The organism is Actinoplanes sp. NPDC049548 (assembly GCF_040676695.1).
Taxonomy (GTDB): Bacteria; Actinomycetota; Actinomycetes; order Mycobacteriales; family Micromonosporaceae; genus Actinoplanes.
The window spans coordinates 534,802-589,508 of the sequence record NZ_JBFAPM010000002.1; the positions used below are offsets into that span (position 1 = coordinate 534,802).

At 71.9% G+C, this 54,707-nt stretch carries 60 protein-coding genes and 1 pseudogene (1 of these 61 running past the window's edge); 26 read left to right on the top strand and 35 right to left on the bottom strand.

The annotated features are described in order from the left end of the window. From AB0J80_RS06575 to AB0J80_RS06595, 5 genes are all read right to left on the bottom strand, one after another. Positions 1 to 1,099, bottom strand: a 1,099-nt coding sequence (locus AB0J80_RS06575) for a Pecanex-like protein 1 (protein WP_364701083.1), incomplete at its 3' end; no start/stop codon positions are given. Between the two features lie 99 nt (positions 1,100 to 1,198). Further along, positions 1,199 to 1,990: a DUF4142 domain-containing protein gene (locus AB0J80_RS06580; RefSeq protein ID WP_364701085.1), complete on the bottom strand. Its 792-nt coding sequence runs from the start codon at positions 1,988 to 1,990 to the stop codon at positions 1,199 to 1,201. 199 nt (positions 1,991 to 2,189) lie between these two features. Further along, positions 2,190 to 2,894: a hypothetical protein gene (locus AB0J80_RS06585; RefSeq protein ID WP_364701087.1), complete on the bottom strand. Its 705-nt coding sequence runs from the start codon at positions 2,892 to 2,894 to the stop codon at positions 2,190 to 2,192. A gap of 270 nt (positions 2,895 to 3,164) precedes the next feature. Beyond that, entirely contained in the window at positions 3,165 to 3,941 is a 777-nt protein-coding gene (locus AB0J80_RS06590) for a zf-HC2 domain-containing protein (protein ID WP_364701089.1), read from the bottom strand. After that, complete coding sequence (locus tag AB0J80_RS06595) at positions 3,941 to 4,618, bottom strand: sigma-70 family RNA polymerase sigma factor (RefSeq protein ID WP_364701091.1); 678 nt, start codon at positions 4,616 to 4,618, stop codon at positions 3,941 to 3,943. The genes AB0J80_RS06590 and AB0J80_RS06595 overlap by 1 nt, the downstream gene beginning before the upstream one ends. Before the next feature lie 727 nt (positions 4,619 to 5,345). Here AB0J80_RS06595 and AB0J80_RS06600 point away from each other — a divergent pair. Continuing rightward, positions 5,346 to 5,819: a hypothetical protein gene (locus AB0J80_RS06600; protein WP_364701093.1), complete on the top strand. Its 474-nt coding sequence runs from the start codon at positions 5,346 to 5,348 to the stop codon at positions 5,817 to 5,819. A gap of 18 nt (positions 5,820 to 5,837) precedes the next feature. Here AB0J80_RS06600 and AB0J80_RS06605 read toward each other — a convergent pair whose 3' ends face one another. The 5 genes from AB0J80_RS06605 to AB0J80_RS06625 form a co-directional block, all read right to left on the bottom strand. Further along, entirely contained in the window at positions 5,838 to 6,797 is a 960-nt protein-coding gene (locus AB0J80_RS06605; protein ID WP_364701322.1) for a hypothetical protein, read from the bottom strand. 2 nt (positions 6,798 to 6,799) lie between these two features. After that, positions 6,800 to 9,289 carry an SMC family ATPase gene (locus tag AB0J80_RS06610; RefSeq protein ID WP_364701095.1) on the bottom strand — a complete coding sequence of 830 codons (2,490 nt, stop codon included), beginning with the start codon at positions 9,287 to 9,289 and terminating at the stop codon, positions 6,800 to 6,802. After that, positions 9,286 to 10,434 carry an exonuclease SbcCD subunit D gene (locus AB0J80_RS06615; RefSeq protein ID WP_364701097.1) on the bottom strand — a complete coding sequence of 383 codons (1,149 nt, stop codon included), beginning with the start codon at positions 10,432 to 10,434 and terminating at the stop codon, positions 9,286 to 9,288. The genes AB0J80_RS06610 and AB0J80_RS06615 overlap by 4 nt, the downstream gene beginning before the upstream one ends. 54 nt (positions 10,435 to 10,488) lie before the next feature. After that, entirely contained in the window at positions 10,489 to 12,240 is a 1,752-nt protein-coding gene (locus AB0J80_RS06620; protein WP_364701099.1) for an ATP-binding protein, read from the bottom strand. Between the two features lie 104 nt (positions 12,241 to 12,344). Next, positions 12,345 to 13,037, bottom strand: coding sequence for a pyrimidine reductase family protein (locus AB0J80_RS06625; RefSeq protein WP_364701101.1), 693 nt, complete (start codon positions 13,035 to 13,037; stop codon positions 12,345 to 12,347). A gap of 155 nt (positions 13,038 to 13,192) precedes the next feature. Here AB0J80_RS06625 and AB0J80_RS06630 point away from each other — a divergent pair, with 155 nt between their 5' ends. From AB0J80_RS06630 to AB0J80_RS06640, 3 genes are all read left to right on the top strand, one after another. Further along, complete coding sequence (locus AB0J80_RS06630; protein WP_364701103.1) at positions 13,193 to 14,209, top strand: LacI family DNA-binding transcriptional regulator; 1,017 nt, start codon at positions 13,193 to 13,195, stop codon at positions 14,207 to 14,209. Between the two features lie 148 nt (positions 14,210 to 14,357). After that, positions 14,358 to 15,131, top strand: a complete 774-nt coding sequence (locus AB0J80_RS06635) for an amino acid-binding protein (protein ID WP_364701105.1) — start codon at positions 14,358 to 14,360, stop codon at positions 15,129 to 15,131. 92 nt (positions 15,132 to 15,223) lie between these two features. After that, on the top strand, positions 15,224 to 16,231 hold the full coding sequence (locus AB0J80_RS06640; protein ID WP_364701107.1) for a GNAT family N-acetyltransferase: 1,008 nt from the start codon (positions 15,224 to 15,226) through the stop codon (positions 16,229 to 16,231). Between the two features lie 52 nt (positions 16,232 to 16,283). Here AB0J80_RS06640 and AB0J80_RS06645 read toward each other — a convergent pair whose 3' ends face one another. The 3 genes from AB0J80_RS06645 to bioB are packed head-to-tail and all read right to left on the bottom strand — an operon-like array spanning position 16,284 to position 17,972. After that, complete coding sequence (locus AB0J80_RS06645; protein ID WP_364701108.1) at positions 16,284 to 16,805, bottom strand: GNAT family protein; 522 nt, start codon at positions 16,803 to 16,805, stop codon at positions 16,284 to 16,286. Then, positions 16,789 to 16,980 carry a hypothetical protein gene (locus tag AB0J80_RS06650; RefSeq protein ID WP_364701110.1) on the bottom strand — a complete coding sequence of 64 codons (192 nt, stop codon included), beginning with the start codon at positions 16,978 to 16,980 and terminating at the stop codon, positions 16,789 to 16,791. The genes AB0J80_RS06645 and AB0J80_RS06650 overlap by 17 nt, the downstream gene beginning before the upstream one ends. After that, positions 16,977 to 17,972, bottom strand: a complete 996-nt coding sequence (gene bioB, locus AB0J80_RS06655) for a biotin synthase BioB (RefSeq protein ID WP_364701112.1) — start codon at positions 17,970 to 17,972, stop codon at positions 16,977 to 16,979. The genes AB0J80_RS06650 and bioB overlap by 4 nt, the downstream gene beginning before the upstream one ends. 100 nt (positions 17,973 to 18,072) lie before the next feature. Between bioB and AB0J80_RS06660 the strand changes: the two genes are divergently transcribed. Further along, entirely contained in the window at positions 18,073 to 19,209 is a 1,137-nt protein-coding gene (locus AB0J80_RS06660; protein ID WP_364701324.1) for an 8-amino-7-oxononanoate synthase, read from the top strand. Positions 19,210 to 19,694: 485 nt separating this feature from the next. After that, the gene (bioD, locus tag AB0J80_RS06665) at positions 19,695 to 20,402 is read left to right on the top strand and encodes a dethiobiotin synthase (RefSeq protein WP_364701326.1); all 708 of its coding nucleotides are present in this window, start codon (positions 19,695 to 19,697) and stop codon (positions 20,400 to 20,402) included. Positions 20,403 to 20,426: 24 nt separating this feature from the next. Here the strand turns inward: bioD and AB0J80_RS06670 are convergent. Beyond that, positions 20,427 to 20,774, bottom strand: a pseudogene (locus AB0J80_RS06670) (response regulator transcription factor); the annotation flags it as partial. A 293-nt stretch (positions 20,775 to 21,067) separates the two neighbouring features. Here AB0J80_RS06670 and AB0J80_RS06675 point away from each other — a divergent pair. Then, positions 21,068 to 22,348, top strand: coding sequence for a hemolysin family protein (locus AB0J80_RS06675; protein WP_364701114.1), 1,281 nt, complete (start codon positions 21,068 to 21,070; stop codon positions 22,346 to 22,348). Here AB0J80_RS06675 and AB0J80_RS06680 read toward each other — a convergent pair. Together AB0J80_RS06680 and AB0J80_RS06685 are read right to left on the bottom strand one after the other, a co-directional pair. Further along, a complete protein-coding gene (locus tag AB0J80_RS06680; RefSeq protein WP_364701116.1) occupies positions 22,345 to 24,813 on the bottom strand; it encodes a glycosyl hydrolase family 65 protein in 2,469 nt (822 codons plus the stop codon). The two genes, AB0J80_RS06675 and AB0J80_RS06680, sit on opposite strands and share 4 nt — an antisense overlap. After that, positions 24,806 to 25,762, bottom strand: coding sequence for a PfkB family carbohydrate kinase (locus tag AB0J80_RS06685; RefSeq protein ID WP_364701118.1), 957 nt, complete (start codon positions 25,760 to 25,762; stop codon positions 24,806 to 24,808). Before AB0J80_RS06685 ends, AB0J80_RS06680 begins: the two co-directional genes overlap by 8 nt. Positions 25,763 to 25,960: 198 nt before the next feature. Between AB0J80_RS06685 and AB0J80_RS06690 the strand changes: the two genes are divergently transcribed. From AB0J80_RS06690 to AB0J80_RS06705, 4 genes are all read left to right on the top strand, one after another. Then, positions 25,961 to 26,539 carry a GAF domain-containing protein gene (locus AB0J80_RS06690; RefSeq protein ID WP_364701120.1) on the top strand — a complete coding sequence of 193 codons (579 nt, stop codon included), beginning with the start codon at positions 25,961 to 25,963 and terminating at the stop codon, positions 26,537 to 26,539. Positions 26,540 to 26,711: 172 nt separating this feature from the next. Further along, positions 26,712 to 27,248, top strand: a complete 537-nt coding sequence (locus tag AB0J80_RS06695; RefSeq protein WP_364701122.1) for a polyketide cyclase — start codon at positions 26,712 to 26,714, stop codon at positions 27,246 to 27,248. Positions 27,249 to 27,278: 30 nt separating this feature from the next. Next, a complete protein-coding gene (locus AB0J80_RS06700) occupies positions 27,279 to 28,190 on the top strand; it encodes a YegS/Rv2252/BmrU family lipid kinase (protein WP_364701124.1) in 912 nt (303 codons plus the stop codon). 114 nt (positions 28,191 to 28,304) lie between these two features. Beyond that, positions 28,305 to 28,532: a hypothetical protein gene (locus AB0J80_RS06705; RefSeq protein ID WP_364701126.1), complete on the top strand. Its 228-nt coding sequence runs from the start codon at positions 28,305 to 28,307 to the stop codon at positions 28,530 to 28,532. A 337-nt stretch (positions 28,533 to 28,869) separates the two neighbouring features. Here AB0J80_RS06705 and AB0J80_RS06710 read toward each other — a convergent pair whose 3' ends face one another. Both AB0J80_RS06710 and AB0J80_RS06715 read right to left on the bottom strand, forming a co-directional pair. Next, positions 28,870 to 29,913 (bottom strand): LacI family DNA-binding transcriptional regulator, encoded by a 1,044-nt coding sequence (locus AB0J80_RS06710; protein ID WP_364701128.1) that lies wholly within the window; start codon positions 29,911 to 29,913, stop codon positions 28,870 to 28,872. Between the two features lie 105 nt (positions 29,914 to 30,018). Beyond that, a complete protein-coding gene (locus tag AB0J80_RS06715) occupies positions 30,019 to 31,143 on the bottom strand; it encodes an MBL fold metallo-hydrolase (protein ID WP_364701130.1) in 1,125 nt (374 codons plus the stop codon). 116 nt (positions 31,144 to 31,259) lie between these two features. On the opposite strand from AB0J80_RS06715, the gene AB0J80_RS06720 reads away from it, so the two are divergent. The 5 genes from AB0J80_RS06720 to AB0J80_RS06740 are packed head-to-tail and all read left to right on the top strand — an operon-like array spanning position 31,260 to position 35,079. Next, positions 31,260 to 31,838, top strand: a complete 579-nt coding sequence (locus AB0J80_RS06720) for a hypothetical protein (protein ID WP_364701132.1) — start codon at positions 31,260 to 31,262, stop codon at positions 31,836 to 31,838. A 35-nt stretch (positions 31,839 to 31,873) separates the two neighbouring features. Further along, positions 31,874 to 33,358 carry a dGTP triphosphohydrolase gene (gene dgt, locus AB0J80_RS06725; RefSeq protein ID WP_364701134.1) on the top strand — a complete coding sequence of 495 codons (1,485 nt, stop codon included), beginning with the start codon at positions 31,874 to 31,876 and terminating at the stop codon, positions 33,356 to 33,358. 39 nt (positions 33,359 to 33,397) lie between these two features. Continuing rightward, complete coding sequence (locus tag AB0J80_RS06730) at positions 33,398 to 33,949, top strand: hypothetical protein (protein ID WP_364701136.1); 552 nt, start codon at positions 33,398 to 33,400, stop codon at positions 33,947 to 33,949. A gap of 9 nt (positions 33,950 to 33,958) precedes the next feature. After that, positions 33,959 to 34,705 carry a HipA family kinase gene (locus tag AB0J80_RS06735; RefSeq protein WP_364701138.1) on the top strand — a complete coding sequence of 249 codons (747 nt, stop codon included), beginning with the start codon at positions 33,959 to 33,961 and terminating at the stop codon, positions 34,703 to 34,705. After that, positions 34,702 to 35,079, top strand: a complete 378-nt coding sequence (locus tag AB0J80_RS06740; RefSeq protein WP_364701140.1) for a DUF3037 domain-containing protein — start codon at positions 34,702 to 34,704, stop codon at positions 35,077 to 35,079. The genes AB0J80_RS06735 and AB0J80_RS06740 overlap by 4 nt, the downstream gene beginning before the upstream one ends. Here the strand turns inward: AB0J80_RS06740 and AB0J80_RS06745 are convergent. Then, positions 35,076 to 36,041: an SDR family NAD(P)-dependent oxidoreductase gene (locus AB0J80_RS06745; protein WP_364701142.1), complete on the bottom strand. Its 966-nt coding sequence runs from the start codon at positions 36,039 to 36,041 to the stop codon at positions 35,076 to 35,078. The two genes, AB0J80_RS06740 and AB0J80_RS06745, sit on opposite strands and share 4 nt — an antisense overlap. Before the next feature lie 80 nt (positions 36,042 to 36,121). On the opposite strand from AB0J80_RS06745, the gene AB0J80_RS06750 reads away from it, so the two are divergent. Beyond that, positions 36,122 to 37,189, top strand: a complete 1,068-nt coding sequence (locus AB0J80_RS06750) for an ATP-dependent DNA ligase (protein ID WP_364701144.1) — start codon at positions 36,122 to 36,124, stop codon at positions 37,187 to 37,189. A gap of 67 nt (positions 37,190 to 37,256) precedes the next feature. Continuing rightward, entirely contained in the window at positions 37,257 to 38,831 is a 1,575-nt protein-coding gene (locus AB0J80_RS06755) for an alpha/beta hydrolase (RefSeq protein WP_364701146.1), read from the top strand. Here the strand turns inward: AB0J80_RS06755 and AB0J80_RS06760 are convergent. Next, positions 38,785 to 39,237, bottom strand: coding sequence for a potassium channel family protein (locus AB0J80_RS06760; protein WP_364701148.1), 453 nt, complete (start codon positions 39,235 to 39,237; stop codon positions 38,785 to 38,787). The genes AB0J80_RS06755 and AB0J80_RS06760 overlap by 47 nt on opposite strands. A 65-nt stretch (positions 39,238 to 39,302) precedes the next feature. Between AB0J80_RS06760 and AB0J80_RS06765 the strand changes: the two genes are divergently transcribed. Beyond that, on the top strand, positions 39,303 to 39,767 hold the full coding sequence (locus AB0J80_RS06765) for a GNAT family N-acetyltransferase (protein WP_364701150.1): 465 nt from the start codon (positions 39,303 to 39,305) through the stop codon (positions 39,765 to 39,767). On the opposite strand, the gene AB0J80_RS06770 is transcribed toward AB0J80_RS06765, so the two are convergent. The 4 genes from AB0J80_RS06770 to AB0J80_RS06785 all read right to left on the bottom strand — a co-directional run bounded on the left by AB0J80_RS06770 (position 39,713) and on the right by AB0J80_RS06785 (position 42,723). Beyond that, complete coding sequence (locus AB0J80_RS06770; protein ID WP_364701152.1) at positions 39,713 to 40,483, bottom strand: 2-phosphosulfolactate phosphatase; 771 nt, start codon at positions 40,481 to 40,483, stop codon at positions 39,713 to 39,715. The two genes, AB0J80_RS06765 and AB0J80_RS06770, sit on opposite strands and share 55 nt — an antisense overlap. Next, a complete protein-coding gene (gene ligD, locus AB0J80_RS06775; protein WP_364701154.1) occupies positions 40,483 to 41,514 on the bottom strand; it encodes a non-homologous end-joining DNA ligase in 1,032 nt (343 codons plus the stop codon). The genes AB0J80_RS06770 and ligD overlap by 1 nt, the downstream gene beginning before the upstream one ends. 78 nt (positions 41,515 to 41,592) lie before the next feature. Continuing rightward, positions 41,593 to 42,141, bottom strand: coding sequence for an LPXTG cell wall anchor domain-containing protein (locus tag AB0J80_RS06780; RefSeq protein WP_364701156.1), 549 nt, complete (start codon positions 42,139 to 42,141; stop codon positions 41,593 to 41,595). Between the two features lie 93 nt (positions 42,142 to 42,234). Next, positions 42,235 to 42,723 (bottom strand): hypothetical protein, encoded by a 489-nt coding sequence (locus AB0J80_RS06785; protein ID WP_364701158.1) that lies wholly within the window; start codon positions 42,721 to 42,723, stop codon positions 42,235 to 42,237. Between the two features lie 70 nt (positions 42,724 to 42,793). Here AB0J80_RS06785 and msrB point away from each other — a divergent pair, with 70 nt between their 5' ends. The 3 genes from msrB (at position 42,794) to AB0J80_RS06800 (ending at position 44,725) form a co-directional block, all read left to right on the top strand. Then, positions 42,794 to 43,201, top strand: a complete 408-nt coding sequence (msrB, locus tag AB0J80_RS06790) for a peptide-methionine (R)-S-oxide reductase MsrB (protein ID WP_364701160.1) — start codon at positions 42,794 to 42,796, stop codon at positions 43,199 to 43,201. A gap of 211 nt (positions 43,202 to 43,412) precedes the next feature. After that, a complete protein-coding gene (locus AB0J80_RS06795) occupies positions 43,413 to 43,766 on the top strand; it encodes a peptidase inhibitor family I36 protein (RefSeq protein ID WP_364701162.1) in 354 nt (117 codons plus the stop codon). Between the two features lie 80 nt (positions 43,767 to 43,846). Next, positions 43,847 to 44,725, top strand: coding sequence for a hypothetical protein (locus AB0J80_RS06800; RefSeq protein ID WP_364701164.1), 879 nt, complete (start codon positions 43,847 to 43,849; stop codon positions 44,723 to 44,725). A gap of 6 nt (positions 44,726 to 44,731) precedes the next feature. On the opposite strand, the gene AB0J80_RS06805 is transcribed toward AB0J80_RS06800, so the two are convergent. The 7 genes from AB0J80_RS06805 to AB0J80_RS06835 form a co-directional block, all read right to left on the bottom strand. Then, positions 44,732 to 45,145, bottom strand: coding sequence for a hypothetical protein (locus tag AB0J80_RS06805; RefSeq protein ID WP_364701166.1), 414 nt, complete (start codon positions 45,143 to 45,145; stop codon positions 44,732 to 44,734). A 49-nt stretch (positions 45,146 to 45,194) separates the two neighbouring features. Beyond that, on the bottom strand, positions 45,195 to 45,662 hold the full coding sequence (locus AB0J80_RS06810; protein ID WP_364701168.1) for a dihydrofolate reductase: 468 nt from the start codon (positions 45,660 to 45,662) through the stop codon (positions 45,195 to 45,197). Positions 45,663 to 45,667: 5 nt separating this feature from the next. Beyond that, on the bottom strand, positions 45,668 to 46,465 hold the full coding sequence (locus AB0J80_RS06815) for a thymidylate synthase (protein ID WP_364701170.1): 798 nt from the start codon (positions 46,463 to 46,465) through the stop codon (positions 45,668 to 45,670). 72 nt (positions 46,466 to 46,537) lie between these two features. Further along, complete coding sequence (locus tag AB0J80_RS06820; RefSeq protein ID WP_364701172.1) at positions 46,538 to 46,810, bottom strand: hypothetical protein; 273 nt, start codon at positions 46,808 to 46,810, stop codon at positions 46,538 to 46,540. Positions 46,811 to 46,911: 101 nt separating this feature from the next. Beyond that, positions 46,912 to 47,118 carry a DUF397 domain-containing protein gene (locus AB0J80_RS06825; protein ID WP_364701173.1) on the bottom strand — a complete coding sequence of 69 codons (207 nt, stop codon included), beginning with the start codon at positions 47,116 to 47,118 and terminating at the stop codon, positions 46,912 to 46,914. Between the two features lie 67 nt (positions 47,119 to 47,185). After that, positions 47,186 to 47,791 carry an NAD(P)H:quinone oxidoreductase gene (gene wrbA, locus AB0J80_RS06830; protein ID WP_364701175.1) on the bottom strand — a complete coding sequence of 202 codons (606 nt, stop codon included), beginning with the start codon at positions 47,789 to 47,791 and terminating at the stop codon, positions 47,186 to 47,188. Positions 47,792 to 47,863: 72 nt separating this feature from the next. After that, on the bottom strand, positions 47,864 to 48,139 hold the full coding sequence (locus AB0J80_RS06835; protein ID WP_364701177.1) for an isoamylase early set domain-containing protein: 276 nt from the start codon (positions 48,137 to 48,139) through the stop codon (positions 47,864 to 47,866). A 74-nt stretch (positions 48,140 to 48,213) separates the two neighbouring features. Here AB0J80_RS06835 and AB0J80_RS06840 point away from each other — a divergent pair, with 74 nt between their 5' ends. Together AB0J80_RS06840 and AB0J80_RS06845 are read left to right on the top strand one after the other, a co-directional pair. After that, positions 48,214 to 48,657, top strand: a complete 444-nt coding sequence (locus AB0J80_RS06840) for a GNAT family N-acetyltransferase (protein WP_364701179.1) — start codon at positions 48,214 to 48,216, stop codon at positions 48,655 to 48,657. Positions 48,658 to 48,660: 3 nt separating this feature from the next. Further along, positions 48,661 to 49,017: a VOC family protein gene (locus AB0J80_RS06845; protein WP_364701181.1), complete on the top strand. Its 357-nt coding sequence runs from the start codon at positions 48,661 to 48,663 to the stop codon at positions 49,015 to 49,017. A gap of 896 nt (positions 49,018 to 49,913) precedes the next feature. Here the strand turns inward: AB0J80_RS06845 and hemQ are convergent. Both hemQ and hemG read right to left on the bottom strand, forming a co-directional pair. After that, positions 49,914 to 50,618 carry a hydrogen peroxide-dependent heme synthase gene (hemQ, locus tag AB0J80_RS06850; protein ID WP_364701183.1) on the bottom strand — a complete coding sequence of 235 codons (705 nt, stop codon included), beginning with the start codon at positions 50,616 to 50,618 and terminating at the stop codon, positions 49,914 to 49,916. After that, positions 50,615 to 52,021, bottom strand: coding sequence for a protoporphyrinogen oxidase (gene hemG, locus AB0J80_RS06855; protein WP_364701185.1), 1,407 nt, complete (start codon positions 52,019 to 52,021; stop codon positions 50,615 to 50,617). Before hemG ends, hemQ begins: the two co-directional genes overlap by 4 nt. Positions 52,022 to 52,121: 100 nt before the next feature. Here hemG and AB0J80_RS06860 point away from each other — a divergent pair, with 100 nt between their 5' ends. Next, positions 52,122 to 52,304 carry a hypothetical protein gene (locus AB0J80_RS06860; RefSeq protein WP_364701187.1) on the top strand — a complete coding sequence of 61 codons (183 nt, stop codon included), beginning with the start codon at positions 52,122 to 52,124 and terminating at the stop codon, positions 52,302 to 52,304. Here AB0J80_RS06860 and hemE read toward each other — a convergent pair. Further along, entirely contained in the window at positions 52,294 to 53,319 is a 1,026-nt protein-coding gene (gene hemE, locus AB0J80_RS06865; RefSeq protein WP_364701189.1) for a uroporphyrinogen decarboxylase, read from the bottom strand. The genes AB0J80_RS06860 and hemE overlap by 11 nt on opposite strands. An 86-nt stretch (positions 53,320 to 53,405) precedes the next feature. Between hemE and AB0J80_RS06870 the strand changes: the two genes are divergently transcribed. After that, a complete protein-coding gene (locus AB0J80_RS06870; RefSeq protein WP_364701191.1) occupies positions 53,406 to 53,975 on the top strand; it encodes a DUF3000 domain-containing protein in 570 nt (189 codons plus the stop codon). Here AB0J80_RS06870 and AB0J80_RS06875 read toward each other — a convergent pair. After that, positions 53,972 to 54,707 carry the 3' portion of a S1C family serine protease gene (locus tag AB0J80_RS06875; protein WP_364701193.1) on the bottom strand. It continues 251 nt past the right edge of the window, so the window shows 736 of its 987 coding nt (coding positions 252–987); the start codon falls outside the window, past its right edge; the stop codon is at positions 53,972 to 53,974. The genes AB0J80_RS06870 and AB0J80_RS06875 overlap by 4 nt on opposite strands.

Genomic DNA, 54,707 nt, shown 5'->3' on the forward strand with positions numbered 1-54,707 from the left:
GCTGACCGCCCTGCTGCTGGTCGTTGCCGCCCTGCTGCTGGTCGTTGCCGCCGTTGCCGCCGCCGACCTGGATGCGGACCGCGTCGAACGCCGGGGTCTGGTTGGCGCGCTGCATCATGGGGATGCGGTGCGAACCGTCACCGGCCCACGAGGCGCACTGGGCGAGACCCTGGTCCGGCAGACCCGGAACCTGGATGGTCACGGTGTCGGGGGCGCGGCCGCCCTGCTTGTCCTCGGTCGCCACGAAGAACGCCGGGGCGGGAGCCGGGTCCGGCGCCTCGTTGGTGCTGTTCAGCATCCGGCAGGCGGTGTGGAAGTGACCGCGGACGATGCCGTCCTGCAGCACCGAGGACTCCACGTAGTAGCCGCCCTGGCCGGCCGCGAGGAACCGGTCGCGGATCAGGTTGCGCGTGCTCACCTTCAGTGTGAACGGCTGGCCCTGCTCGACCTGCTCCGGTGCCTCGGTGATGAGCAGCGACGGGTTGTTCTCCTGGGCGCCGACCTCACCGAACTCGGTGGAGACGCAACGGTTGCCGTTCTGGAAACCGTCGTGCGGCTGCAGCTGGCTGGTCTGGCAGCTGTTGGTCAGGATGCCCAGACCGGCGCCGGGCGGCGGGTTCTGCTGGCCACCGCCCTGCTGCTGGCCACCGCCCTGCTGCTGACCACCGTTCTGCTGCTGGCCACCGTTCTGCTGGCCGCCGCCGGCGTTGGTGTCGTTCGACGCCGCCGGGCTGGCGCCTCCGCCACCCTGGTTGTTGCCGGCGTTCTGCATCACCCACTGGCGGCAGCGGGCGCGCATCTGCTCGGTGGTCGGCACGCTGCTCGCGCCGTCGTCGGAGTGCTGGGTGACCCGGCCCTTGTTGGTGGTGTACGTGCCCTGCCGGGTCTCGGTGGAGAGCCGGGTCCGCTTCGGTGCTTGGAGGTTGTTGCAAGCGGCCAGAGCGCGCTGTGTCGAACGCTTCGTGCTCGCGTCGGACACCTGCGTGACGGTGACGATGCCACCGAAGGCGACCAGGGTGGCCACCGCGGCGATGATCCGGCGCCGACCGGTGAACCACTTTGAATACTTGGATTCGCGCCGGTACTGCGACCTTCGCATTGCTGACACCTTTCTCTGTCCACACGTGGCGGGCGGTGGAGCCGCCTGGGGTGAAGCCGTACGGCCTGGTCGGCTGGCCAGGTCGGGACCGTCCGCGAGCTACCGCGATCGGAAGATGCGCATGGTGGTGACCACGCCGGCGACCAGGGCGACGGCGAGAACGAGGAAAATCACGGAGGTGTTGACGCCCGGGACCCCGCTCGAGCTGCCGGCCGCGACGAGCATCGCGTTGTCGACCGGGACCGGGCCCTTGTTGGTTCCCGCCGGCGGAGGTGCCGTCGGCAGCGCCGCGTAGTCGACGATGCCGCTGCTCTCCAGCAGGGTCATGTGTGTCATCACGAACTGGTTGGCCTGCTGGGCCAGCTTGCGCACCGAGTCGTTGCGGGTGCTCGCCCGGATGGTCGCGATGGCGGGGAAGATCTTGCCGTGCGCGGCCCGCAGCCGGTCGACGTAGATCTGGTCGAACTGCTCCGGCGATGCCGCATTGCGCATCTCGTTGAGCCAGCCCTGCTGGTCCGTGTTCGGGTCGTTCGGCAGCGCGATGCCGAGCTTCTTGGCGACCGCGATGTCGAGCTTGTCGAGGACGACGTGCTGAGCCGCGATCGACTTGCCGATCTCGCGGATCCGCGGGTCCTCGGACTTCTCGACGGCCATGTTGCCCGCCGGGATCTCCCACAGCCCGGCCAGCCGGACCTTGATGACGAAGTCACGGTCCGACATCGCGACCGTGCCGGTTCCCCGGTCGGTCAGGCCGGTGTTCGGCGGGATGGGCACGCCGGGGGAATCGGCGGCACGGGCGGCGCCGGCAGGGGCCAGCAGGAACGCCAGGGCGGTGGCCAGGACGCCCACCAGCCAGCGCTGCGGCCGGCGAGTGGAGCGAGCGGCGATCATCTTTTCACACCTCCGACGACGTGGGGAAACGATTCCGGCGACTGTTTCGGATACGCGGAAACGCTAGGAGCAGGTGTTGCCGTGTCGCAATGGAAAACGAAGTTCTTACGCCCGACTTAAAGAGAACTTATGGCCGGGAATTCACTACGCCCGGCGGCCGGCCGCCGCCTCGGAAGGCGTCGACCGGCCGTTGTTTCACTCAGTAGCTGTAGTCCGACCCGCCGCTGTCGGAACCGGCGTCGCCGCCGCTGTCCCCGGACCCCTCCTCGTCGTCCGAGGGAGGTGCGACGGGCTTCGACACGGCGGGCAGGCAGGTCAGGTTCTTCTTGCCTTCCGGCGTGACCACGAACCAGGTGGCGGCCACGTTCTGGCCCTTCCACTGACCCGGCTCCTTGTCACCGATGTAGGTGTAGAGCGGCCACTTGTCGAGGGTCAGCTGCAGGGTGCCGTCCTCGCGCTCGACGGTGCCGACCAGCTCCGGGTCCACGCCCTCGAGCTTCGGCTTCTCACCCTTGTTGATCACCGCGGGCGGCCAGATCTTCGCGCAGTCGCCGTTGCAGTTCGAGGCGACCTCGGGCTTGACCTTGTCCTTGTCGAAGCGGTACAGCACCTTGCCGTCCTGGTTCTGGACGGTCTCGCCCATCCGCTTCACCTTGGTGGCCTTGAGCTCGGTGGTGACCTCGTCCTCGCTCAGCTCGGGCGCGTCGGCGCCCTCATCCGCGCCGTCGTCGGCCTCGGCACCGGGGGTGGCGCCCGGCGTCGGCCCGTCGGTGGGCTCGGCGCCCGGGGTGGCGGCGACCTCGTTGGCCGCCGGCTGCGCGCCGTAGTCACTGCTGTTGTATCCGCTGGGGGCGCAACCGGGCAGCGCGAACGCCGCAGCGATCGCGGCGCTTACGACGATCAACTTCCGCTTCTCCGGTACCACGAGAGCCCTCCCACTTATTTCGTCCATCTCCGTGTCCGCGCTGTAGTACGCAGCGGACCGCCGCGGAGGTTGAACAATCGGCCCAATCAATTTCTTGGAATTTCGTTGAACCATCCGGCTCCGGCATCCGTGAATGACAGGGCCCGCGCACGACTCGGCTGCGCGCGGTGAGCGCTTCTTGGACGTACGGTGAAAAGCAGCGAGCCCGGCCGCACAATGGCGACCGGGCTCGAAACCGTTTCGTATTCGTCAGGGCACGCGGACGAGTGTCTTCGTGCTCCCGTCGGGGTCGATCGACTCCACCAGGACGTGGGCGATGTCCTTGCGCGGCAGGGCCGTCGCGGCGATCAGCTGGAGCGGCTCGGGCTGGGCGGCCGTGCCCCAGCCCTTCTCCCCCACGGTCCAGGTCGACAGGACCACCGGATCGCCGGCGGTGGGGACCGCGACCAGCCGGCAGGTCAGCGGACCCTTGATGTTGGAGACCGCGAAGGACACCTGCGTGCCCCAGTCCTTGGGCTCGAAGCCGACGGCCGCCGAGACGCTGGTGCGGTTGTCGGTGTTGGAGTACGACTCGCCGGGCAGCTTGGTACCGCCGATGCCGACGCCGCCCTGGGCCAGCGGCAGCGGGTCGAGCTGCTTGCTCGAACGCTGGCTCGGCCCCTGCTGGGAACCCTGCTCCGGGGCCAGCCACTGGGCGCCGGCGAAGAGCGCGCCGATCGACAGCATGGCGAAGACCACGACCGCCGCGGCCAGCGAGTACAGCCGCCGGCTGTTCGCCCGGCGCCGTTCCCGCTTCACCTCGCCGATCATCTTCTTGAGCATCACCCCGTCGCGGCGCGACTGCTCGGTCGCCACGAGGGCGTCCGCGTCGACGTCCGACAGGATATCCACCACCGGCAGCAGCGACTCCAGCTCGACCGCACACGTGGGGCAGTCGATCAGGTGGTCCTCGAAGCGGGCAGCGTCACGCTCGTCGAGCACGCCCAGGGCGTACGCGGCGACGTCGAAGTGCTGTTCCTGCGTCATTACTCTGTCACCCCCCGCTGCTGCAGGGCCGTCCGCAGGGCCCGCAGGGCGTAGTACACACGCGACTTGGCCGTACCGAGGGGCAGGCCGAGCACCTCAGCGGCCTCCGGAACGGTCCGGCCGCGGAAGTACGTCTCGACGAGGATCTCCCGGTGCGACTGGCTCAGCGTACGCAGGGCATCGGTGACCGTCATCAGCTGGAGGACCCGATCCGTGTCGTCGGCCGTGCTGGGGAAGCTCTCGAGCTCTCGGTCGTACGTCTCCGGCGGGCGGGCGCTGGTGCTGCGGTGATCGTCGATCGCGATCCGCCGGGCCACCGTGACGAGCCACGGGCGCAGCGACTGCTGCCCCTGCGCGCCGAGGCGGTGGGCGTTGCGCCACGCCCGCAGCAGCGTCTCCTGGACGATGTCCTCGGCCCGCTGCCGGTCGCCGCCGGTGAGGCGGAGCACGAACATCAATAGCGGTCCCGCGTGCTCCTCGTAGAGCATCCGGACGAGCGTGTCCTCGTGACTCGCGGTCGCCGACCCGGCCTCATGGCGGGCCTGCCGCGGCATCACGGCGTCATCATTGTCCGCACTACGGCCTCCGTCGAGAGCCTGCCACCGGCCTCCGGATCGCTGCTGCGTCATGACGCGCACCCCATCCGGCGTGAGCCGCTCCATGACCGTCGCATGCATCGATTCCTCCTGCCGGTGCTTTCCCCGTCGCCTGTCATACGGGCGGGGGGCCCCGCCGGGATCAAAGCGATCGGGAAAATTTCCGGACCCCGGCCAGGAGGGGCGGCATCGACGCGCAGTCGCAAGAGATTCCTCCGGTTTCAAGCGCGTTGGGCGCGCTGCACCACCCGCGGGAACGCGGAGGCCGGGCGCGCATGGGGGGCGCTATTCATCCATAGGCGCCGATATGCGCCCAGGGGCACGCGAATAATACTCAGCAAGCCCGCCGAGTCGACAGACGCACAGTGCGGCGTGGGCGGCCTCGGCGGACGCCATGTCGGCGCACTGTCACGTGATCCTCACCGCGAGTCGCAAAACGCCCATCCCGGATGCGCGCTGAGTAGCGTGACGGCAACGGTGAGCAGCTCCGCCACGAACCGCCAAAAGGTATGAATGGGACCCGGTCGCCCACCCTGCCGGTCGGACCGGCGCCGGTGATGTGCCCGGATCGTCCGTGCGGCACACGCCCACCCGCCGCCCCGTTGCCGCCCGCAGCGGCCCGATCGACCGGTCCGCGAGGACCCGGCCGACCCGCTCCGCCGGTCGACGTGCGCGGCCGGCCCACCCGGCCGACCCACCAACCGACCTATCGGCCGCTTTTCCGGCTGCCTACATGCCGGGACGGGGACTCACGAGCCGTCCGGTGGACCCGGCGGCATATCGTGCCGGTTCGACGAACGGGGGGATCGTGCACGGCGAACGCGGTAGGCAGCAGGCGGCCGTCACGCTACTGACGGTCTTCGCGGTCGTCGACGTGCTGCACACCTTGCTGACCATCGGCCACTACGAGCACCGGATCACCGTCGTCACGCACGGCGAGCCGGACCTGTACCCGGCGGCCTTCGCCTACGAGCTGTTCGCCCACGTCGTGGGGCCCTGGCAAGGCGCTGGGGTGCTGTCGCTGATCGTCGCGGCCGCCGCCGTCCTGATGGCCGTGTCCTGCGCCCGGGGAACACCGCCCGCCGACCGAGCCACCCTGGGCTGGCTCAGTGCGACTGCCTTGCTGAAGTCGCTGTCGGCGGTCTACGACGTCGTCGCGGCGCCTCCCGACCCGGCCGTCGACGGCGTCCTGGCCACCCGGCCGATCGCCTACCCGCTGTGGGTCGCCTCCACCACCGTGCTCGTCATAGCCACCAGGCGGTTGGCGCGCGCGATCCGGTAGACGGCCTCGCACGGAACGTCAGCGGCTGCGGGCGGTGGCCAGGGTCAGCGCGCGGTGCAACACCCGGGCGTCCCCCAGCATCCCGCGCAGCCGCCGCTCCAGCCCGGCGATCGGCACCAGGTTCTGCGGCGCCCGGGGATCCTTGTACGCCGACGACGCGAACCGGGGCAGCGTCGCCCCCGACAGCTCTGCGAGCTCGATCGCCTGGTCCGGCGTCAGATCCGGGGAGCACTCGATCCGCACGATCCCGGACCAGGGCGCGCCGGAGGAACCGGGCAGGCGCAGATACCAGGACCAGCCGCCCCAGACCGTGCCGAGCGCGAAGACCGGCGTGCGCTGGCCCGGCCGCAGCGCGGTCACCACCTGGGTGAGCTGGGCCGGCAGGTACTGCTTCTGCTGGGTCTTCACGTAGCCGATCGTGCGGGGCAGCTGGCGGCGGTTGCGCAGCGGCCCGTCCACGACCAGCAGGTCCGCGCCGTCCGAGCCGTGGTTGCGGGCCTCGCCGGAGATCTCGATCTCGAGGGCGGTCAGCGGCCCCTGGACGGCCGCCGGGAGCTTGCTGGCCTCGCCCGTGCCGCTGACCCGGTGGACGGCGTACCGCACCGAGCCAGCCTGCACGTCCTCGGCCGACGGGCTGGCGGTGAACAGGCCCCGGCCCACCCGCGCGCCGGCCAGCTCGGCCGCTCCCCTGCGCAGGTCGCACCGGACCACGCCGGCGGCGTACGAGGCGGCGAGCCCCGCGTACGACTGGCCGTCCTCCTCGGCGGTCCAGAGGCCGGCGTCGTTGCGGCGCACCCCGTCGACCAGGAACACGACGTCCGGGCAGCGCACCCGGGCCGACACGTCGATCGGGGCCCACTGCGCCGCCGGCACCTCGACGTCGGTGTCGACCTGGGCGCTGCTCGGCGAGGCGGGCCCGTCGGAGTCGCCGCCCTCGAAGGACGCCCCGTACGCCGGGTCCCAGGAGTCGACGAACATTTTCACAGGCCGACCCTTTCCACGTGCGCCGTACGCGCGTCCTTGTGCACCTCGAACCGGACCGGCACCCGCTCGGCCAGGGCCTGCACGTGGGTGACCACGCCGACCATGCGATCGCCGCGGGCGGCCAGGTTCTCCAGGGTGGCGGCGACCACGTCGAGCGTCGCCGCGTCGAGGGTGCCGAAGCCCTCGTCGAGCACGATCGACTCCAGGCTCGCCGCAGTCGTGGACATCCCGGCCAGCTGCTCCGACAGGGCGAGCGCCAGGGCCAGCGACGCCTGGAACGTCTCGCCGCCGGACAGCGTGCGGACGCCCCGGCGCAGGCCGGCGTCGTGGTGGTCGACCACGAAGAACTCGCCCTTGTCGTGGATCAGGTCGTACTGGCCGCCGGTGAGGTCGCGCAGGATCCGGGAGGCACCGTCGACCAGCAGGTCCAGCGCCTCCTCCAGCAGCCACCGCTCGAAGTTGTTGGCGCGCAGGTGACCGGCGAGGGACTTCGCCACCCTCCCGTCGCGCACCAGGGCGGCGCGCTGCTCCGCATACGCCCGGGCCTCCTCGCGGCGGTCGACGAGGCGCTGCCAGGCCGCCTCGGCGCGCTCGGCCGCGACCGCCGCCGCCCGGATCAGGTCGGCGTCGGCCCCACCGGCCGGGGCCGGCAGCCCACGATCGGTGAACAGGCCCACCACCGCGGCACGGGTCCGTTGCGTCTGCGCGTGCGCCGCCTCGACCGCGGCCGTCGCCTCGTCCCGGTCCGCCTGCCTGCGGCGCGCCGACTGCTGCGCCCATTCCACCAGCGCCGACCAGGCTCCGGCGAGGTCGTCGCGGTCGGCCGGCGGCGGAGCGAAGCGGGCCACCGCGTCCCGGACGGCGTCGAACGACCGCCACGCCGAGCGCTGCTGCTCCTCCGCGGCGGCGACCGAGCCCTGGGCCTTGCGCTGAGCTTCCCGGGCGGCGCGCACCTCGGCGCCGGCCTCGTCGAGCTTGCGCTGCAGCCGGGTCAGCTCGGCGAGGCGGGTCCGCAGCGCCTCGACGCCGGGCGAGTCGGCGAGGGCCGCCTTCACCTCGGCGAGCCGCGACTTGTGCTGCTCGTACTGGGCGCGCTTGCGGTCGAGGCCGCGTTCCAGCTCGCGGGCGACGGCGTCGCGCTGCTTCCAGGCCGTCGACGCCACGTCGGCCGCGGACCGGGCCGCCTTGCCCTGGCGCTCCGCGGCCTGCACCGCCGACCCCTCCGGCATCGGCGGCACGGTGGTCACCGTCTGCTCGCACACCGGGCACTCGTCCCCGGCGGTCAGGTGTGCGCGCAGCGCGGCGGCCCGGTCGACCGTCTGCGCCTCGGCGTAGTCGAGCCGGGCCTGCTCGAGGAGCTGCTCGGCGCCGAGGTGCGCGGCCCGGGCCAGCTCCGCGGCGGCGAGGGCGTCCTTGTACTCGACCTCGGCGACCGAGACCTCGCCCGCGAACCACTCCGCCTGGCCGGTCAGCCGGTCGAACTCGACGTGCCGGTCCAGCAGCAGCCCCAGCGAGCCCGCGTCGCCGGCGGCCGCCAGCTCTCCGCGTACCTTCTCTTCGTGCTCTTCGGCGGCACGCACTGCCGCCGCCGCCTCGGTGAGCGCTGTCCGCGCGGAGGCCGCGGCCTCGGCGACCTGCACGCTGCCGGCGGGGGCCTTGACCCGGGCCAGTGCGGCGAGCTCTTCGGCGATGGCGTCGCGCGCCGCGGCCAGCTCGCTCTCCTTCTCCCGTACGGTGCGCAGCCGCGGCATCGCCTCCTCGACGGCCGTCGTCAGCTCGCGCATCGCGGCGAGCCGGGCGGCAGCGGCCTCGACCGCCTCGTCGTCGGCGTCGGCGAGCCCGGCCAGCGCCTGGTCGACGACCGTCAGCTGGGCCTCGGCCTTGGTGGCCCGGGTGGAGGCGCGGGTCTGCACCTCCTCGTAGACGTGCAGGCCGAGCAGGTTGACGAGGATCTGCTGGCGGGTGGCGGGCTTGGCGTGCAGGAAGTCGGCGAACTGGCCCTGGGGCAGCACGACACAGCTCGTGAACTGCTCGTACGGCAGGCCGACCGCCTCGACGATCGCCTGGTCCATCTCCGCGGGCGTGCCGGCGAGCACGTCGCCGAGGTCGTCGAGGCTCATGCCGGTGTCGAGCCGGGTGACGTCGAAGCCCGGCGGCATGAGCTGCAGCCCCGCCCCCGCGGTCTTGACGTTGCCGCGCCCGTCGCGGCGCACCACCCGGGTGGCGACGTACCGGGAGCCGGCCGACTCGAAGACCAGGCGCACCCGGGCCTCCGTAGCCGACGGGGCCAGGGCGTTGCCGATGCCGCGGCTGCCACCCCACCGGGGCACGGTGCCGTAGAGAGCGAAGCAGATCCCGTCGAGCACGGTGCTCTTGCCGGACCCGGTCGGGCCGACCAGGGCGAAGTAGTCGGCGTCGGTGAAGTCCACGGTGGTCTCGTCCCGGAACACCGTGAACCCGGCCATGTCGAGCCGCAAAGGCCTCATTGCTGGGTGCTCACCTCGTCATACAGCTCGTCGAAGAGTTCGCGGACGCCTTCCTCGGCGTTGCCGCGGCTGTCCAGGTAGTCACCGAAGAGCTCGCGCGGCGAACGGCCCGCCCGCTGCGCCATGGTGCTGGCCTTGTCGGGAACCATGTCGGGGTCGATGCGCACCTCCAGGGCGTTGGGCAGCAGCTCCTGCACGTCCTCGCGCAGCCCCACCCGCGGTGTCTCACGGACGTAGACACGCAGCCACGCGTCCGGAAGGTTCACCGTGGCGAGCTGTTCGAGGCTGCCGCGCACCGTACGCAGGGTGCGCGCCGAGGTCAGCGGCACGTCACGCACCTGGGCCGCCTTGTCGGTGGAGACGTCGACGATCGCGACCGAGCAGACGTTCTCCTCCTCGCCGAAGTCGACGGCGAGCGGGCTGCCGCTGTAGCGCACCGGGCACGGCCCGATGACACGCTGCGCGCGGTGCAGGTGACCCAGAGCGACATAGTGCGCGTTCGCCGGAAAGACGGTGGCGGGCACCGCGTAGCCCATCACCGTGTGAGCCTCGCGCTCGCCACCGCCCGTGCTGGCGCCCACGACGGTCAGGTGGGCGGTGAGCAGGTTGACCACGCCGGGCTCGGCGAAACCCTCGGCGAGGCGCGCGATCAGGCGGGCGACGTGGTCCGCATAGGTCTGGGTGGCCTCGGCGGCGGTCAGCTCGTACATCTCGACGGCGCGGACCGCGTAGCGCTGGGACAGGAACGGAAGCGCCGCCAGCTGCCAGCGCTCCCCGCTCGCGGTCTCGCCCCGGATGATCAGGTCGTCGGGTTTGTCGCGGACCGACCCGCGCAGCTCGATGCCCGCCGCATCCGCCCACGGCCGCAGCGCATCCAGCGCCTGCCCGTTGTCGTGGTTGCCGCCGATCGCCGCCACCCGGGCACCGGTCTGCCGCAGCGCCGACAGGGCCCGGGTCACGACCCGCGTCGAGTCCGGCGAGGGCGCGGCGGTGTCGTAGAGGTCACCTGCCACGATCACCAGGTCCGGCCGCTCCGCGCGCGCGACCTCCACGACCTGGGCCAGCACGCGGATGTGCTCGTCGTGCCGGTTGCGTCCCTTGAGGACCTTTCCGACATGCCAGTCGGACGTGTGCAGGATGCGCATCGCCTCATCTTTCGCCGTTTTGGTCGTGCTCTGCGCCGAAGGCGCCTTGGCAGGCTAGAACGGAATGTCGTCGTCCGGCGAACCGCCGCGTCCGCCGACTACCGCGAACGGGTCCACTCCCTGGACGATCGAGCGCTGGGTGCCGATCGGCGGCGGGCCGGACTCCGACTTGCGGGTGGCCCAGGCGGGGAACGGGAACTCCACGCAGAGCGGCACGGGGATGTCGGGCTGGTTGACGAACATCGTGCCCGGCCGGGCCAGCAGCGCCCGCTGGCGCATGGCCGGGGGCAGGAAGCCGTACTCCGGGCGGGACGCCTCCGCGGGATCGAGGCGGCCGACCACCCGGATGGCCGAGTTGGTCACGATGCGGCGCTCGACCTCGCTGGCGGTCTGCTGGGCCCCGATGAGGATCACGCCGAGGGAGCGGCCACGCTCGGCGATGTCGAGCAGCACCTCCTTGATCGGCGAGGAGCCCTCCCGCGGGGCGTACTTGTTGAGCTCGTCGAGGACCACGAAGAGCAGGGGCCGGCCGGTGCCGGACTTCTCCTTGTCGTCGAACTCGGTCTTCAGGGTCACGCCGACCACGAAGCGTTGCGCGCGGTCGGGCAGGTTGTGCAGGTCGACGACGGTGACCTGGGCGCTCTCCGCGGTCTTGATCTGGTGGGGGCGGCGGGCGGCGAGGTCACCCCGGATCAACCGGGACAGGTCGCGCTTGCTGCCGATCAGGCGCCGGGCGAAGGCGTTGACCGTGCCCATGTTGACCGCGCTGCCCGCCCACGTCGAGCGGGTCTCGTCGTCGGTGAGCTGGTCGACGACGTGGTCGACGAGGTCGCCGTAGGACCCGAGCCGGCGGCCGTCGATGCTGATGCCGCCCTCGGCCGCGACGGCGTGCCGGTGCAGGTGCGCGGTGACGGAGTGGACCACCATCGTGTACTGCTGGCGTTCGTCGTCGGCGTCGGCGAACACGTACGGCAGGAGCCGGTTGGTGCAGAACTCCTCGAGCGTCCAGTAGAAGCTGTCGACCCCGGTGAGCCTGCTGTTGACGTCGGGGGCGCCGGACGAGTCACCGGCCCGCGGCGGCGCGTAGACCCGCACATCCGGGAAGGCCGAGGCGGGCAGGCCGAGCAGCTTGTAGCCGGCCGTGGTCGCGTCGTCCAGCTTGGTGTTCTCGTGGTCGAGGAAGAGCAGGTCCTCGCCCTTGACGTTGAAGATCAGCGCCCGCGCGTTGGTGCCGTCGGCGCCCAGGGCACCGGAGCGGAACACCGAGTAGAGCAGGAACGTCGCGAAGCTGGTCTTGGTGGCCACGCCCGAGATGCCGGAGATGGACACGTGCGCGCCGCGGGTGCCGTCCAGGAAGTCGGCGTTGAGGAACACCGGTACGCCGTCGCGGCCGGTGCCCATCGGGACGCGCCGCTCCATCCGGTCGAAGTGCAGCGCCGCGTCTCGGGCCGAGCCGGACGCGCGGTGCACGACCGCGCCGGGAGCCGGCGGCACGTAGAGCTCCGGGTCGACGCGGGTGGTGGTGACCTCGGCCGCCTCCTGCACCAGCGCGGGCAGGGTGCCCTCGGCGATGGCGAACACGTCGGAGTCGAACTGGGCGCCCTCGTGCCGCGCGCGCACCTGCGTGACCACGCCGGCGATCTTCACCGGCTCGCGGTCGGGCAGGTCGCGGGTGGTCACGACCACGTCGTCGAGCTGCAGGTAGCTGCCCGGCGTCACCGCCGTCCAGAACTGCAACGGGGTGGCGTCGGCGGTGCCCAGGACGCGCCCGACGGGTTCGCTTGCTTCGACTGGTTCTTCTGACACGCCGATCATGTTGCACCAGAGGTACGACAGTTGTCGGACGCCGCGTCGGTTGGCACGCGTTGTCCACAACTTCTAGGGGTCGTCCACAGGGTTGTCCACAACTTCTAGGCTCTGCGGGCGTACCGGAGGAAGAGCATGTCATCCTCGGCCAGGAGGCTGCGCAGCTCCATCCGCCGGGGCGGCCCGTCCGGGCCGGCGGCGATCCGGCCCGCGCCGCCGCCGGCGAGCAGCGGCGAGACGGTCAGGCAGACCTCGTCGACCAGGTCGGCGGCGATCAGCGCGCCGAACAGGCGCGGGCCACCCTCGCACAACACCTGCGTGGCACCGCGGCGGTGCAGCTCGGCGACCATCGCCGCCAGGTCGACCGCTTCGTCACCCAGCGGGAGGATCTCGGCGACCTCCGCGAGACCCGGCGGCGGCACGGCACCGGCGTGGGTCACGACCAGCGGCGGGATCGGCGCGTCGGAGAAGATCAGCTGGCCGGGGTCCAGGTCGAGGGAGCTCGACACCACCACCATGAGCGGGAAGTCGGGGAGCCCCCGGGCGCGGCGCCACGCCCGCCCCGCCTCGTCGAGGCGCAGCGCGTCGTACCCCTCGGTGCGTACCGTTCCGGCCGCGGCCACCAGAGCGTCGCAGGTCATCCGCAGCAGGTCGAAGATCTGTTTGTCGCCCGGGCCGCCCAGCGGCCCGGACTTCCCCTCGACCGTCACCGCCCCGTCGACGCTGGCGATGAAGTTGACCCGCAGTGTCGGTTCCGCTGCTCGCGGGTAGCGCTCGAGCAGCTCTTCGAGGATCATGGCGAGGCCGGGCCGGTCACGGGCGGCGTGGGCTCGACGGGCCGGTGCTGGCAGTCACACCAGGACCCGCCTCTGCAGTCCTCGTGCTTCCGCTCGCGGCATGCGCGGCAGATCATGCCGCAACCCTAGACCGTACGGCAGGAGAAAATGCGCCCATGACCAGGCAGCCCGTCCGTTCCCCGGGCCGCCCGACGCTCGACGCCGTCGCGGCGCGCGCCGGGGTGGGCCGCGGCACGGCGTCCCGTGTCCTGAACGGGTCCGCCCAGGTGAGCCCGCAGGCCAAGGCCGCCGTGGAAGCCGCGATCCTGGAGCTCGGCTACGTCCCCAACCGCGCCGCCCGCTCGCTCGTCACCCAGCGGACCGACTCGGTGGCCCTGGTCGTCTCGGAGTCGCAGGAGCGCGTGTTCGGCGAGCCGTTCTTCGCCGCGGTGCTGCGCGGCATCAACGCCGCCCTGCTGGAGACGCCGCTGCAGCTGTGGCTCGCCATGGCGGCCTCGGCCGGGCAACGGCAACGCGTCGAGACCCACCTGACCGAGCAGCACGTCGACGGCGTCCTGCTGCTCTCCCTGCACGACGAGGACCCGCTGCCGCGGGTGCTGCGCGAACGGGGGATGCCGTTCGTGCTCGGCGGGCGGCCGGCCAACCCGCACCCCGACGACTTCTTCGTCGACGTCGACAACGCCTCGGGCGCGCGCCAGGCGGTGGAGTATCTGATCGCGGGCGGCGCCCGCCGTGTCGCGACGGTGGCCGGACCCCAGGACATGGAGGTCGGCCGGGCCAGGCTCGCCGGTTACCGTGCGGCGGTACGCGGTGCCGAGCTGGTCGCGTACGGCGACTTCACCGAGGAGGGCGGGGCGGCCGCCATGCGCGCCGTGCTCGCCCGCGACCCGGACGTCGACGCGGTCTTCGCTGCCTCCGACCTGATGGCCAGCGGGGCGCTACGGGCGCTGCGCGACGCCGGCCTGCGCGTACCGCAGGACGTGACCCTGATCGGCTTCGAGGACGCGCCGATCGCCCGCCAGTGCGAGCCGCCGCTGACCACGGTGCACCAGCCGGTCGAGGAGATGGGCCGGCGCATGGCGGAACTGCTGGTCAACCGCATCCGCCGGGAGCCGGTCGACGATTCCCACGTTCTGCTCGACACCCATCTGGTCCGTCGCGCCTCCGCCTGACCCGTCCTACCCTGAGAGTGATTCAGGGCATTCCGCTGCGCCTTGACGGCCGGGACACGGCGGCGCAACGGGTGTGAAACGCCGATCCGGCAGGCTGGCGCCAGCGGGGCGGTACCACCGTGCCGCCATTGACGACGGGAGGAGTTGCATGTTGCTGCGGGTACGGGTCACCCTGCCGGACCGCCCGGGCGCCCTCGGCCAGGTCGCACGCACGCTGGGCGTCGCCGGGGCCGACATCGTCCAGGTGGTGGTGCTGGAGCGGCTCGGCGGCCGGGCCGTGGACGACTTCACCGTGGTCTGGCCGGGCGCGTCCCGCGTCGAGCGACTCCTCGCCGGCCTCGCCGCCATCCCGGGCGTGCAGGTCGACGGCGTGTGGAAGGCGATCGGCGCCCCGGTCTCCGGCGGTCACGACGCCGAGCTGCTGGCACAGGTGGCCGCCAACCCCGCCGACGGGCTCGCGACCCTGGTCGACGCCGTGCCGGGCCTGCTCGCCGCGGACTGGGCCGCCGCCGCGGTGGTGCCGCCGGACTGGGCCGCCCGCTCCGCGGCACCCCGGCCGCTTCCCGAGTCCTCGCTTGGCATGCCGGCCGACCTGCGCGGGCCGGCGGGCGGCGAGCCGTCGGTGGCGTACGCGAGCTGGCGTGCCCCCTCCCCGCTGCGCCTGCCGGAGGTCACCCCGCTGCGCGCCCGTCCCATGACCGGCCCCGACGCCACCCGGTACGCGGTAGCGCCCTTCGGCCGCGCCGGCCTGGTGCTGATCGTGGCCCGCACGGACGACGTCGAGCTGCCCGCCGCCGCCTTCCACGTCACCGAGGTCGACCGCGTCGCGCAGCTGGTCCGCGCCGCCGCGGTGATCCTGGGCGACCGGCTGGACCGCGCGGGTGTGCCGCCGGTCGCATCGGCTGTGACTGACCCCTCATAGTTCTCCCAGCTCAGGCAATGCGCAGGTAACACCGGCGAGAGAGGCTTACCTTCGGTTCCAGGCGACTCGATCCGGAAGGGAAGTGCCGGCCCATGGCGCTGTGGCGGATCCGGGCGACGGTCGACGACCGCCCGGGTTACCTGTCCGTGCTCACCGCCAGCCTCGCCCTGCGCTCGGTCAACATCCTCGCCGTCCAGGTGCACACGACCGAGGGCGGCGCCGTCGACGACTTCCTCGTCGACGCCCCGGACACCATGTCGGAGCTCGAGCTGCAGACCGCGATCGCCCGCGGCCGCGGCCGGGACGCGTTCGTCATCCGTGCCGAGGCGCAGGGCCTCGCCGACCAGCCCACCCGGGCGCTGACCCTGGCCGGCCGGCTGGTGCACGACCCGGAGGCGCTCGGCGAGGCCCTGGTCGCCCTGCTCGACGCCGCCGAGGTCCGGTGGCGCCCGGCCGGCACGGTGGTCCTGCACGGCTACGACGAGCAGCACATGACCCTGATCGACCCGGCCGGCGGCACCTACGAGGTGATGCGCCCGGCACCCGCCTTCACCCCGGCCGAGTACGCGAGGGCCCAGGCCCTGGTCGAGGTGAGCGCCGCCATCCTGCGCCGCGGCGCCGAGCAGACCACGCTGCTGCTGCCCGACGGCGCCGAGCTGCTCGTGCGGGAGGCGACCGGCGACGACCTCGAGGGCGTACGCCGCCTGCACGCTCAGAGCCCGTCGGAGGCCCGGCTACGCCGCCTGGTCGAGCCGGCGACCGGGGTGACGCTGCTCGCCACGGCCCAGGACAAGGTCGTCGCCATGGCCACCCTGCGCACCGAGGGCGACCTGGGCGAGGCGTCGCTGCTGGTCCAGGACGCGTGGCAGCGCCGGGGCATCGGCACGGCCCTGCTGCGCCGGCTGCTCGACTGGGCCGAGCGCGCGGACCTCGAGGCCGTCGTGGCGCACGTCAGCGCGGACAACGTGGCCATGCTGCGGACGCTGCGCCGCCTCGGAGTGACCGGTCCGGGCCGGCGCGACGGCGCGCTGCTGAGCCTCACGCTGCCGGTCGGCGGCCGCCCGGGGGTGCCGAGGGAGACTCCTGCCACCTCAGGGTGACGGGTGAGAGACGGCGGCGGTGGGCCTTCCGGGGCCCGCCGTCGCCGATGGGTCAGCGCACCAGTTCGCCGGCCAGCAGGTCCATGAGCAGGCCGTCGTGCCACGTCCCGTCGGCACCGCGCTCGTACTGCCGCATGACACCGACGGGCTGGAAGCCGACCTTCGCGTAGCAGCGGATCGCCGCCGCATTGTCGGCCGCCGGATCGATCACCAGCCGGTGGAAGCCGCGGTCGTCGACGAGATGGGCGGCGAGAGTACGCACCGCGTCGGTGCCGACACCCCGGCCGTGCACCGACGGGTCGAGGAAGACGTCGATGCTCGCGTGCCGGTAGTCCGGCTCCTCCTCGGCCGCCCACTGGATGGCCCCGGCGACCCGGCCGTCGACGACGATCGCGTAGTAGTGCAAGTCGGGATCGGCGATGGACTCACGGATCTCCGCGGCCAGGTCGCCGCCGCGCCAGCGGGCCATGACCTCAGGCGTCGCGCGTACGGCGAGCAGCGCGGCGATGTCGTCCTCCGTCGCGAACCGCAGCGTGACGACCGCGCCGCGAAGCGGTTCAGGAGTGGCGGACACCGTGCTCCACACAGGTGGCCGTCCACCCGGTCGGGACCACCTGCACCTTCATCCGGCGACGGCAGTCGGGGCAGAAGCGCGGCGGCTCCAGCCGGCGCGCCACGGCGCAGGCGCTGTGGTCGCCCTCCGCGGCCGGCTCGCCGCACCGGTCGCAGTACGTCACAAGGCCTGTCACAGCGTCGCTGAGAGGGCCTTGACCGGCATCTTCAGCTCCTGAAGCAGCTCCAGGTCGGCCGTCGCCGGGCGGCCCAGCGTGGTCAGGTAGTTGCCCACGATCACCGCGTTGATGCCGCCGAGCAGGCCCTCCTTGGTACCCAGGTCACCCAGGGTGATCTCGCGGCCGCCCGCGTACCGGAGGATGGTCTTGGGCATCGCCAGCCGGAACGCCGCGATCGCGCGCAGCGCGTCCTTGCCCTCGACGACCGGACGGTCACCCAGCGGCGTGCCGGGACGGGGGTTGAGGAAGTTGAGCGGCACCTCGTGCGGATCCAGCTCGGCCAGCTGCGCGGCGAACTCGGCGCGCTGCTCGATCGTCTCCCCCAGGCCGAGGATGCCGCCGCAGCAGACCTCCATGCCCGAGTTGCGGACCATCTTCAGCGTCCCCCAGCGCTCCTCCCACGAATGGGTGGTCACCACGTTCGGGAAGAAGGAACGGCAGGTCTCGAGATTGTGGTTGTAGCGGTGCACGCCCATCTCGACCAGCTCGTCGACCTGCTCCTGGGTCAGCATGCCGAGGCTCGCCGCCACCTGGATGTCGACGGCGGCCTTGATCGCCGCGACACCCTCGCGCATCTGCGTCATGAGCCGCTTGTCCGGCCCACGCACCGCGGCCACGATGCAGAACTCCGTGGCGCCCGTCGCAGCGGTCTGCTTGGCCGCCTCGACCAGCGACGGGATGTCCAGCCACACCGACCGCACCGGCGAGGTGAAGAGCCCCGACTGCGAGCAGAAGTGGCAGTCCTCCGGGCAGCCGCCGGTCTTCAGCGAGACGATGCCCTCGACCTCGACCTCCGGCCCGCACCACGCCATGCGCACGTCGTGAGCCAGCTGCAACAGCTCCGGCAGATCCTCGTCGGGCAGGCGGAGCACATCGAGGATCCCGGCCTCGTCGAGCCCTGCACCGTCAGTCAGCACCTGGGCGCGGGCCCGGTCGAGGATCTCTGGCATGCCCGTACCCTACAAGGCCCTTCCGGGCCGCGGGGCTGTCGGTGGTGAGTGATAGTTTGCCCGGCGGACGGTGTCGAAGCGCGGATCGGTGAGGGGTGCGGTGGCGGGCTGGCAGGAGGCGCTGGAGCGCCAGGCCCGCGCGCGGTCCAAGGCCGGGCTCACCCGCACGCTGCGGCCCCGCGCCGCCGCCGACACGGTCGCCGACCTGGCCGGCAACGACTATCTCGGCCTGGCCGTCCACCCCCGGGTCGTGGCGGCGGCGGTCGAGGCACTGCACGCGTACGGGCTGGGCGCGACCGGTTCCCGGCTCGTCCGCGGCTCGACGGAGGCGCACGCGGCCCTCGAGGCGGACCTCGCCCGCTGGATGGGGTTCCCGCAGGCGCTGGTCTACTCGTCCGGCTTCCTGGCCAACCTCGGTGCCGTACGCGCCTTGGCCGGCCCCGGCACCCTCCTGGTCTCCGACCGCTACAACCACGCCTCGCTGATCGACGGCTGCCGGTCCTCCGGAGCGGACGTGGTGGTGGCCCCGCACGCGGACCCGGCGGCGCTCGCGGAGATCCTCGCGGCCCACCCCGGCCGCGAAGCGGTCTTCGTCACAGAGTCGGTGTTCTCGGTCGACGGCGACCTCGCCCCCCTCGCCGACCTCCACGCGGTGACCTCGGCCCACGGCGCGATCATGCTGGTCGACGACGCCCATGCCCTGGGTCTGCTGGGCCCGTCCGGCGCGGGCGGCGTGGCGGCCGCAGGCCTCGCGGGCGCCCCGGACGTGGTGGTGACGGCGACGCTGTCCAAGTCGCTGGGCGGCGCGGGCGGCGTCATCGCGGGCCCGGAGCCGCTGATCCGCCATCTGATCGACACCGGACGCACGTTCATCTACGACACCGCACCGCCTCCGGCGGTGGTGGCGGGGGTGCACGCGGCGCTGAGGATCGCCGAGCGAGCCGACGACCGACGAGCCGTCCTGAAGGCACGCGCCGATCAGACCGTGAACCGGCTCCGGATGGCCGGGTTCACCGTCACCGCCCCGGCGGCCGCGGTGCTGTCGGTGCCCGCTCCCGGGCCGGAGGCGGCGCTGGCATGGGCTGCGGACTGCCGTGACCGGGATGTGGCGGTGGGATGCTTCCGGCCACCGTCCACGCCGGACGGCTCGTCGCGGCTGCGGCTGACATTGAACGCGGGGATAGCGGCGGAGGAGTTCGACCGCGCTTTGGACGTGATCGTGGAGTGCGCGCCATGACGACCGGTGACCGGACCGCATCGTTGCCCTCGGCCGGAAGCCCATCGCCCGCTCGATCCGACCCGGGCGATCCCACCTCGTCTGCGCCCGTGGCGCCGGAGCCAGGAAGTCCCGTGCCCGTCACCCCCGTCTCGCCCGCGCCGGTCACCCCGGTCTCCCCCGCCCCTGGCATTCCGATCTCCCCGGCCCCCGGCGCGCCCATCTCCCCGGCCCCCGGCGCGCCCATTCCTCCGGTGCCGATCTCCCCGGCCCCCGGCGCGCCCATCTCTCCTGCGCCAGGCGCGCCCGTCTCGCCGGCTCCCGGCGTACCGGGTCTGCCGGAACCCGGGTCGGTTCCCGAGGCGCCGGTCTCTCCCGGCGTCGGGCCGGCCGATCCGGCCGACGCCGACGTCTCCCCGCTCACCGTGCCGGTGCCCGAGCCGGAGTCCGCCGCTCCCGCCGCGCGCACCCAGGCCCGGCCCGCCGAGTCCGGCGAGTGGCGGGGCATCGTACTGATCACCGGGACCGACACCGACGTCGGCAAGACGATCGTCACCTCGGCCGTGGCCGCCGCCGCCCAGGCCGCCGGGCTCCGGGTCGCCGTGATCAAGCCCGGGCAGACCGGTATCGCCGACGGCGGGCCGACCGACATCGACCGGATCACGCACCTCGCCGCCCCGCACACCTGCCGCACGCTCGCGTCGTATCCGGAGCCGCTCGCGCCCCTCGCCGCCGCGCGGGTCGCCGGGATGGAACCGCTCGAGCTGTACGAGGTGGTCGACGCCGTCCGCGAGGAGGCCGCCAAGCACGACCTGGTCCTCGTCGAGGGCGCCGGGGGGCTGCTGGTGCCGATGGGCGTGCGCCCGTCCGGCGAACCGTGGACGGTCGCCGACCTGGCCACCACGCTGGGCGGACAGACGATCGTGGTGGCGCGCGCCGGGCTCGGCACCCTCAACCACACCGCGCTCACGCTGGAGGCGCTCGAGCGCCGGGGCGTCCCGGCCAAGGTGGTGCTCGGCGCCTGGCCGGCCGAGCCCGAACTGGTCCACTGGGCCAACCTGACCGAGCTGGTCCCGCACCTGGTCGGCGCCCTGCCGGACGGCGCGGGGCAGATGGACCCGGGCGTGTTCCGGCGCTCCGCCCCGGGCTGGCTGACGCCGGCCCTCTACGGCGTGCTCGACGACTGGCGCGTCTGGGCCGACGAGGTCAGCTGACGGCCGGAGCACCACGGCGCCGGACTACGTCACCAGGCCGCGGCGGTAGGCGTACACCACCGCCTGCACCCGGTCGCGCAGGTCGAGCTTGGTGAGGATGCGGGACACGTAGGTCTTGACGGTCTCATCGCTGATCACCGGCGTCGCCGCGATCTCGCTGTTGGACAGGCCGTCGGCGATGAGGCGCAGCACCTCGAGCTCGCGAGGGGTCAGCGCCACGTCGTCAGGCCGGTCCTCGGCGGGGCGGATGCGGGCCGCGTACCGGCCCACGAGCTGGCGGGTCACCTCCGGCGCGAGCAGGGCGGCCCCGGATGCGACCGTACGGATGCCGTGCAGCAGCTGCGCGGGCGGGGCGTCCTTGAGCAGGAAGCCGCCAGGACGACGGCCGCCCCGACCGGAGCCCTGCGGCCTGCGGCCGGCGTTGCCCGGCCGTCGTAGCGGTGCTCGACGTGCCGCTGGCCGACAACGGCCGTCGTGCCAGCTCGCTCAGCGACCTCGGCCGGTCCGGCGCGGTTCTTCCGACTGCGGGACGCGTGCTCGGGGCGTACCCGAAAAAGCGGGTTTGAGCGACTTTTCAGCCCGGCGCCGCGCGACCGTAACGGTCTGTCGCTAGCGTGTGGGTCTCGTGATCCGTTGGCCGAGGAGCTGGGGCTGTCGTGGATGGCATGGGCGGGCAGGTCGTGCTCGTGCTGGTGCTCGTACTGGTGAACGCCGCCTTCTCCGGCAGTGAGATGGCCTTGGTGTCGCTGCGTGACAGCCAGGTGCACAAGCTGGAGCGGACCTCGCGGGCGGGTCGCGTGCTGGGCCGGCTGACCCGCGACCCGAACCGCTTCCTCGCCACCATCCAGATCGGCATCACGATGGCCGGCTTCCTGGCATCCGCGGCGGCCGCGGTGTCGCTGTCCGAGCCGTTGATCGAGCCGCTGGGCTTCCTCGGCGCGGCCGCCCGGCCCACCGCGATCGTGCTGGTCACCATCGTGCTGACGTTCGTCACGCTGGTGATCGGCGAGCTGGCCCCGAAACGGATCGCGATGCAGCGTACGGAAGGGTGGGCGTTGCTGGTGGCCCGCCCGCTGGACCTGCTGTCGACGATCTCCCGCCCGGCGGTCTGGCTGCTCTCCGCAGCGACGGACCTGGTGGTACGGCTGGCCGGCGGCGACCCGCGCGCGCAGCGGGAGGAGGTCAGCACGGAGGAGATCCGTGACATGGTCGCGGCGCAGCAGGACTTCTCCGCGGAGCAGCGGACGATCATCTCCGGGGCGTTCGAGATCGCCGACCGGATCCTGCGGGAGATCCTCGTGCCACGCCGCGACGTCCTGACGCTCGCCACGGGGTTGCGCAGCCGCGAGGCCCTCGCCCAGCTCATCGCCGGCGGGCACTCCCGCGCGCCGGTGGTCGGCCCGGCCGGGCTCGACGACGTCATCGGCGTGGTGCACCTGCGCGACCTCGTCGGCGCCGAAGGCCCGGTCGACGCGGTGGCCCGGCCCGGGCTCTTCCTGCCGGAGACGCTGCGGGTCTCCGACGCGCTGCGGCAGATGCGCCTCGAGCGCCAACAGCTGGCCATGGTCGTCGACGAGCGCGGCGCCATCGACGGCATCGTCACGATGGAGGACCTCGTCGAGGAGATCGTCGGCGAGATCTACGACGAGACCGACCGCGATGTGCAGGCCGTCGTCAAGGAGGCGGACGGCGCCCTGCTCATGCCCGGCTCCTTCCCCATCCACGACCTGCCCGACATCGGCTTCGACGGCGACGTAGCGGACGAGGGCGACTACACCACGGTCGCCGGCATGGTGCTCGCCGCGCTCGGCCACATCCCGACCGGTCCAGGCGAGATCGTCACGCTGCCCGAGTTCACCGCGGAGGTGGTCGAGGTCACCGGTCGGGCGATCACCCGGGTGCGGCTCCGCCCGCTGCCCCGCAAGGATCCGGAAACCAGCGATTAGGTACGGCGTTCCGGCGCTCGCGGCGACGGCGGGGCGGGACGGTACTCGACCGGCTCCAGCGCAATCGTGGTCCGTTCGCCGGCCGCCACGGTGACCGGCGTTCCGTAGTGCTCGAACGTCAGGTCGGCGCCGCTGACCTCGTACGTGACCTCCGTCGGCGTGACCGTCACCCGCAACCTGCTCTCCCGCCAGCGCAGGCAGAAGCTGAGCCGGGGCACGCGCCGGGGCAGGCGCGGCGCGAACGACAGGTGCCCGCCGTGGTCGCGCAGGCCGCCGAAGCCCTGCACCAGTGCGATCCAGGTGCCCGCGCACGCCGCGATGTGCAGGCCGTCGCCGCTCGCCTCACCGCCGGAGCGCAGGTCGAGCAGAGCGGCCTCGGCGGCGTAGTCGTAGGCCAGGTCCAGGTGGCCGGTCTCCGCGGCGAGGACCGCCTGCGCCGGCGCGGACAACGACGAATCGCGAACGGTACGGGCCTCGTAGTAGACGAAGTTGCGCCGCTTCTCCTCCGGGCTGAAGGCGTCGCCGCGCAGCATCATGGCCAGGACGAGGTCGGCCTGCTTCACCACTTGCCGCCGGTAGAGGTCGAGGTAGGGGAAGTTGAGCATCAGCGGGTAGTCGTCGTCCTTCGTGCCGTCGAAGTCCCACTCCTGCAGGCGCGTGAAGCCGCTGTGCTGCTCGTGCACCTCCCTCCGGGATGCGTACGGGATGAACAGCCGCCGCGCCACCGACCGCCATTCGCTGATCTCGTCGGCGGTGACGTCCACGGCCGCGAGCCGCTCGGCGGCCTCCGCGGCACCGAGCAGGTTGAGCTGGGCCATCAGGTTGGTGAAGACGTTGTCGTCGGCCAGCGCGGTGTACTCGTCCGGCCCCGTGACACCGTCGATGTGGGCGACGCCCTCGTCGTCGGTGTGGATGATCCGGCTCCACAGGCGCGCGGTCTCCACCAGGATCTCCAGGCCGGCCTCCCGCAGGAACTTCTCGTCACCGGTGGCCGCGACGTAGCGCAGCACCGCCGCCGCGATGTCCGCGTTGACGTGCAGCGCCGCCGTTCCGGCCGGCCAGTAGCCGGAGCACTCCGCGCCGCCGATGGTCCGCCACGGGTACGCCGCACCGGCCAGCCGCAGCTCCCGGGCGCGTTCGCGAGCCGCGTCCAGGGTGGCGTGCCGCCAGCGCAGGGCCAGGCCCACACACGCCGGATGGGTGTACGTGAGGACAGGCAGCACGAACGTCTCGGTGTCCCAGAGGACGTGGCCGTCGTACCCGTTGCCGGTCAGCCCTTTGGCGGCGATCGGGTGCGGCCCCGCCTGGGCACCGGCCTGCAGCACGTGGAACAGCGCGAAGCGGACGCCCTGCTGCACCTCCGGGTCGCCGTCCAGCTCGACATCTGCCGTCTCCCAGAACTCGTCGAGGTATTCGCGCTGCCTCGCCAGCAGCGCGTCGAACCCCAACCGTACGGCCTCATCCCGGTCGGCCAACGCCTTGTCCACAACGGACCCGGAGCCGCCATCGGGGCGGGTGACTCCGTTGTCCACAGCCGACGTGGAACTCGCGTCCCGGACGTTGCCCGCCCCACGCGAAACCGCTGGTCGGCCCTCGTAACGACCCCCGCCGGCCTCATCCACAACCGGGGCGTCGCGCTGGTCGGCCGCAGCCTTGTCCACAGGTCCCGGCATGCCCCACGCATACGCGAGAAACTTGTCCAGCCGCAGCGGCACCCCCGGCGCAAGAGTCGTGCTGACCACGGCACGGATCCGGTCGGGTTCGGATGACGTCGAAAGAGGAGGACCGACATGGGCGACGGCCGACGCCACCTCCATACCGCTGCGACGCGTGCGGTGCAGCAGCAGGTCCGACGAGTGCGCCAGCGGTTCCAGCGGCGCATCCAGCACCGCCGACGCTCGGGGGTCGTCGCTCTGGTCCGGCTGTTGCTCATTGGCGAGCAGGTCGGAGTCGATCCGGATCCGCACCGGGCGGTTCAGCGCCTCCACCTCGTAACGGATCGCCGCGACCGCCGGGTGGGGGAACGAGACGACCCGGATGCTGCTGATACGCACCGCCGCCCCGGACGAGGAGACCCACTCCACGTCCCGGCGCAGCGTGCCGGCCCTCAGGTCCAGCCGCCGCTCATGGTGTCGCACCGTTCCCGCGCGAATGTCGAAGCGCTCGTCGTCGACGGTCAGCACGATCAGCTTGCCGTTGGGCGCGTCGACGATCGTCTCGGTGCTTTCCGGAAACCCGTATCCGGCCTCCGGATACTCGAGGTCCCGCTCCTCGTAGAAGGAGTTGAGGTAGGTGCCGGGCATCCCGCACGGCGTGCCCTCGTCCAGGTTGCCGCGCATCCCGATGTGCCCGTTGGCGAGGGCGAACACGGACTCCACCTGCCGCAGGGCCGACGTGCCGAGCGCCTCGCCGGACAGGCCGGTCTCACGCACGACCCACGGCAGCGCCGGACCGAGCTCACTCACTCCCCAGCTCCCCCTCGCGCGTCCGAACGACCGTTGTATCGGCCGTCGTCGCCAGCTCCGCCACGCGCTTCTCCAGGTCGGCGGTGCGCAGGTCCGGGCGTCCGCTAGGATGACCCACCGTCGCGCCGGATGCCGCCACCGCCCAGCGGGCCGCCGTCGCGGGGTCCTCACCCCGCAGGAGCGACGCCGTCAGTGCCGCCGTGAACGCATCTCCTCCGCCGGTCGTGTCGACGACCTTCTCGTCGGTGAGTGGCAGCCGCAGGTGACCGTCGCGCCACACGAAGAGGTTGCCGTCGCCGACCCCGAGCGCCAGCAGTCGGGGGCCTTGGTCCAGGAGTCGCTGGGCGTTCTCCACCGTGGGCTCGTCGCCGAGGAGCAGCTTCGCCTCCTTGTCGTCGGCGCGGATCACGTCGGCGACGGCGAGCAGGTCGTCGCGGCGTTCCTCCGGCACGCCGTCGAGCACGACGAGCCGGCCGGCGTCGTGGCCGATGCGGGAGGCGGCCAGCGCGGCCGCGGATGGTTGCTGCAGCTGCACGAGGACGGCGTCGGCTCCGGCGATCACGTCTCGTGCCGACTCGATGTCACGTTCGGTCAGCAGTACGGCATCGGGCAGGTGCTGGACGTAGCGCCACCCGCCGTCGGCGTCGAGGAGCTCGACGATCAATCCGGTGAGCGTGGCGCGGCGACGGAGCACCGCGGTCACGTCGATGCCGTCGCGGCGGGCCTGGTCGAGGAGCACGTCGCCGATCACATCGTCGCCGGCCACGGCGACGAGCCGGGGGCGAACTCCCAGCTGAGCCAGCGCTACGGCCTGGTTGGCTCCCTTGCCGCCCAGCTGCTCCCGCCGTCCGGTGGCGTCGCCGGCATCTCCGGCGTCGGGGACGGCATCGACGGACAGGACGAGATCGCGGGCAAGTTGCCCCACTACGGCCGCTACGGGTGATGTCACGATCATCTAGTACCCGACAGTTTGTGCGACATTCCCGCGTCTGCGGCCCGTGCGGCGCATTTGCGTCCGCTCAGCCGTTGCGGGCGGCCCCGGAAGTTTCATTAGGCTCACTTGAGGCTGATTCACGACGGTCGACACATCTGGCGTGACGTGGAGAGACTCAGCGACCACGAGCGATCAATGCGTGAGGGGATACCCGTGACGAACAGTAGCCCGGTGTCGGGCGGCGCCTACGAATACCTGGACAACGTCAGCCCTGACGAACAACGCCGGCTCGACGCCGTACGCCGGTACCGCCTGGTGGACCAGCCGGTCGAGGACGCGTACGACCGCATCGCCTTCGTGGCCGGCGCGATCTTCGACACCCCGATCGCCACCGTCTCCCTGGTGGAGCAGGACCGCGTATGGCTCGCCGCCTGCCAGGGGCTGACCGGTGTCCGCCAGGTGGGCACGGAACCGGGTCTGTGTGCCTCGGTCATCGCCCAGGACGACGTATATGTGATCAACAATGCCGCGGTGGACCCTCGTACCCTGGAGCACCCGCTGGTCCGGGGGGAACTGGGCTTGCGCTTCTACGCGGCCGCGCCCATCCGCACCCACGACGGCTACCGCCTCGGCACGGTCAACGTGATCGACAACCGCCCCCGGGAGGCGACAGCCCGCCAGCTGAAGGCCCTGGAACACCTCGCCTCCATGGTCTCCGACGAGCTGGAGCTGCGCCTCATGGTGATCCGCAGCGCCGCCGCCGAACAACGCATGCGCGAGAGCGTCTCGTAGAAGCACCGAACGCGGACCGCCACCGCGCCGCCGCCGGACACCGCATGCGCGAGGCGCGTATCTTCCGGGGGACGGATTGCGGCCCGGCACCGCGGCGCGGTGGGGGTTGCCGCGGTGGCCCCGCTCGGCCGCCGGCGCGCCGCCGAGGGAGCCGGTGGCCGAAGATGGAGGCATGATCGGTGATCGCTGGGGCGTGACCGACGACGACGTGTCCCGCCCCTATCCCTGCGACGAGCTCGTCGTCTCGCCCACCCTGCGAGCGTGGCGGGGAGTGCGGGTCGAGGCGCCCGCCGCGGCGGTGTGGCCGTGGGTCGCTCAGGTGCGGCTGGCGCCGTACTCGTATGACTGGGTCGACAACCGGGGGCGCCGCTCGCCTCGACGGCTGATGGACCTTCCCGAGCCCCGGGTCGGGGATGCGTTCACCGCTTCCGGCGGGCGGCCGATGGGCCGGATCGTGTCGGTCGACCCGGGGAAGCAGCTGACCGGCGCGATCATGGGCGGCTTCATGTCGTACGTGCTGGTGCCCGAACGCCCGGACCCGGCGGCGGCGGGCGGAGGCGATCACAGCCGGCCGGACGCCACGCGGCTGCTGCTCAAGGTGGTCATGCGGGCGCCTCGGTGGACCGTGCCCGGGCTGGCGGTCGGCGATCTCGTCATGGCCCGGCGGCAGCTGTTGACCTTCAAGCGGCTCGCCGAGGGTGATGCGTAGGAAATCGCGGGTTCGGGTATCGGCTGCGGCATGCGGACTCCCCGGAAAGTCGCTGTGGTCGCCCACCAGCGCAAGACTCTCGGCGGCGGGCTCGACGAGCTGCGCCGGCGGATCTCGGACGAGGGCGTCGAGGATCTGCTCTGGTACGAGGTGCCGAAGAGCAAGAAGGCCCCGAAGCAGGTCCGGCGTGCCCTCGAGAAGAAGCCCGACCTGCTGATCGTGTGGGGCGGGGACGGGATGGTGCAGCGGACGCTGGACGCCATCGCGGGTGTCAAGGGCGGCGCGAAGGTGCCCGTCGGGATCATTCCGGCCGGGACCGCCAATCTGCTCGCCACCAACCTCGGGGTGCCGGACGACCTCGAAGGTGCCGTGCGGACCGCTTTCCAGGGAGAGCGGCGGAAGTTGGATCTCGGTGTGCTCAACGGGGAGCATTTCGCCGTCATGGCGGGGATCGGGTTCGACGGGGCGATGATCCACGACGCGGACGGGAAGCTGAAGGATCGGATGGGGAAGCTGTCGTACGTCTGGACCGGGCTGCGGCACCTCAACGATCCGGCACCCAAGGCGAAGATCAAGGTGGACGGCACCGACTGGTTCAAGGACGACGCGACGTGCGTACTGGTCGGCAACGTCGGGACGATCACCGGGGGCATCACGGCGTTCGACGACGCCAAGCCGGACGACGGGTGGCTGGATGTGGGCGTCGCCACGGCCCGCGGTGCCGCGCAGTGGGCGCGGACGATGGGACGGATGGCGGTGGGACGCTCCGAGGATTCGCCGTTCGTGCACATGACTCGGGCTCGGCGGATCGACGTGAAGCTGCGGGAGCCGTTGACGTACGAGCTGGACGGCGGCGCGCGCGATGCGGTGAAGAAGATCCGGGTGGAGGTCGCGCCCGCCGCTGTCAAGGTCTGTGTGCCACGGCAACGATCGGATAGCTGACACTGCGGTCCGTACCCTGAATCGCCTTTTATGGGGTTTTAACGCTCTCAATCCGCTGGAAACGGGCGGGTCGGCGCCCCCACACTGGGGATCCGTCGTCTCCAGGGGGTTCGCATGTCGTTCCACGAAGTGAGCGTCGCTACGGTGATGACCGCCGCCACCGTGATCGTGATCGGCTACCGGGCCGGGCGGGCCCACGCGGCTTGGCGGGACCTGCGCGCAGCGAAGCGCGACGTCCCCGCAAAGCGGAAGATCGCCTGGGGCCACACCCGGCCGCTGCTCCTGGGCGCACTGTTCCTGCTGGCCACCCTGGTAGCCGCGGCATTCAACGCCGGCCGCTGACCACCGGCGGAGCCGCCACCCGACAACAAAGCCGCTCACCACACCGGCGGAGTCACCGCCCGGGAACAAAGCCGCTCACCACACCGGCGGAGCCACCGCCCGGGAACAAAGCCGCTCACCACACCGGCGGAGCCACCGCCCGGGAACAAAGCCGCTCACCACACCGGCGGAGCCACCGCCCGGCAACGACGCCGGGCGAGCTCCGGCCACCGAGCACCCGCGAAGTCGCCGCCCGGCAACGACGCCGGGCGGCGCTCAACCCTGAGCCGACGTCCAGAATGGACAACGCCAGGGGTGACTCCTCCGCAACACGATCGGATGAGGGTGCCGAGGTCGGTCAGGCAGCCGCAAGCGTCGCCCCGGTCACCGGCGGACACTCGAGGATCCGCTGCGTCGGGCCGTCCGCCCCGGTCAGCATCCCGGCGAGCACCTCCACCGCCTGCCGACCCATCTCCCGCCGCGGAATCCGATAACCCGTGAAGTCGAGGTCGGTCGCGGCAAGCCGAACCGGGTCGCCCAGGGCGACGAACGACAGGTCCTCCGGTACGCGCAGACCACGCTCGGCCGCGACCCGCGCGAGCGAGACACCGTCGGTGAACGCCTCCACGAAGACGCATGTCCGCCCATCGGCGTGCAAGGCGTCGAGCACGTCGGCCGGGCTCGATCCGGCGATCGTCAGCTGCCGCCCGTCCACCCCCGCCTCGGCGGCCGCGGCGGCGAAGCCCTCAAGCCGATCGGCGTGCGACTCGGGCCCGACGCCGGCGGCGGCGAAGCCCTCAAGCCGATCGGCGTGCGACACGGACCCGATACCCTCGCCGAGCACAGGACCACCCCTCCCTCGCGAGGAGTCCACGTAGACCAGCCGCCGGTGCCCGAGAGCGACGGCATCGCGTACCCGGGCGGCCGTGGCGCGGCGATGGTCGGCACCGACGTACGGCAACGGGCCGCGGGCGTCGTCGCGCCGGCCGACGCTGACGAAGGGATGTCCCTCGGCCGTGAGGCGCGCCAGCTCTCCCGGCTCGAGCGACCGGCCCAGCAGGATGCAGCCGTCGGTGAGGCGCAGCCGGTTGTCCTGGTGGAAGATCCGGCGCCGCCCGTCGACCACCGGCGCGCCGGTGAGCAGCAGCAGGTCGCAGCCCACCTGCTCGGCGCGCTCCTCGATGCCGGCCAGGTAGGGGTGGTAGAGGTCGCCGAGCTCCTCCGCGAAGACGCCCAGGATCCGGTTGTGCCGGGCGACGTACCCGGTGCGCCGGAGGGCCTGCAGCACCCGCTCCCGGGTCTCGGGGGCGATCCGTACGTCGCCGTCGGCGCGTCCGTTCAGCACCAGAGACACCGTGGCCTGGCTGACGCCGGTCATCCGCGCGATGTCCTGCTGGGTCACCCGTCTCCGCGTCCCGGTCAAGGGTCGGCCTCCCGCCGCTGATCCGCGATAGTTCGACCATCTTTGATCGCGGAGTCAAGCAGCGGAGCCGAAGAGCGGCCGGGATCAGAGCTGCTGCCACCAGCCGTCGACCGGCGGCGGGTTGTCCACGTCGACCCGTTCCCCGGGGCGCGGCACCGCCAGCCGGACGTCCCGCGCCTTCGCCTCCCGCCAGGCCCGGTCGGCCGGCTCGGCCCAGTCGTGCAGGGCCAGGTTGAACGTCGCCCAGTGCACCGGGATCATCAGGCCGCCCTTGACGTCGACGTGGGTGGCCACGCCGTCCTCGGGGACCATGTGGATGTCCGGCCACGCTTCGCCGTACGCACCGATCTGCACGAGCGTCACGTCGAAGGGCCCGTGCTGCTCACCGATCTCGGCGAAGCCCGGGAAGTAACCGGTGTCGCCGGAGTAGAAGGCCTTGCGCTGCGGCCCGGCGATCACCCAGGACGCCCACAGCGTCTCGTCGCGGGACAGGCCGCGGCCGGAGAAGTGCCGGGCCGGTGTCGCGATGAACTCGATGCCCGCGATCGTGGTGCGCTCGTCCCAGTCGAGCTCGACGATGCGGGTCGCCGGCACACCCCAGCGCTCGAGGTGCGCCCCGATGCCCAGCGGCACGAGGAACGGCGCCGCCTGCAGGTCGACCAGGTTGCGGATCGTCTCCATGTCGAGGTGGTCGTAGTGGTCGTGGGAGATCAGCACCGCGTCGAGCGGCGGCAGCGAGCGCAGCGCCACGGGCGGCTCGTGCAGGCGTTTCGGGCCCTGCAGGCGCGACGGGGAGCAGCGGTCGCTCCACACCGGGTCGACCAGCACCCGCCGGCCCTCGATCTCGATCAGCGCGGAGGAGTGCCCGTACCAGGTGACATAGAGGCCGTCGCCGCCGGTCTCCGGCGTGACCAGCGGGATGGGGCCGGCGGGATGCCGGCGTTCGCGGCCGCTCAGGGACGCGGCGAGCAGGCGCGGCATCGAGGCGACCGCCACCTCGCTCGCCGGCACCGTGTTGCGGAACTTGCCGTCGGAGAACTGCGGGGAGCGGGCGTAGCGGGCACCGCGCTCACCGTCCGCCCGGGCGCCGATCCTGCGGGAGCCCATCTGCAGCGGGATGTCGCGGGCGGCCCATACCGCGGCCGCGCCCAGCGCCAGGGCGATCCATCCTGCTCTACGCCCTCGGCGGCCTTCTGCCTGCTTCGCCATGCGGGTTCCTCCGTGTCAGTTCCGTCCCGACTGCCAAGTCTGACCGGCCGTGCCCGCCCGCCGCCACAACGTGCTGTGGATCTCCTCAGGAAGTGCGCCTATGTCACACTGCCGCCGTGACAGTCGACACTCTTCAAGCCCAGCAGCAGCTCATCGTGCGTCAGCGCGTCCGTCTCATGGTCAATCAGTACGAAATCCACGCGGCCGCCCCGGACGGGTCGGAAGCGGGCATCCTCGCCTTCGCCCAGCAGAAGCGGATGGCGTTCAAGGAGCAGGTGACGCTCTACACCGACGACACCAAGTCGACCCCGGTGCTCGGCTTCAAGGCCCGCCAGGTGATCGATTTCGGCGCCACGTACGACGTGACCGACGCGGCGGGCACCCCCATCGGCCTCTTCCGCAAGAACTGGAAGGAGTCGTTGCTGCGCTCGACGTGGCACCTGGAGCAGCCCGGATACGGCGAGATGGTCGGCCGCGAGGCGAACATGGTCGTGGCGATCCTGCGCCGGTTCGTGGACTCGCTCTCCTGGCTGCCGTACGACTTCGAGTTCCAGCTGAACGGCCGCCCGGCGTTCTCCGTGGTCAAGAAGTGGGGCCTGCGGGACCGGTACGTGGTGACCATCCACGACCCGAACCTCGACCGGCGCCTGGTCGCGGCCATGTCCGTGGCGCTCGACGCGCTGCAGGGACGCTGACGGACCGGCACCACCGATGTAATAGCGTCGGGCGCATGGAGGATCTCCGCGCCCGGCGCCTTTTCGGCGACGGCCTCGTCGCCCCCGGCGACCTGGCGGCCAGCCCGTTCCGCGTGGACCGGGACCGCATCGTCAGCTCGCCGTTCTTCGCCCGGCTCGCCGGCGTCACCCAGGTGATCAGCCCGGGTGGCGGCGGCCTGCTCGTGCACAACCGGCTGACCCACAGCCTCAAGGTCGCCTCGGTCGGCCGGGCGATCGCCGAGCGGCTGCTGCGCGGGTACGCCGACACGCTGGAGAAGCTCGGCGGCTGCGATCCGGACGTGGTCGAGGCGGCGGCGCTCGCGCACGATCTCGGGCACCCGCCGTTCGGGCATCTCGGCGAGCGCGTGCTCGACAACCTGGCCCGGCAGCGGCTGCGGCTGCGGGACGGCTTCGAGGGCAACGCCCAGTCGTACCGGATCGTCACCAGCACGGAGATCCGCGGCCAGGCGACGCTCGGCCTGAACCTGACGGCCGCCACCCGCGCCGCGATCCTGAAGTACCCGTGGACGCGGCGCTCCCATCCGTCGCCGCACCCGCGCTTCCTCGACCCGCCGCCGCGGGGTGCCGCCGCTCCCCCGGACGACCCGGACGGCGGCTCGCTGAAGTTCGGCGCGTACTCCACCGAGGTCGAGGACATGCTGCAGGCGCGCGAGCCGTTCGCCGGGCGGGTCGCCGACTGGCAGCAGACGCCGGAGGCCTCGGTGATGGACACGGCCGACGACATCGCGTACGCGATCCACGATCTGGAGGACGTGCACCGGGTCGGCGTCCTGCAGCAGGGCGCGGTGGCCGCGGAGCTGATGGCCTGGCAGCGTACGGACTTCAGCGAGGTCCCCGACGCCGACCTGGTCGCGCGCCGCCCGGGCAGCTCGATCGAGGCGCTGCGCCGGCAGCTGCACCGCAAGGACGGCTGGGTCGCCGACGACGACGCGTTCGACGCGGCGGTCGACCAGGTCCGTGCGGAGCTGGTCGACGGCCTGCTCAGCGTCCCGTTCGACGGCTCCCTGGAGGCGGAGGCGCAGGTGGCCGCGTTCTCGGCGACCTGGACCAGGCGGCTCGTGGAGTCGATCGAGGTGACCGAGACCCCGGCGGTCCGGTCGGGGCACGTGCTCCTGGCGCCGGCGCAGTGGCACGAGGTGCAGGTCCTCAAGTTCGTGCAGAACAGGTTCGTGCTGGCCCGCCCCGATCTGGCGCTGCACCAGCGGGGCCAGGCCCGGCTGCTGAGCTCTCTGGTCGAGGCGCTGCTGGCCTGGCTCGCGGACCCGGACGAGGCCGAGCGGCTGCCGCGGCGGCTCGGTGACCTGGTCGAGCTGGCGGAGCTGGAGCTGCAGGAGGGCACCCCGGACCGGCTGGCGCGGGCGCGGGGGCGAGCGGTGATCGACTTCGTCGCCGCGCTGACGGACAGCCAGGCGGTGGCGCTCATGGAGGCGCTTTCCGGGCGTACGCGTCAGCTCTGGACCGATGCCTTCGTCCTCTGACCCTGGTCGCAAGCGCTGCAACGGTGTAAGCATGTAATCATGCGTATGCGACCACCGGCCGGAAGCCGGACCGAGCCCCCACCCGCCGACGACGCCGCCGCCTGGATCACCGGCGCCGCCCCCGACGGGTGGTTCACCGAACCGCCGCACGTCGTCGTCGACCGCGACGAGATCATCATCTGGGGCCGCGTCCCCACCCCCGAGCTGGGCGCCGACGCCACCGACGCCGACCGCAGCGCCGCCCAGGCCGGGCGGATCCACCAGTTCCGCGAGGACACCCGCGACGACCGCATCAAGGTCGCCCGCCAGGTCGAGCACCGCTACCAACGCAAGGTCAGCTGGGGCGTGCGCTGCGGCGACACCCAGGAGCTCTTCACCCACCTGTCCGCACCGGTGATGACCCGCCTGCGCCAGCCCGAACGGCAGGTGCTCGACACCCTCGTCGACGCCGGCGTGGCCCGCAGCCGCTCCGAGGCGCTCGCCTGGTGCGTCCGCCTGGTCGGCGAGCACACCGACGAATGGCTCACCGAGCTGCGCGACGCCATGACCCGCGTCGAGGACCTGCGCCGCCGAGGACCCGACGGGTCATAAGGTAGGCGCGTGCTGCCCGAGGTAACCGCCGTCCGATACGTCACCCCGCTGCGCGAGGGCGGCTCCCTGCCCGGCATCGTCGAGGCCGACAACCTCGGCACGTACGTGGTGAAGTTCCGCGGCGCGGGTCAGGGCCCCAAGGCGCTGGTCGCCGAGGTGATCTCCGGCGAGCTGGCCCGGCGTCTCGGCCTCCCCGTGCCCGAGCTCGTCGTCACGGCGCTCGACCCGGTCGTCGCCCGGGCCGAGCCCGACGAGGAGGTCCAGGAGCTGATCAAGGCCAGCGCCGGCGCCAACCTCGGCATGGACTACCTGCCGGGCGCGCTCGGCTACGACCCGGTCGCCCACCCGGTCGAGGCGGACCTGGCCTCCCGCGTCCTCGTCTTCGACGCGTTCGTCGAGAACGTCGACCGCAGCTGGCGCAACCCCAACCTCCTCATCTGGCACGGCGACCTGTGGCTCATCGACCACGGCGCCACTTTGTACTTCCACCACAACTGGCCCCGCGCCGCCGCCGTGACCAACCGGCCGTACAAGTGGGACGACCACGTCCTGAAGCCGTACGCGACAAGCCTCACCGCCGCAGCCGCCGACCTCCTGCCGCAGCTCACCGCCGAGCTCCTCGACGAGGTCCTGACCCTGGTCCCCGACGAGTGGCTGGCCGAGTTCGACTTCGACACCGCCGACCAGGCCCGCGCGGCCTACCGTGACCACCTGCTGACCCGCGCGGCCCGCCCGGAAGCGTGGGTTCCGGCATGAGAACCCCTTACGAGTACGCCGTCATCCAGGCCGTCCCCCGGGTCGAACGCGGCGAGCTGATCAACGTCGGGGTGGTCCTCTACAGCCAGCGGCTCGACTTCCTCTGCGCCCGTACCCACCTGCACGAGCAGCGCCTGCTCGCCCTCGACCCGAACGCGGACCTGGACAGCATCCGCGCCGCCCTCAAATCCTGGGAGATCACCTGCGCGGGCGGCTTGGACGGCGGCGCGGCCCGCGAGATGAAACAGGGCGAGCGCTTCCGCTGGATGGTGGCTCCGCGCAGCACCATCCTGCGCGCCGGCCCGGTGCACATGGGACTGGCGGAGAACCCGGACGCCGAGCTGGACCGCCTCGTCGCCCTCCTCGTCCACTAGCGCCGGGTGAAGACCCGGCGACGCAGTCCGCGCCGCAGAGCCACGGCGGCGGTGGCGCTGAGGGCGAGCGCTCCGGCGGCCATCGCGCCCACCGCTGTCCGGCCCAGGCGACCCCGGCCGCCCTCGGTGCGGGGCCGGCTGGTGAAGACGTTGCCGTCGTCGGGCGGCGCGGGCTGCGAGCGGGACAGGCCGAGCCGGCTCATGAGCGGGCCGACCAGGGCGTCGTAGACCGGCGGCATGCTGCTGAAGCCGAGCTCGATGAAGCGGTTGGTCGCCCCGACCGACAGTCCGGGCCGGGGCCGGTCGGCGAGCCGGACGATGGCGGCGCCCATCCGGTCGGCGCTGTCCACCGGGGGCGGCGGGCGGCCGACGAAGCCGGCGTAGTTGGCGGCGCTCGTGTAGATCGGCGTGTCCACGCTGCCCGGGATCAGCTCGCAGACGTGGATGTCCGGGGCGTCGCGGGTCTCCTGCCGCAGTGTCCGGGTGAGGGCTCGCAGACCCCATTTGGCCGTCGAGTACGCGGCCATGTTCGGCGCCGTGATGTGCCCGACCAGCGAGCTGCACAGGATGAGGGTGCCGTGCCCCTGCGACCGGAACACGCGCAGCGCCGCCCGCGCCACGTTGGCCGGCCCCAGCAGGTCGGTGGTGATCACCTGGTCGAAGACGTGCGGCGGGAGGTCCTCGAAGCGCCCGTACGCCATCACCGCCGCGGTGTCCGCCCAGACATCGATGCGGCCGAAGCGCTCGACCGCGGCCTGGGCCAGCTTCTCGACGTCGGTCCGTACGCTCACGTCGGCCGGCACGACCAGCACGTCGCCGTCGCAGTCCACCGCGACCTTCTCCAGGTCGGCGAGGCCGCGCGCGGCCAGGACGAGCATGTCGCCGCGGGCCGCGAACGCCAGCGCGGCCGCCCTGCCGATACCGCTCGACGCACCGGTCAGGACCACCACACGAGAGCTCATGCCACAGCGATACCCCGCGCCGGCGCCGCCGAACAGCACCGGATGCTTTCTTTTCTGCCGTGAACAGGGAGACTGGCGGCATGGACCTGCCGATCAACCCGCCGGTGAAGCCGATGCTCGCGAAGCCGGTCAGCGAGATCCCGCCGGGGCAGCTCTACGAGCCCAAGTGGGACGGCTTCCGCTCGATCATCTTCCGCGACGGCGATGAGGTGGAGATCGGCAGCCGCAACGAGAAGCCGATGACGCGCTATTTCCCGGAGGTCGTCGAGGCCGTCCTCGCGAACTTCCCGGAGCGGGCGGTCATCGACGGCGAGGTCATCGTGGCCGACACCGAGCGCAACACCCTCGACTTCGAGGCTCTGCAGCAGCGCATCCACCCCGCTGCCAGCCGGGTCAAGCTGCTCTCGGAGCAGACGCCGGCCGGGTTCGTCGCGTTCGACCTGCTGGCGCTCGGCGACGAGGACCTGACCACGCGGCCGTTCGCGGAGCGGCGGGCCCGGCTGGTCGAGTGCCTGGCCGCCGCGAAGCCGCCGGTCTACGTCACGCCGGCCACCGACGACCTGGAGACCGCGCGGCGCTGGTTCGCCGAGTTCGAGGGCGCCGGGCTCGACGGGCTCATCGCCAAGGGCAAGGATCTGGGCTACGAGCCGGACAAGCGGGTCATGACCAAGATCAAGCACAAGCGTACGGCGGACTGCGTCGTCGCCGGGTACCGCCTGCACAAGTCCGGGGACAACCGGATCGGCTCGCTGCTGCTGGGCCTCTACGACGAGCGGGACGTGCTGGCCTCGGTCGGCGTCATCGGCTCGTTCCCGATGGCCGTCCGCGAGGAGCTCTTCGTCGAGCTGCAGCACCTGGTGACCACGTTCGAGGGCCACCCGTGGAACTGGGCGGCGCACGAGTCCGGCGAACGCACGCCCCGCAAGAACGAGGTCAGCCGCTGGAACAACGGCAAGGACCTGTCGTTCGTGCCGCTGCGCCCGGAGCGCGTGGTCGAGGTGCGCTACGACTACATGGAGGGCGTCCGGTTCCGGCACACCGCCCAGTTCGAGCGGTGGCGGCCCGACCGCGATCCGCGTTCGTGCACGTACGAGCAGCTGGAACGCCCGGTGCGGTTCAACCTGGCGGACGTGCTCACGAGCCGCTGAACCTTTCTGAAGGGGGCACAGCGTAGCCTCGTGCGGGAACCCGCCGCTGGAAGAAAGGCCGCGCACCGTGCCGCGTATCCCTCGCCTGGTCCTGGCCGCCCTGACCGCCGCGGTCGTCGCGACGGCCGGCTGCACGCTGCCGGTCTTCGCCCCCGAGGACTCCAACGGCGCCGCGCCCACGACCACTCCCGGCAGCAAGGCGCCGCCCGCGATCCCCGGCACGCAGGCCCGGTGGACGCCGTGTCCGGAGGTGCCGCAGAAGCTGATCGGCAGGGGCGCGGACGGCATGACGTACGACTGCGCCTCGGTGGCGGTGCCCCGCGACTGGAACGCGCCGCGGAGCGGTGAGACCTACGAAGTGGCGATGATCCGCATCCGCTCGCGGACCCAGCAGAGCCGGATCGGTTCGCTGCTGATCAACCCGGGCGGACCCGGCGGCTCGGGCATCGACTTCGCCGTCTCCCTCTCCTTCGGGCCGGCGTTCGGCGGCCTGCCCGCCGAGGTCACCGACAAGTTCGACCTCGTCGGCTTCGACCCGCGCGGCGTCGGGCGGTCCAGCCCGGTCAAGTGCATCAGCGACGCCGACCAGGACGCGACCTTCAGTGCGTCGCCGGACCCGAGGTCCGACGCCGACTTCCAGCAGATCGTCGCGCTCAACAAGCGGGTCGCGGAGGGCTGCGGACAGAAGTACGGCGACCAGCTCGGCACCTTCAGCACCGAGCAGGCCGCCAAGGACCTGGACGCGCTGCGCACGGCCGTCGGCGACGCCAAAACCACGTACCTGGGCTTCTCGTACGGCACCCTCCTCGGAGCCACGTACGCGCAGCTGTACCCGGACAAGATCCGCGCCCTGGTGCTCGACGGCGCGGTCGACCCGAAGCAGGACTTCGTCGCGGGCTCCGAGGCGCAGGCGAAGGGCTTCGAGCGGGCCTTCACCAACTTCACGACCTGGTGCAAGGCCACCCCGGCCACGTGCCCGATCGCCCCGGACGCGCGCAAGGCGGTGACCGATGCGCTGGCCAAGGCCGAGGTCTCCCCCGTCCAGGGCGACGACGGCCGGCAGGCCACCGCCGGGTGGATCTTCGTGGCGGTCATCTCGTCGCTCTACACCGAGGCCGGGTGGCAGCAGCTCGCCAAGGCCGTCGACAAGCTCCAGGAGGGTGACGCCGAGGGCATCTTCGACCTCGCGGACCGGTACGCCGACCGCAGGCCCGACGGCACCTACTCCAACCTGTTCGACGCCAACCTGGCGGTGAACTGCGCGGACACCGACGAGGCCCCGTCGGTCGAGCGCATCCGCGAGCTGCAGGGCCAGTGGCGAGCCAAGTACCCGCTGTTCGGCGCCGCGCTGGCGATGGGCATGATGCCGTGCACGTTCTGGCCGGGCAAGAAGGACCCGTACCCGGCCGGTGCCGCCGACGGCGCCCCGCCGATCGTGGTGGTGGGCACGACGGGCGACCCCGCGACGCCGTACGAGAACACGGCGGAGCTGGCCGGCATGCTCGGCACCGGGCAGGTCCTGACCTGGGAGGGCGAGGGCCACACCGCCTACCCGAGCACCCCCTGCATCGTCACCGCCGTCGACCAGTACCTGATCAATCTGAAGGTGCCGCAGAAGGGCCTGCGCTGTCCGGCACGCTGACGCCCTCGCGTTCCGCCAGCTCCTCCAGGAGCTGGCGGACGCGGCGCAGGTTGTTCTTCAGCTCCTCCTGCTCGTCGTGCTTGAACGCGTCCGTGTCGACGATGAGCTTGCTGGCGAAGTGCGCGGTGATCAGCGGCACGACGATGAGCACCATGACGGAGATGAGCAGCGCCGCCATCATCCGTCCCGGCACGGAACCCGGCGAGATGTCGCCGTAACCGACCGTGGATGCGGTCACGACGGCCCACCACAGGGCATCGCCGAAGGACTTGTCCTCGAAGAACGTGAAGAGCACGGCGCAGACGAAGATCAGCATCAGGTACGACAGCACCAGCGTTCGCGGCGAGTTCGCCAGCCAGACCATCCCCCGGTAGATCTGCCGCAAGGGCAGGAGCAGCAAGCGCATGGCGTCATCGTGCCCCGGGCGCACCGCCGTCCGGTTCAGCCCGACGGGCGTGTCACGATGACCACGTGGCCGACCTGATCTTCCGCACCGCGACCCGCACCGACGTCCCGGCGATCCTGGAGCTGCTGGCCGACGACGACATCTCCCGTTCCCGCGAGACCGCGCCGACGCCGGAATCGGTGGACGCCGCGTACTGGTCGGCCTTCGAGGCCATCGACGCGGACCCGCGCAACGAGCTGATCGTCGCCGAGGCCGGCGGCGAGGTCGTCGGCACCTGCCAGCTGACCTTCACACCGTCGCTGAGCCGCCGCGGCACCGAGCGGATGACCATCGAGGCCGTCCGCATCCGCGGCGACCAGCGCGGCCGCGGCCTGGGCCGGCAGATGATGGAGTGGTCGCTGGACCGCGCCCGGGCGCGCGGCTGCCGGCTCGCCCAGCTCACCACCGACAAGCGCCGCACGGACGCGCACCGCTTCTACGCCTCGCTGGGCTTCGAGGCCAGCCACGAGGGCTTCAAACTGGCGCTCTGACCCACGAACAGGTCGCCGGTGAGGACCGGGACGGCGAGGCACCGGTCGACCTCGGCCGCTATGTCGACGTCGTGCGCGAAGCCCATCTCGATGAGCTCCCGGCCGCTCTCGCAAGCGTGGAGTGCGGCCGGCAGGTCCTGCTCGACCGCGGCGTAGGCGGCCGCGGCCACCTCCGCTTCCGGCGAGACGTCGACGGCCTCGGCGGCTCGGAGCGATGTGATGACGGCGCCTGCTCCCCACAGATCCTCGTCGGCGAGCCGCAGGCTGCCGTCTTCCCGCTTCTCGCCCGCGGCGATGACCGCCACGGCCCGGGCCTGCGTCCGCGCGATCCAGCGGGCGACGGCGGAGAAGTTGCGCAGGGCGGCACCCACGACCGTCGCCCCGCGCGCGCCGGTCAGCAGGGAGATCGTCGACCCGTTCGGCGACGGCAACAGGATGCGCGGCACGGGCGGGTTCGCGCGGATGGTCGCCGGCGACAGGCTGATGTCCCCCGGCCCGGCGACCGAACGACCGACCGCGAGGACGGCATCGCGGTCGGCGGCGTGCCGGGCGGCGGTCTGGTCGGCCCATCGGTACGGCAGGACCTCGGCGCCGGTCTCGACGGCGACGGTGAGCGTCGTCGTGAAGGACAGCACGTCCACGACCACCACCACGTCGGCGTCCGCCCCGGCCGCCTCAGCGCCGGAGAGTCCCCAGCCGAAGCGAAGCCTGCGCACTACTTGGCGTTCTTCAGGTCGCGGTCCTTGGAGGGCTGCACCCGTTTCGGCTCGCCCGGCATCTTGGGGTGGTCCGGCGGGTACGGCAGGTCGCCGGCGCCGGCCTTCTCGTCGCGTTCCGACCACTCGAGCAGCGGCGTGATGTCGTGCGCGACGTCGTCGATGCCGGCGTGCGGGTCACCGAGCTCGGCGATCCGCGCCGGGACGGTCCGCAGGTCGAAGTCGTCCGGCTCCACCTCGGCCAGCTCGGCCCAGGTGACCGGGGTGGAGACGGTCGCCCGGGCGTTGGCACGCAGCGAGTACGCGCACGCGATCGTCCGGTCGCGGGCCATCTGGTTGTAGTCGATGAACACCCGGTCGCCGCGCTCCTCCTTCCACCAGGAGGTCGTGATGCGGTCGGGGCTGCGCCGCTCGATCTCCCGGGCGAGGGCGATGGCGGCCCGGCGCACCTGGACGAACGACCAGTCCGGCCGGATCCGGACGTAGACGTGCACGCCCCGGCCGCCGGAGGTCTTCGGGTACGAAGTCCAGCCCAGCTCGTCGAGCACCTCGTGGGCCACGCCGGCGGCCGCCACCACGTCGGCGAAGGAGAGGCCGGGCTGCGGGTCGAAGTCCATGCGCAGCTCGTCGGGGTTGTCGGCGGCGGCGGCGCGCACCGGCCAGGGGTGGAAGACGATCGTGCCCATCTGCGCGGCCCAGGCCACGTGGGCCAGATCGGCCGGGCAGAGCTCCTCGGCCGTGCGCCCGCTGGGGAAGCTGATCGTCGCCTTCTGCACCCAGGGCGGGACGCCGCGGGTGGAGATGCGCTTCTGGAAGAACATCTCGCCGTCGATGCCGTCGGGGAAGCGCTGCAGGGTGGTCGGCCGGTGGTGCAGGGCGCGCATGATGCCGTCGCCGACCGCGAGGTAATACTCGAAGACGTCCCGCTTGGTGTAGCCGCGCTCGGGGAAGCAGACCTTGTCGGGGCTGCTCAGCCGTACCGAATGACCCGCGACCTCGATCTCCTCCGCGGGCGTCCTGGAAGCTGCCATGCCGATGACCTTATGGCCTGGGTACGACAACGGCCGTCCTCTCCGCGGAGAGGACGGCCGTGGGGTGAAGCCGGACGGTCAGGCGCTGCGACGGCGCCGGGTGTAGAAGACGGCACCGGCACCGGCGGCGACCAGCAGGGCGCCCACGGCGACGGTCAGGCCCATCGGCGCGCCGGTCACGGGCAGGGTGCCGCCCGCGCTGACGCCGCCGCCCGGGGTGCTCTCGCTGGGCGAGGGGGTCGGCGAGGTGGCGGGGAGCTCGCCGCCCGGCGGGACGGTGTCGACGCTGGCGGTCGGGGTGGCCGGCGTGGTCGTCGCGGGGGTGGTCGGCGTGGTCGTGGTCTGCGACGGGGTCGGCGAGGTGCTCGGGCTCTCGCCGCCGTATCCGCCGTGACCGCGGGTCGGGCCGGTGGTGGCGCCCGTGGCCGGCGTGTTGCCGTACCCGTCGGCGCAGTCCTGGTCGCGCTGCCCCTCCGAGCACGGCGTGGTCATCACGGCGGGGCGCTGGGCGCGGGCCGCGGCCTCGTCACCCGTCGCCGCGGCGGGCGCCCCGGTCATGGCCAGGGCGGCGAGGACGGTGACGCCGGCCGCGGGCAGTACGGCGGCCAGTCGGCGCGTCAAACTCATGAGGAGCATCCGTTCTGTTGCTGTGAGGGTCCGTCTTTGGTCCGCTGGGAGTTTAGCGTCTTCTGCCCGTTTTGCACGTAACGCCCCCGTTCGCTACGAGGGAACTCCCCCGAACCTGTGGCTGCGCCAGAGATGCGACAGCGCGAACACCTTCATCTCGAACTGCGGATCCGCGGCGAACAGCTCCCCGCTGTACGGCGCCCGCAGCTGCACACTCGTCCCGGAGTCCAGGTACACCGAGACCACCGTGCGCGCGCCCCGCCGCTCGGCGCGCAGATCCACGACCCGGTTCCACGGCGCCACACCGGCCCCGAACGGCGTGACGGTGCGAATGCCCTCCGCGCCGATCTCAGTCCCCACCCGCCGCCTGAGCAGCACCGCAGCCAGCACGCCCGCCCCCGGCGGCCCGAACGCCAGCAACAACCACACCCAGTGCGGTGGCGCCGTGGTCTCCATCCACACCAGGGCGACGAGGGTGGCGAGCAGGCCGGCGGTGACACCCACCACCGCGGCGAGCACCCCGAGATAGAGACCGCGGCCGAGAGCCTGCTGCCAGGTGGGCCGGAATCGCGCAGCTTCCATGGGAGGCTCAACGGCCGGAGGTACGCCTGGACGCCGCACTGCCGGTGCGCTGCGACGTACGGTGGAGGGCATGGCACCTGATGAGACCACCCTGCCCACCACCGAGGACGAGTGGCGGGTCCGCCTCAGCCCCGACGAGTTCCGGGTCCTGCGTCAGGCCGGCACCGAGGCACCCTGGTCCGGCGAGTACGTGAACACCAAGACCCAGGGCATGTACAACTGCCGCGCGTGCGGTGCCGAGCTCTACCCCAGCGACACCAAGTTCGACTCCCACTGCGGCTGGCCGTCCTTCGACGACGCCATCCCGGGCGCCGTCAAGGAGATCGACGACCACAGCCACGGCATGGTCCGCACCGAGATCCGCTGCGCCCGCTGCGACAGCCACCTGGGCCACGTCTTCCGGGGCGAGGGCTTCACGCCCAAGAACACCCGGCACTGCGTGAACTCGCTGTCCGTACGCCTCGTGCCGGACGCCTGACGCCGAGCGGTTCCGGAACAAGTTCCCTGGTTCCGGAACCGCAGACGCCTTCAACAGAGGCCCATGTGTCGATATGGTCGGTCCGCAACCGGTTGCAGAGCGCCATACGGGGAGGCCTCTGATTCTCGGTCCTCCCCGCACGTCCCAACGGGGGTCGTCGTCCCAACGCCGGGACCACCACCGTCACTGCAAGACGGAAACGGGGAAACACATGCGCACGAAGGCCACCATGCTGCTCGCCGCCACCGCGGTGGGCGCATTCGCCGCCACCACTCTCGCCGCGCCGGCCAACGCCGAGATCACCCTCTACGACGGGACCCGGTACACCGCCGGGTGGATCCGGTACTACGGCAGCGACTCGAGCTACACCGGCGACACGTTCAGCAGCGGCGTCGCCCTGAACGACCACATCTCGTCGGTGAACAACAACAACACCGTCTACACCTGCCTGTACGAGCACGCCAACTACACCGGCAACAACCTGCGGCTCAACCCGGGCGTCGACCTGCTGACGCTGTCCAGCACCTGGGACAACAAGATCTCCTCGCACAAGTTCAGCTGCTGACCCGACGTCCACAGAGCACCCGGGGTGCCGGCGCGACCGGCGCTCCGGGTGTCTCCACGAGACAGTGCACGGAGGTTGATGTGCGCAGCAGACTTGTGCCGTGTCTGATGACGGTGGCCGTGCTGGCCGCCGGAGGGTGCACCGCGGGCGGCAGCAAGCAGGCCCCCGACACGGGCGAGCCCGCAGTGTCCACGCTGCTCCACGTGAGCGATCTGCGGACGTTCACGCTCCCGCTGGAGCCGTACAGGGAGAGCTCGGCCACGCTCCCCCGGAGCGCGCAGGCTCAGCAGGTGCTCATCGAGAAGTGCGTGCAGCGGTTCGGCCTGCGCTACACGCCGCCCGCCGAGGCCGGATCGTCGGTCGTCGGGGCGGAGCGCCGCTACGGCATCGCGGACGCGGCCGCCGCTCGTGAGCACGGCTATCACGTCCCACCGCCGAGCGGCCGGCCGGCGCCCGAGACGAAACCGCCGCCCGACACGGTCGCCGTGCTGTTCGGCGACGGCCCGTCGCGGCACAACGGGCAGGCGGTGCCCGAGGGGGGCTGTGTCGGTGAGGCACGCCGCAAGCTGGCCGCGGGAGCCCCGGCGGTCGGCGACGCCCGGCTGGCCGAGGAGCTGTCCGCCGAGACGTTCGACCAGGCGTGGCGGCACAGCCGGGCCCGCACGGCGGTCACGGCGTGGAGCGCCTGCATGCGCCAGGCCGGATACGACTACGCCGACCCGCTCAAGGCCAACGACGACCCCGCTTTCCGTACGCCGGAACCGACCGCCCGGGAGATCGCGGTGGCCCGGGCCGACGTCACCTGCAAGGAGCAGAGCGACCTGGTCGACGTCCTGGCCTCGGTGGAGACCGCCTACCAGGACCGGGCGGTACGCCGTCACGCCGCCGAGCTCGCCACCCTGAAGGAGAGCTTCGCGGTCCGTGAGCGCAACGCGGCCCGGGTGCTGGCCGGTTCCTGACGGCTGTCAGCCGCGCGACGCCGGCGCGGGGGCGTGGGGGTGCTTCACGGCGTCCGTGATCGCTGCCACGACCACCGTGCCGACCGTCATCCCGGCCGCCACCATCGCGGCGCCGATGACGTACAGGCCGCTCTCGTCGACGGAGGCTGCCTGAGCCGTCCACGCGACCGTGAAGGAGACGGTCATGGCGGCCGCGGCGACCCACCGCGGCACGCCGGCCAGCACGGCGGCGACGAGCAGGACCACCATGGTGAGCAGGCAGCCGGCCACCTGCGGCACCGAGTACGGCCCCGACGCGATCTGCGTGACCGGGTCGACGTCATACTCCGTATCGCGGCCCAGCCAGAGGTACCAGTTCAGCGCGGTCGCACCGGCCAGCGCGAGAGCGCCGAGCAGCGGCCGACGGAGGATTGATCTCATGGCGTCGAACCTAGCCGCGCGCCGGGCGGCCGGCCATGAGTGCGAGTACCTAGCTGCGTTCCAGGTCCTCGACCACGAAGCGCACGCCGTTGTCCGCGGTCTGCCAGTCGCCGGCCGCCGCTACCTGCCACTGCGGGCCCAGCGCCGGCGCGAAGGTGTCGCCCACGACCTCGAGGTCGATCCGGGTGCGGACGATGTGGCCGGCGTGTGGCAGCAACGCGGTGTAGACCGACTCGCCGCCCATCACCCAGAAGTCGTCGTACTTCTCGAGCAGCTCGTCGGCCGAGGAGACGGCGGTCGCGCCCGTTGCCGACCAGCCGGGGCGGCGGGTGAGGACGACGTTGCGGCGCCCGGGCAGGGGGCGTACCCGATCCGGCAGCGAGTCCCACGTGGCCCGGCCCATGACGACGGTCGCGCCCATCGTGCGGTCCTTGAAGATCTTCTGCTCGCCGGGAACCCGCCAGGGGATGCCGCCGTCGGCGCCGATGACCCCGCCGCGGGCCTCGGCCCAGATCATGTGGATCACACTGCCACCGGCGCCTTGAGGGCGGGGTGGTGCTGGTAGTCGACCAGCGTGAAGTCCTCGAAGCGGTAGTCGAAGAGCGAGGGCGCGGGCGCCAGCTCCAACTTCGGGAACGCGAACGCTTCCCGCGACAGCTGCTCGCGCACCTGCTCCACATGGTTGGAGTAGACGTGGCAGTCGCCGCCCACCCAGATGAAGTCGCCGGGCTCGAGCCCGGCCTGCGCCGCGATCATGTGGGTCAGCAGGGCATAGCTGGCGATGTTGAACGGTACGCCGAGGAACATGTCCGCGCTGCGCTGATAGAGCTGACACGAGAGCCGGCCGTCCGCGACGTAGAACTGGAACATCGCGTGGCACGGCGCCAGGGCCATCTCGGGCAGCTGGCCGACGTTCCAGGCCGAGACGATCATCCGGCGGGAGTCGGGATCGCGGCGCAGGGTGGCCAGCAGGTCCGTGATCTGGTCGGCGTGGCCGCCGTCCGGGGTGGGCCAGGACCGCCACTGCTTGCCGTAGACCGGGCCGAGGTCGCCGTTCTCGTCGGCCCACTCGTCCCAGATGGTGACGCCGTGGTCGCGCAGCCACTGGACGTTGCTGTCGCCGCGCAGGAACCACAGCAGCTCCACCGCGACCGACTTGAAGTGGACCCGCTTCGTCGTGATCAGCGGGAAGCCGCGAGACAGGTCGTAGCGCAGGCGCTCACCGAAGAGGCTGACCGTGCCCGTGCCGGTGCGGTCCGCCTTGGGGACGCCGGTCTCGAGGACCCGGCGCAGCAGCTCTTCGTACTGGGTGTCGGCCATGGCCGACACCGTAACGCGTGCGATCGCCCGGGACGGCGACCGCCCCGGGCGAGCTGCAACACATCAGGCCCCTCAATGGGACCAGGATTCGCTCATCGCCGAGATCTGCTGGTTCAGCTGGGCGAGGTCCCGGTTGGGCTCGTCGTCCTTGCCCTTGTCCTTGCCGTTGGCCGCCGGCTGCTGGGCCTTGAACCCCAGCTGGGTGCCGAGCTGCTGCCAGCGGTCGAACAGGATGGTCTCGATGAGGACGTCCTTGACGTCGTCGTGGGCGGCCTTGAGCTCCGTGAAGGCGTTCTCGTACCGCTCCACCTTTTTCAGCAGTTCAGAGCGCTCGTGATTGGTCATGTCCGCACAGTAGCGAGAAATGAACCTTCTTCGGGTTGATATCCGCAAAAGCCGACGATGCCCAAGTTGAGACGCTAGAGGACGATGCCAGCGTTGGGGCGTCAGAGGTCGAACTCGCCGTCCTTGGCACCGCCGACGAAGGCGTCCCATTCCGCAGGGGTGAAGAAGAGGACGTCGCCGTCCGGGCGGCGGGAGTCGCGCACCGCCACCCCATCGTCCAGGAGGGCGACCTCCACGGCCGCGTCCTCGGACGTTGCACTGCGGCGCCACACCGCGCCGCTCAGATCCAGCTCGAACTTGTTAACCACGGCGGACAGTGTGCCACCCGGGGACGGATGCGGCGCTCCCTCCCCGGGTGGACACCCGCACCCTGAATCAGCTCTTGAGCTTCCCGGCGATCTGCACGACGCGCTGCGCCAGGTGGTCGAGGGCCGCGTACTGCACCTCGGTCAGGGGCGCGTCGTTCGAGCCGCCGGTGACGTGCGAGACGCCGTACGGGTTGCCGTCGGCGAACTTCAGCGGGTCCGTGTAGCCGGGCGCCACCACCAGGCCGCCGAAGTGGTAGATGGTGTTGTAGAGCGCCAGCAGCGTCGACTCCTGCCCGCCGTGCGAGGTCATCGACGCCGTGAAGCCGGCGTACGCCTTGTTCGCGAGCAGCCCCTGCCCCCACTGCGGGCCGAGCGTGTCGATGAACTGCTTGAGCTGGCTCGCGACGTTGCCGTAGCGGGTCGGGGTGCCGAGCAGCACGGCGTCGGCCCACACCACGTCGTCGGCGGTGGCCTTGGGCTCGTCCTTGGTCCGGTCGAAGTGCTGACTCCACGCCGCGTTCGAGGCGATCGCCTCCTGCGGCGCGAGCTCGGGCACCTGGCGCAGGCGTACCTCGGCCCCGGCCTTCTCGCCCGCCTGCTGCAACCGCTCCGCCATCGCGTGCACCGTGCCGGTGGAGGAGTAGTAGATGACGGCAAGATTCACGTTAGCCACGAGGGCCCCTTCCGTAGTTGTTTGCAACGTCAACTAACGCTAGGGGGTTCCCCCGGCCGGGGCGGCGAAACGTCAGAGAACGAGCTCGCTGCCCTGCGGGCCGACCGCGTCCGCGTGCTCGTCGTCGAGCCAGACACCGTCGCTGGCGAGGTAGCGGAAGCGGTAGTGGCCGGGGTCCAGCCGCAGCGTCACGGTCCGGGTGCCGTCCTTGCGCGCCTTCAGCTCGTGCTCGCCCGGCGTCCAGTCGTTGAACGTGCCGACCACGCTCACGGTGCCCTCCGGAGAGTCCTTCGGCAGGCAGAACGTCACCCGGGTCTTGTTGCCGAACAGCTTGCTCCGCTTGATCATCCGCAGTCTCCCAATGCCGGTCTCCTCGGTTGTCAACGAGGCAGGACGCGACAAGTCACGCATAAGATCTGCCGATGCATCCGGAACCCCGCGAAGAGATCCGGGTGGCGTCGTTCCGCGACCTCGACGCCACCACCCTGTACGCGATCCTCAAGCTGCGCGTCGACGTGTTCGTGGTCGAGCAGAAGTGCCCGTACCCCGAGATCGACGGGCGCGACGCCGAGCCCGGCACCCGGCACGTGTGGCTGACCCGCGGCGACGAGATCCTCGCGTACCTGCGCATTCTCGACGAGGGCGGGACCGAGCGGATCGGCCGCGTGGTGACCGCGCCCCAGGCCCGCCAGGGCGGTCACGCGAGCCGGCTCATGGAGCACGCGCTCACCGTCATCGGCAACCGGCCGGCCGTCCTCGGCGCCCAGGCACACCTGGAGGCCTTCTACGGACGCTTCGGCTTCGAGGTGTGCGGCGACGGGTACGTGGAGGACGGCATCCCGCACGTACCGATGAAACGGTCTTGAAGAATGACGACACGGCTGGGCAGCGTTGTGATCAACTGTTCGGACCTGGAAGCCCTGACGCGATTCTGGTCAGCCGCCCTCGGGCTGGTCGCCGGTCCCGGCAATGACGACGGCACGTTCCGAGTGTTGCGAGGACCGAGCGTCAACCTGTCTCTCCAGGTGGCCCGGACCCCGGTGACCGCTCGTGACCAGATGCACTTCGACCTCTACACCGACGACCAGTCGGGCGAGGTGGAGCGCATGCGTGCCCTCGGCGCCGTATTCGTGCGGCACAACGCCGACCCCGATGACGACTACGTGGTGATGGCCGACCCGGAAGGCAACCTGTTCTGCCTGTGCGCCCGAGCGTCAGTGGAGTAATACTGGTCCCGCATCCGTCGGTGCACAACAGCGGGATAATTGCGCCTGAATTCGCCGTCAACAGTTTCCGCGTAAGGCCTCGTCAGCCTTTCCACCGTGATCGGTGGCGGCCGCCTCGCCGGTCCGGCATGACAGCATCCCGTACGACCGGAGAGCCTGCGCGGCCCAAGCCTGCCCGCCGCTTGCGCACGCCCGGGCCGGCCGGTTCCAAGGCTGCCGCGCCCGGCGGGAAGTGGCCGCCCGACCGCCCGCGCCCGCTCTGCGGCCGCCGCATCATGCCGGTGATCGTCGCTATTGCCTTGCGCCCCTGCCATCCTGAGGTGCGGTGCAGCGCGCCCTGCTCGTCGTCCTGCGCTGAGCTCCGACTGCTCGAGATGATCAGTGGTGTCGCCACCATGCGTCATGCCGGGCTGCGCCGCAGAACAAGCGTCGCCAGGGCGAAGGTCGTCAGGGCCGGGAGGCGGGCCCGCGGAGTGATCCTCGGCCTCGCGCAGCCGGCGCAAGCGCCGGGAATGACGTTGCACCAATCCCCACGAGCGGTGCCGCTCATGCTCGCGACGGAACTTCTCAGCCGTCGGTGAATAGTTGCGACGCAGGGTGCGGTTCCGCACGATCTTCGCGGGGAACAATGCGAGTTGCGTCATTACACTATTGTCCCCGACACTCGCGGAATCAGCGATGACAACCACGGATATTTCACATCAAGAAATGTTTCGCAGCTAACTCAACGACCCGCGTATCGGCATGACGAAACAGCGACGTCGTCGCAGGATCGCACGCCTTGATATGCCGCAGGTAATGCGCGGTCGTTCTCGTCGGTAACCGCACCGGCTCACCCTGCAGTAGTCCTTGATGACGCAGCGACGCCAGGCGAACCGCGGAGGTTCAACGACGGCTCAGGGAAGCGCGGCGACGATCTCCGTGACCGAGCGCCGCCGGCCGGTGTAGAACGGCACCTCCTCGCGCACGTGCCGGCGGGCGCCCGAGGCGCGCAGGTCGCGCATGAGGTCCACGATCCGGTGCAGCTCGTCCGCTTCGAAGGCGAGCATCCACTCGTAGTCACCCAGCGCGAACGACGCGACCGTGTTCGCCCGCACGTCCGGGTAGCCGCGGGCCATCTTGCCGTGCTCGGCGAGCATCGCGCGACGCTCCTCGTCCGGCAACAGGTACCACTCGTAGGAGCGCACGAACGGGTAGACGCAGATGTACGGCCGTGGCTGCTCGTCGGCGAGGAACGCCGGCAGGTGGCTCTTGTTGAACTCGGCCGGGCGGTGCAGCGCCATCTGCGACCACACCGGCGTCAGGTGCCGCCCCAGACCGGTACGCCGGAACAGCCCGTACGCCTCCTGCAGCGCGTCCGACGAGCCGGAGTGCCACCAGATCATCACGTCGGCGTCGGCGCGCAGGCCGGCCACGTCATACGTGCCGCGGACCGTGACGTCCTTGCCGGCCAGCTGCTCGAACAGCGCGTCCACCTCGCCCGACAGCTCGTCGCGCAGGGCGGGCAGCGGCGTCGTGGCCCGGAAGACGGACCACATGGTGTACCGGATCGTCGCGTTCAGCTCGTTGATCCGGGCGGCGTTGCTCTGCGGCTCGCTCATCGTTCCTCCAGGTGTTTCAGGACGTCGTCGGCGGCGTTCTCGCCGCTGGCCACACAGGCCGGGATGCCCACCCCGTCGTACGCGGCGCCGGCCAGCGCGAGGCCGGGGCGGTCGGCGAGCGCGGCGCGGGCCAGGGCGACGCGGTCGAGGTGGCCGGGGGCGTACTGGGGCAGTCCCCCGCCCCAGCGCTGCACCCACGAGGCGACCGGCGGCGGCAGCTCCGCGCCGAGCAGGCGGCCCAGCTCGGCGTGCGCGGTCGCCGCGAGCACGGCGTCGTCGTGCTGCAGCAGGTGCTCCTCGCCGGCCCGGCCGAGCGACGCGCGCACGATCACGGGGCCGCCCTCGCGGTCCAGATGCGCCCATTTGCGGGTGAAGAACGTGGCCGCCTTGACCAGCATCCCCTCGGTCGGCGGCACCAGGAAGCCGGAGAGGTCGGGCAGCGGCGTGCCGGGCGGCAGCGCGAAGGCGACGAGGGCCACGCTCGCGTAGTCGAGCGTCTCGATCTCGGCGGCGGCATCGGCGTCGACGCCGCCCAGCAGGCGTCCGGCGGGCCGTGCGGGCACCGCCAGCACTACCGCGTCGACGTCGTCGGTCTGCGGGGCTGGCACCGGGCCCAGCAGCAGCCGCCATCCGTGCGCCGTGCGGGTCAGCTCGCGCACTGGCAGGCCCAGGCTGATCCGGGCGCTACTCGCGGCCGCCGCGGCGCCGACCAGCCGGTTCATGCCGCCGTCCACCGCGGCGAAGACAGCGCGGCCGGGCACGCGCACGGAGGCGGCCTGCGCGGCGCGGACGGCGGCGGTCAGGGTGTGCTCGGTGCGGGCGGTGCGCGCGAGCGCGGGCATGGTGGTGGCCAGCGACAGCCGGTCCGCGCGGCCCGCGTACACGCCGCCGAGCATCGGGTCGACGAGCCGGTCGGCGATCTCGTCGCCGTACCGGGCGCGGACCAGCGCGCCGACCGCGACGTCCTCGCCCTCGGCGAGCAACGGGCGGCCCTCGTCCGGGTCGGCCCCGGCGACCGGCCGCGCGACCGTGCCGAGCAGGCTCAGATCCCCGGGTACGCCCACCAGCGTGCCACCGGGCACCTTCTCGAGCCGGCCGCCGATGGCCAGCGCGGCGGGGATCGGGGACGGGTGCACGAGCGCGTCACCGAGCCCGAGGCGCCGGGCGAACCGCACCGCCGCGGACTCGCCGCCGTCGGGCGCGCCCATCAGGAACGACTCGGCGCCGCGCTCCACGGTCGCGCCGGCGAGCTCCCCGGTGCGCAGCTTGCCGCCGAGCCGGCCGGACTGTTCGTACACGATGATCTCGGTGCCGGCGGGGGCCCGGTCGCGGATGCGCACGGCGGCGGCCAGCCCGGCTATCCCGCCGCCGACGATCGCCACCCGCTTCCGCACACTTCCCACACTCTCAGGTCGCGCCGCCACCCGCCCACCGGGGTCCTTCGATGTGACGGCGTTCGGGTAAGCCCTGCCGCCGGCGCACCGGGCGTCCTAGCCTGACGAAATGGACTATCAGGTGGCAGTGACCGTGGAGCAGCTGGCCGAGTGGTACGTGCGGCTGAAGGGACTCGCCGACGCCCACCACGGGCAGCCGACAGCCGACCGGCTCAAGGACCTCGCCCAGGAGGTCTACCAGGCGATCCCGTCCGAGTGGTGGGCGAACCAGCCGGAGCCGCTCAAGGGCTGACCGAGTGGATCAGCTCGACCAGGCGGGTGAGCACGTCCGGGTCGGTCTCCGGGAGCACGCCGTGGCCGAGGTTGAAGACGTGACCCCGGGCCGCCCGGCCCTCGGAGATCACCCGGCGGGCCTCGCGCTCGACGACCCCCCAGGGGGCGAAGAGCACCGCCGGGTCGAGGTTGCCCTGCAGTGAGCGGTCGGGGCCGACGATGCCCGCGGCCCGGTCGAGGGGCGTGCGCCAGTCGACGCCGACGACGTCCGCGCCGGCCTCGCCCATCGCCCGGAGCAGCACCGCCGTGCCCACCCCGAAGTGGATGCGCGGCACGCCGGCATCCGCGAGCCCGGCCAGAACCCGTGCCGAGTGCGGCAGGACGTACTCGCGGTAGTCCGCCTCCGACAGCGCGCCGGCCCAGGAGTCGAAGAGCTGGACCGCGCTCACCCCCGCCTCCACCTGCACGCGCAGGAAAGCCAGGGTGATGTCGGCGAGGCGGCCGCAGAGCGTGTGCCACAGCTGCGGGTCGCCGTACATCAGGGCCTTGGTCTTCAGGTACGTCCGGGACGGCCCACCCTCCACCAGGTAGCTGGCCAGGGTGAACGGCGCGCCGGCGAAGCCGATCAGCGGCGTCGCGCCGAGCTCCGGCACGAGCAGGCGCACCGCCTCGGCCACGTACGAGACGTCGCCGGGTTCGAGGGGCCGCAGCCGCTGCACGTCGGCGGCCGTGCGGATGGGCTCCGCCACGACCGGGCCGGTGCCCGCGACGATGTCGAGGTCGATCCCGGCCGCGGCCAGGGGTACGACGATGTCGCTGAAGAGGATGGCCGCGTCGACGCCGTGCCGGCGGACCGGCTGCAGGGTGATCTCGGTGACCAGGTCCGGCCGCCGGCAGGACTCCAGCATGCCGACACCCTCGCGGATCTTGCGGTACTCGGGCAGGGAACGCCCCGCCTGACGCATGAACCAGACGGGCGTATGCGGCACGCCGAGGCCGCGGCAGGCGCGCAGGAAGGCGGAATCGTTGGTCACCCGCGCCATGGTGCCACGTGAGTGAACCCGTCCCTGCGGCGCGCCGCGCGCGGACGGAAGGCAGTGATCGGCATAGGCTTCCTCCCATGGCGCCCACGTCCGCTGCACCCGAGGCGTTCACCCGCGCGGTGGCCGGGTTGCGGGCCGCCGCGCCGCGCGAGGAGATCCTGCTCGAGGAGATCGCCGCGCCGCAGCGGCTGGCACCGTACGGCTTCGCCCTGAGCGCCACGGTGCTGCGCGACGGCGACGAGGTGGCCAGCGGCCGGCTGATCCTGCTGCACGATCCGGCGGGTCACGACGCGTGGCAGGGCAACCTGCGCCTGGTCACCCTGATCACCGCCGAGCTGGAGTCCGACCTGGCCGGCGACCCGCTGCTGCCCGCGGTGGCGTGGACGTGGCTCACCGACGGCCTCGACCAGCAGGACGCGGCGTACACGGCGATCGGCGGCACGATCACCCAGACCACGTCGACCCGCTTCGGCGAGCTGGCCGGTCCCGCCCCGACCGCCGATCTGGAGATCCGCGCCTCCTGGACCCCCACCTCCGACGACCTCGGCGCCCACCTCCAGGGCTGGTGCGCCATGCTGTCCTCCACCGCCGGCCTCCCCCCGCCGGGAGTGACGGCCTTCAACCGCCACCGCGCGGCGACCTCCTAACAGATCTCGAAGGTGTCGCAGGCGGTCGTGATCGGTATGGCCAGGCCGATGCCCTCGGCGTCGCGGGCCTTGGCGGTGGCCACCCCGATCACCTCGTCGGCGGAGTTCACCACGGGTCCACCGGAGTTGCCCGGGTTGATCGGCGCGTCGAACTGGATCGAGGGACCGTCGGCGTCGTCCGGCCGGTAGGCGCTCACCACCCCGGTGGTCACCGTGTCCTCCAGTCCGAGCGGCGCGCCGACGACAACGACCTGCTGCCCCGCCTTGACGGTCTTCCCGGCGGCGTCCAGCGCGGCGATCTGCCGGTCGGCGCGCAGCAGGGCCAGGTCCTTGCTCGCGCTCACCTTGACGATCGTCGCCGACATCTCGTCCTTGCCGCGCTCCAGGAAGACCTTCTTGCCGCCGGACTCCCACACCGACTCGATGACGTGGTAGTTCGTCAGCAGGTTCGCCTTGCCCTTGGCCGCCTCGTCACCGATGGAGAACGCCGTACCCGTGAAGTTGCCGGCCCGGACCCGGAAGACGCTCGGCAGCACCGACGACGAGATCGCCTCCGGGTCGAAGACCCCGGCGAGCTGCTTCTCCAGCCGGTCGGCGCGCTCGGCCAGCGCCGACTCGCGCTGCTGCGACGCGGCCAGCCGCTCGCCGAACCGGCTGTCGGCCCGCTCCAGCCGCCAGGCCATGAACCCGCCACCGCCGAGCAGGACCAGCGCGAGCAGGGCCGGGGCCAGC

Coding starts and splice junctions, on each gene's coding strand:
- AB0J80_RS06580 (WP_364701085.1), bottom strand. CDS start 1,990: ATGATCGCCGCTCGCTCCACTCGCCGGCCGCAGCGCTGGCTGGTGGGC.
- AB0J80_RS06590 (WP_364701089.1), bottom strand. CDS start 3,941: ATGACGCAGGAACAGCACTTCGACGTCGCCGCGTACGCCCTGGGCGTG.
- AB0J80_RS06595 (WP_364701091.1), bottom strand. CDS start 4,618: ATGCATGCGACGGTCATGGAGCGGCTCACGCCGGATGGGGTGCGCGTC.
- AB0J80_RS06605 (WP_364701322.1), bottom strand. CDS start 6,797: ATGTTCGTCGACTCCTGGGACCCGGCGTACGGGGCGTCCTTCGAGGGC.
- AB0J80_RS06610 (WP_364701095.1), bottom strand. CDS start 9,289: ATGAGGCCTTTGCGGCTCGACATGGCCGGGTTCACGGTGTTCCGGGAC.
- AB0J80_RS06615 (WP_364701097.1), bottom strand. CDS start 10,434: ATGCGCATCCTGCACACGTCCGACTGGCATGTCGGAAAGGTCCTCAAG.
- AB0J80_RS06625 (WP_364701101.1), bottom strand. CDS start 13,037: ATGATCCTCGAAGAGCTGCTCGAGCGCTACCCGCGAGCAGCGGAACCG.
- AB0J80_RS06630 (WP_364701103.1), top strand. CDS start 13,193: ATGACCAGGCAGCCCGTCCGTTCCCCGGGCCGCCCGACGCTCGACGCC.
- AB0J80_RS06635 (WP_364701105.1), top strand. CDS start 14,358: ATGTTGCTGCGGGTACGGGTCACCCTGCCGGACCGCCCGGGCGCCCTC.
- AB0J80_RS06640 (WP_364701107.1), top strand. CDS start 15,224: ATGGCGCTGTGGCGGATCCGGGCGACGGTCGACGACCGCCCGGGTTAC.
- bioB (WP_364701112.1), bottom strand. CDS start 17,972: ATGCCAGAGATCCTCGACCGGGCCCGCGCCCAGGTGCTGACTGACGGT.
- AB0J80_RS06675 (WP_364701114.1), top strand. CDS start 21,068: ATGGGCGGGCAGGTCGTGCTCGTGCTGGTGCTCGTACTGGTGAACGCC.
- AB0J80_RS06695 (WP_364701122.1), top strand. CDS start 26,712: ATGATCGGTGATCGCTGGGGCGTGACCGACGACGACGTGTCCCGCCCC.
- AB0J80_RS06700 (WP_364701124.1), top strand. CDS start 27,279: ATGCGGACTCCCCGGAAAGTCGCTGTGGTCGCCCACCAGCGCAAGACT.
- AB0J80_RS06705 (WP_364701126.1), top strand. CDS start 28,305: ATGTCGTTCCACGAAGTGAGCGTCGCTACGGTGATGACCGCCGCCACC.
- AB0J80_RS06715 (WP_364701130.1), bottom strand. CDS start 31,143: ATGGCGAAGCAGGCAGAAGGCCGCCGAGGGCGTAGAGCAGGATGGATC.
- dgt (WP_364701134.1), top strand. CDS start 31,874: ATGGAGGATCTCCGCGCCCGGCGCCTTTTCGGCGACGGCCTCGTCGCC.
- AB0J80_RS06730 (WP_364701136.1), top strand. CDS start 33,398: ATGCGTATGCGACCACCGGCCGGAAGCCGGACCGAGCCCCCACCCGCC.
- AB0J80_RS06740 (WP_364701140.1), top strand. CDS start 34,702: ATGAGAACCCCTTACGAGTACGCCGTCATCCAGGCCGTCCCCCGGGTC.
- AB0J80_RS06745 (WP_364701142.1), bottom strand. CDS start 36,041: ATGAGCTCTCGTGTGGTGGTCCTGACCGGTGCGTCGAGCGGTATCGGC.
- AB0J80_RS06750 (WP_364701144.1), top strand. CDS start 36,122: ATGGACCTGCCGATCAACCCGCCGGTGAAGCCGATGCTCGCGAAGCCG.
- AB0J80_RS06760 (WP_364701148.1), bottom strand. CDS start 39,237: ATGCGCTTGCTGCTCCTGCCCTTGCGGCAGATCTACCGGGGGATGGTC.
- ligD (WP_364701154.1), bottom strand. CDS start 41,514: ATGGCAGCTTCCAGGACGCCCGCGGAGGAGATCGAGGTCGCGGGTCAT.
- AB0J80_RS06780 (WP_364701156.1), bottom strand. CDS start 42,141: ATGAGTTTGACGCGCCGACTGGCCGCCGTACTGCCCGCGGCCGGCGTC.
- AB0J80_RS06785 (WP_364701158.1), bottom strand. CDS start 42,723: ATGGAAGCTGCGCGATTCCGGCCCACCTGGCAGCAGGCTCTCGGCCGC.
- msrB (WP_364701160.1), top strand. CDS start 42,794: ATGGCACCTGATGAGACCACCCTGCCCACCACCGAGGACGAGTGGCGG.
- AB0J80_RS06795 (WP_364701162.1), top strand. CDS start 43,413: ATGCGCACGAAGGCCACCATGCTGCTCGCCGCCACCGCGGTGGGCGCA.
- AB0J80_RS06805 (WP_364701166.1), bottom strand. CDS start 45,145: ATGAGATCAATCCTCCGTCGGCCGCTGCTCGGCGCTCTCGCGCTGGCC.
- AB0J80_RS06810 (WP_364701168.1), bottom strand. CDS start 45,662: ATGATCTGGGCCGAGGCCCGCGGCGGGGTCATCGGCGCCGACGGCGGC.
- AB0J80_RS06815 (WP_364701170.1), bottom strand. CDS start 46,465: ATGGCCGACACCCAGTACGAAGAGCTGCTGCGCCGGGTCCTCGAGACC.
- AB0J80_RS06820 (WP_364701172.1), bottom strand. CDS start 46,810: ATGACCAATCACGAGCGCTCTGAACTGCTGAAAAAGGTGGAGCGGTAC.
- AB0J80_RS06835 (WP_364701177.1), bottom strand. CDS start 48,139: ATGATCAAGCGGAGCAAGCTGTTCGGCAACAAGACCCGGGTGACGTTC.
- AB0J80_RS06840 (WP_364701179.1), top strand. CDS start 48,214: ATGCATCCGGAACCCCGCGAAGAGATCCGGGTGGCGTCGTTCCGCGAC.
- AB0J80_RS06845 (WP_364701181.1), top strand. CDS start 48,661: ATGACGACACGGCTGGGCAGCGTTGTGATCAACTGTTCGGACCTGGAA.
- hemQ (WP_364701183.1), bottom strand. CDS start 50,618: ATGAGCGAGCCGCAGAGCAACGCCGCCCGGATCAACGAGCTGAACGCG.
- AB0J80_RS06860 (WP_364701187.1), top strand. CDS start 52,122: ATGGACTATCAGGTGGCAGTGACCGTGGAGCAGCTGGCCGAGTGGTAC.
- AB0J80_RS06870 (WP_364701191.1), top strand. CDS start 53,406: ATGGCGCCCACGTCCGCTGCACCCGAGGCGTTCACCCGCGCGGTGGCC.